52 protein-coding genes, 1 tRNA gene and 2 pseudogenes are annotated in these 46,519 nt (G+C 66.4%); 26 read left to right on the top strand and 29 right to left on the bottom strand.

The window, feature by feature from the left end; genetic code table 11:
- The 3 genes from A5736_RS05505 to purB all read right to left on the bottom strand — a co-directional run.
- On the bottom strand, nucleotides 1–711 hold a 711-nt coding region (locus A5736_RS05505; protein WP_076244979.1), incomplete at its 3' end, for a C4-dicarboxylate ABC transporter.
- Nucleotides 712–713: 2 nt separating this feature from the next.
- Nucleotides 714–1,955, bottom strand: a complete 1,242-nt coding sequence (locus tag A5736_RS05500) for a cytochrome P450 (RefSeq protein WP_076122667.1) — start codon at nucleotides 1,953–1,955, stop codon at nucleotides 714–716.
- Nucleotides 1,952–3,370, bottom strand: coding sequence for an adenylosuccinate lyase (gene purB / locus A5736_RS05495; RefSeq protein WP_076244977.1), 1,419 nt, complete (start codon nucleotides 3,368–3,370; stop codon nucleotides 1,952–1,954). The genes A5736_RS05500 and purB overlap by 4 nt, the downstream gene beginning before the upstream one ends.
- A 136-nt stretch (nucleotides 3,371–3,506) precedes the next feature.
- Here purB and A5736_RS05490 point away from each other — a divergent pair, with 136 nt between their 5' ends.
- On the top strand, nucleotides 3,507–4,277 hold the full coding sequence (locus A5736_RS05490) for a DUF429 domain-containing protein (RefSeq protein ID WP_076244975.1): 771 nt from the start codon (nucleotides 3,507–3,509) through the stop codon (nucleotides 4,275–4,277).
- On the opposite strand, the gene A5736_RS05485 is transcribed toward A5736_RS05490, so the two are convergent.
- Nucleotides 4,256–4,873, bottom strand: a complete 618-nt coding sequence (locus A5736_RS05485; RefSeq protein WP_076122670.1) for a TetR/AcrR family transcriptional regulator — start codon at nucleotides 4,871–4,873, stop codon at nucleotides 4,256–4,258. The genes A5736_RS05490 and A5736_RS05485 overlap by 22 nt on opposite strands.
- 72 nt (nucleotides 4,874–4,945) lie before the next feature.
- Between A5736_RS05485 and A5736_RS05480 the strand changes: the two genes are divergently transcribed.
- Together A5736_RS05480 and ggt are read left to right on the top strand one after the other, a co-directional pair.
- Nucleotides 4,946–5,842 (top strand): alpha/beta hydrolase-fold protein, encoded by an 897-nt coding sequence (locus A5736_RS05480; protein ID WP_076244973.1) that lies wholly within the window; start codon nucleotides 4,946–4,948, stop codon nucleotides 5,840–5,842.
- Between the two features lie 30 nt (nucleotides 5,843–5,872).
- Complete coding sequence (gene ggt / locus A5736_RS05475) at nucleotides 5,873–7,456, top strand: gamma-glutamyltransferase (protein ID WP_076244971.1); 1,584 nt, start codon at nucleotides 5,873–5,875, stop codon at nucleotides 7,454–7,456.
- Nucleotides 7,457–7,462: 6 nt separating this feature from the next.
- On the opposite strand, the gene purD is transcribed toward ggt, so the two are convergent.
- Genes purD through A5736_RS05450 form a run of 5 tightly spaced genes read right to left on the bottom strand, consistent with a single transcriptional unit; the run spans nucleotide 7,463 to nucleotide 12,279 of the window.
- Complete coding sequence (purD, locus tag A5736_RS05470) at nucleotides 7,463–8,731, bottom strand: phosphoribosylamine--glycine ligase (protein WP_076244970.1); 1,269 nt, start codon at nucleotides 8,729–8,731, stop codon at nucleotides 7,463–7,465.
- Nucleotides 8,732–8,753: 22 nt separating this feature from the next.
- Nucleotides 8,754–9,191: a carboxymuconolactone decarboxylase family protein gene (locus A5736_RS05465; RefSeq protein ID WP_076064283.1), complete on the bottom strand. Its 438-nt coding sequence runs from the start codon at nucleotides 9,189–9,191 to the stop codon at nucleotides 8,754–8,756.
- Nucleotides 9,192–10,046, bottom strand: coding sequence for an NAD(P)-dependent oxidoreductase (locus tag A5736_RS05460; protein ID WP_076122674.1), 855 nt, complete (start codon nucleotides 10,044–10,046; stop codon nucleotides 9,192–9,194). It abuts the gene before it with no gap.
- A complete protein-coding gene (locus A5736_RS05455) occupies nucleotides 10,043–10,792 on the bottom strand; it encodes an SDR family oxidoreductase (RefSeq protein ID WP_076244985.1) in 750 nt (249 codons plus the stop codon). The genes A5736_RS05460 and A5736_RS05455 overlap by 4 nt, the downstream gene beginning before the upstream one ends.
- A 17-nt stretch (nucleotides 10,793–10,809) precedes the next feature.
- A complete protein-coding gene (locus A5736_RS05450; RefSeq protein ID WP_076244968.1) occupies nucleotides 10,810–12,279 on the bottom strand; it encodes an aldehyde dehydrogenase in 1,470 nt (489 codons plus the stop codon).
- Between the two features lie 218 nt (nucleotides 12,280–12,497).
- On the opposite strand from A5736_RS05450, the gene A5736_RS05445 reads away from it, so the two are divergent.
- The 9 genes from A5736_RS05445 (at nucleotide 12,498) to A5736_RS05405 (ending at nucleotide 21,046) form a co-directional block, all read left to right on the top strand.
- Nucleotides 12,498–13,136, top strand: coding sequence for a TetR family transcriptional regulator (locus tag A5736_RS05445; protein WP_076244966.1), 639 nt, complete (start codon nucleotides 12,498–12,500; stop codon nucleotides 13,134–13,136).
- Nucleotides 13,133–14,350, top strand: coding sequence for a cytochrome P450 (locus tag A5736_RS05440; RefSeq protein ID WP_076244965.1), 1,218 nt, complete (start codon nucleotides 13,133–13,135; stop codon nucleotides 14,348–14,350). Before A5736_RS05445 ends, A5736_RS05440 begins: the two co-directional genes overlap by 4 nt.
- Nucleotides 14,351–15,175: an SDR family oxidoreductase gene (locus tag A5736_RS05435; RefSeq protein WP_076244963.1), complete on the top strand. Its 825-nt coding sequence runs from the start codon at nucleotides 14,351–14,353 to the stop codon at nucleotides 15,173–15,175. It begins immediately after the preceding gene.
- On the top strand, nucleotides 15,172–16,521 hold the full coding sequence (locus A5736_RS05430; protein WP_076244961.1) for a cytochrome P450: 1,350 nt from the start codon (nucleotides 15,172–15,174) through the stop codon (nucleotides 16,519–16,521). Before A5736_RS05435 ends, A5736_RS05430 begins: the two co-directional genes overlap by 4 nt.
- A gap of 10 nt (nucleotides 16,522–16,531) precedes the next feature.
- Nucleotides 16,532–16,738, top strand: a complete 207-nt coding sequence (locus A5736_RS05425; protein ID WP_139333142.1) for a ferredoxin — start codon at nucleotides 16,532–16,534, stop codon at nucleotides 16,736–16,738.
- Between the two features lie 5 nt (nucleotides 16,739–16,743).
- Nucleotides 16,744–17,298 carry a hypothetical protein gene (locus A5736_RS05420; RefSeq protein ID WP_076244959.1) on the top strand — a complete coding sequence of 185 codons (555 nt, stop codon included), beginning with the start codon at nucleotides 16,744–16,746 and terminating at the stop codon, nucleotides 17,296–17,298.
- A 151-nt stretch (nucleotides 17,299–17,449) separates the two neighbouring features.
- Nucleotides 17,450–18,577: an NDMA-dependent alcohol dehydrogenase gene (locus tag A5736_RS05415; RefSeq protein WP_076244957.1), complete on the top strand. Its 1,128-nt coding sequence runs from the start codon at nucleotides 17,450–17,452 to the stop codon at nucleotides 18,575–18,577.
- 18 nt (nucleotides 18,578–18,595) lie between these two features.
- Entirely contained in the window at nucleotides 18,596–20,611 is a 2,016-nt protein-coding gene (locus tag A5736_RS05410) for an FAD-dependent oxidoreductase (RefSeq protein WP_254848289.1), read from the top strand.
- A gap of 15 nt (nucleotides 20,612–20,626) precedes the next feature.
- Nucleotides 20,627–21,046: a ketosteroid isomerase family protein gene (locus A5736_RS05405; protein ID WP_076122683.1), complete on the top strand. Its 420-nt coding sequence runs from the start codon at nucleotides 20,627–20,629 to the stop codon at nucleotides 21,044–21,046.
- 99 nt (nucleotides 21,047–21,145) lie between these two features.
- On the opposite strand, the gene A5736_RS05400 is transcribed toward A5736_RS05405, so the two are convergent.
- Entirely contained in the window at nucleotides 21,146–21,385 is a 240-nt protein-coding gene (locus A5736_RS05400) for an anti-sigma factor (RefSeq protein ID WP_233147960.1), read from the bottom strand.
- Entirely contained in the window at nucleotides 21,382–22,014 is a 633-nt protein-coding gene (locus tag A5736_RS05395) for an RNA polymerase sigma factor (protein ID WP_076244955.1), read from the bottom strand. Before A5736_RS05395 ends, A5736_RS05400 begins: the two co-directional genes overlap by 4 nt.
- Before the next feature lie 99 nt (nucleotides 22,015–22,113).
- Between A5736_RS05395 and A5736_RS05390 the strand changes: the two genes are divergently transcribed.
- The 3 genes from A5736_RS05390 to A5736_RS05380 are packed head-to-tail and all read left to right on the top strand — an operon-like array spanning nucleotide 22,114 to nucleotide 23,622.
- Nucleotides 22,114–22,623: a hypothetical protein gene (locus tag A5736_RS05390; protein WP_076244954.1), complete on the top strand. Its 510-nt coding sequence runs from the start codon at nucleotides 22,114–22,116 to the stop codon at nucleotides 22,621–22,623.
- Entirely contained in the window at nucleotides 22,607–23,125 is a 519-nt protein-coding gene (locus tag A5736_RS05385) for a GNAT family N-acetyltransferase (protein WP_175611196.1), read from the top strand. The genes A5736_RS05390 and A5736_RS05385 overlap by 17 nt, the downstream gene beginning before the upstream one ends.
- Entirely contained in the window at nucleotides 23,122–23,622 is a 501-nt protein-coding gene (locus A5736_RS05380; RefSeq protein ID WP_076244950.1) for a YkgB family protein, read from the top strand. The genes A5736_RS05385 and A5736_RS05380 overlap by 4 nt, the downstream gene beginning before the upstream one ends.
- Here A5736_RS05380 and A5736_RS05375 read toward each other — a convergent pair.
- Nucleotides 23,609–24,253 (bottom strand): dihydrofolate reductase family protein, encoded by a 645-nt coding sequence (locus A5736_RS05375; protein WP_076122769.1) that lies wholly within the window; start codon nucleotides 24,251–24,253, stop codon nucleotides 23,609–23,611. The two genes, A5736_RS05380 and A5736_RS05375, sit on opposite strands and share 14 nt — an antisense overlap.
- A gap of 76 nt (nucleotides 24,254–24,329) precedes the next feature.
- Here A5736_RS05375 and A5736_RS05370 point away from each other — a divergent pair, with 76 nt between their 5' ends.
- Complete coding sequence (locus A5736_RS05370) at nucleotides 24,330–24,734, top strand: HIT family protein (RefSeq protein ID WP_076122687.1); 405 nt, start codon at nucleotides 24,330–24,332, stop codon at nucleotides 24,732–24,734.
- 3 nt (nucleotides 24,735–24,737) lie between these two features.
- Here A5736_RS05370 and A5736_RS05365 read toward each other — a convergent pair whose 3' ends face one another.
- Nucleotides 24,738–26,177, bottom strand: a complete 1,440-nt coding sequence (locus A5736_RS05365; protein WP_076122688.1) for a cell wall metabolism sensor histidine kinase WalK — start codon at nucleotides 26,175–26,177, stop codon at nucleotides 24,738–24,740.
- A 2-nt stretch (nucleotides 26,178–26,179) separates the two neighbouring features.
- Entirely contained in the window at nucleotides 26,180–26,899 is a 720-nt protein-coding gene (gene phoP / locus A5736_RS05360; protein WP_076122689.1) for a two-component system response regulator PhoP, read from the bottom strand.
- Nucleotides 26,900–27,071: 172 nt separating this feature from the next.
- Here phoP and A5736_RS05355 point away from each other — a divergent pair, with 172 nt between their 5' ends.
- Both A5736_RS05355 and A5736_RS05350 read left to right on the top strand, forming a co-directional pair.
- Nucleotides 27,072–27,794: a hypothetical protein gene (locus tag A5736_RS05355; protein ID WP_076244949.1), complete on the top strand. Its 723-nt coding sequence runs from the start codon at nucleotides 27,072–27,074 to the stop codon at nucleotides 27,792–27,794.
- 28 nt (nucleotides 27,795–27,822) lie between these two features.
- Nucleotides 27,823–27,894, top strand: a tRNA-Thr gene (locus A5736_RS05350).
- A 181-nt stretch (nucleotides 27,895–28,075) separates the two neighbouring features.
- Here the strand turns inward: A5736_RS05350 and A5736_RS05345 are convergent.
- Both A5736_RS05345 and A5736_RS05340 read right to left on the bottom strand, forming a co-directional pair.
- Nucleotides 28,076–28,786, bottom strand: coding sequence for a hypothetical protein (locus tag A5736_RS05345; protein ID WP_076244947.1), 711 nt, complete (start codon nucleotides 28,784–28,786; stop codon nucleotides 28,076–28,078).
- 520 nt (nucleotides 28,787–29,306) lie between these two features.
- Nucleotides 29,307–30,083, bottom strand: coding sequence for a DUF732 domain-containing protein (locus A5736_RS05340; RefSeq protein ID WP_076244945.1), 777 nt, complete (start codon nucleotides 30,081–30,083; stop codon nucleotides 29,307–29,309).
- A gap of 69 nt (nucleotides 30,084–30,152) precedes the next feature.
- Between A5736_RS05340 and A5736_RS05335 the strand changes: the two genes are divergently transcribed.
- The gene (locus A5736_RS05335; protein ID WP_076122694.1) at nucleotides 30,153–30,419 is read left to right on the top strand and encodes a YdeI/OmpD-associated family protein; all 267 of its coding nucleotides are present in this window, start codon (nucleotides 30,153–30,155) and stop codon (nucleotides 30,417–30,419) included.
- A 19-nt stretch (nucleotides 30,420–30,438) separates the two neighbouring features.
- Here the strand turns inward: A5736_RS05335 and A5736_RS05330 are convergent, their stop codons facing one another.
- From A5736_RS05330 to A5736_RS05305, 5 genes and pseudogenes are all read right to left on the bottom strand, one after another.
- A complete protein-coding gene (locus A5736_RS05330; RefSeq protein ID WP_076122695.1) occupies nucleotides 30,439–31,209 on the bottom strand; it encodes an enoyl-CoA hydratase in 771 nt (256 codons plus the stop codon).
- Nucleotides 31,210–31,239: 30 nt separating this feature from the next.
- Nucleotides 31,240–32,007, bottom strand: a pseudogene (locus A5736_RS26680) (MAP_0585 family protein); the annotation flags it as partial.
- A 205-nt stretch (nucleotides 32,008–32,212) separates the two neighbouring features.
- Nucleotides 32,213–32,638: a lipoprotein LpqH gene (locus A5736_RS05315; RefSeq protein WP_076122697.1), complete on the bottom strand. Its 426-nt coding sequence runs from the start codon at nucleotides 32,636–32,638 to the stop codon at nucleotides 32,213–32,215.
- A 166-nt stretch (nucleotides 32,639–32,804) separates the two neighbouring features.
- Nucleotides 32,805–33,452 (bottom strand): S1 family peptidase, encoded by a 648-nt coding sequence (locus A5736_RS05310; protein ID WP_076244941.1) that lies wholly within the window; start codon nucleotides 33,450–33,452, stop codon nucleotides 32,805–32,807.
- Between the two features lie 81 nt (nucleotides 33,453–33,533).
- On the bottom strand, nucleotides 33,534–34,193 hold the full coding sequence (locus tag A5736_RS05305; RefSeq protein WP_076244940.1) for a S1 family peptidase: 660 nt from the start codon (nucleotides 34,191–34,193) through the stop codon (nucleotides 33,534–33,536).
- A gap of 157 nt (nucleotides 34,194–34,350) precedes the next feature.
- On the opposite strand from A5736_RS05305, the gene A5736_RS05300 reads away from it, so the two are divergent.
- A complete protein-coding gene (locus A5736_RS05300; RefSeq protein ID WP_139333141.1) occupies nucleotides 34,351–35,016 on the top strand; it encodes an MFS transporter in 666 nt (221 codons plus the stop codon).
- Here A5736_RS05300 and A5736_RS05295 read toward each other — a convergent pair.
- Nucleotides 34,988–35,866: an alpha/beta fold hydrolase gene (locus A5736_RS05295; protein ID WP_175611194.1), complete on the bottom strand. Its 879-nt coding sequence runs from the start codon at nucleotides 35,864–35,866 to the stop codon at nucleotides 34,988–34,990. The two genes, A5736_RS05300 and A5736_RS05295, sit on opposite strands and share 29 nt — an antisense overlap.
- Nucleotides 35,867–35,959: 93 nt before the next feature.
- Between A5736_RS05295 and A5736_RS05290 the strand changes: the two genes are divergently transcribed.
- On the top strand, nucleotides 35,960–36,229 hold the full coding sequence (locus A5736_RS05290; RefSeq protein ID WP_175611193.1) for a hypothetical protein: 270 nt from the start codon (nucleotides 35,960–35,962) through the stop codon (nucleotides 36,227–36,229).
- 291 nt (nucleotides 36,230–36,520) lie between these two features.
- A complete protein-coding gene (locus tag A5736_RS05285; RefSeq protein WP_076244936.1) occupies nucleotides 36,521–38,077 on the top strand; it encodes an LCP family protein in 1,557 nt (518 codons plus the stop codon).
- Nucleotides 38,078–38,088: 11 nt separating this feature from the next.
- On the opposite strand, the gene A5736_RS05280 is transcribed toward A5736_RS05285, so the two are convergent.
- The gene (locus A5736_RS05280; protein ID WP_076244934.1) at nucleotides 38,089–38,880 is read right to left on the bottom strand and encodes an SDR family NAD(P)-dependent oxidoreductase; all 792 of its coding nucleotides are present in this window, start codon (nucleotides 38,878–38,880) and stop codon (nucleotides 38,089–38,091) included.
- Between the two features lie 48 nt (nucleotides 38,881–38,928).
- On the opposite strand from A5736_RS05280, the gene A5736_RS05275 reads away from it, so the two are divergent.
- The gene (locus tag A5736_RS05275) at nucleotides 38,929–39,822 is read left to right on the top strand and encodes an NAD(P)-dependent oxidoreductase (protein WP_076244932.1); all 894 of its coding nucleotides are present in this window, start codon (nucleotides 38,929–38,931) and stop codon (nucleotides 39,820–39,822) included.
- Here A5736_RS05275 and A5736_RS05270 read toward each other — a convergent pair.
- Both A5736_RS05270 and A5736_RS05265 read right to left on the bottom strand, forming a co-directional pair.
- A complete protein-coding gene (locus tag A5736_RS05270; RefSeq protein WP_076122775.1) occupies nucleotides 39,805–40,635 on the bottom strand; it encodes an SDR family oxidoreductase in 831 nt (276 codons plus the stop codon). The two genes, A5736_RS05275 and A5736_RS05270, sit on opposite strands and share 18 nt — an antisense overlap.
- A 70-nt stretch (nucleotides 40,636–40,705) precedes the next feature.
- Nucleotides 40,706–41,641 (bottom strand): enoyl-CoA hydratase, encoded by a 936-nt coding sequence (locus tag A5736_RS05265; RefSeq protein WP_076122702.1) that lies wholly within the window; start codon nucleotides 41,639–41,641, stop codon nucleotides 40,706–40,708.
- Nucleotides 41,642–41,839: 198 nt separating this feature from the next.
- Here A5736_RS05265 and A5736_RS25860 point away from each other — a divergent pair, with 198 nt between their 5' ends.
- From A5736_RS25860 to A5736_RS05255, 3 genes are all read left to right on the top strand, one after another.
- Nucleotides 41,840–42,004 carry a hypothetical protein gene (locus A5736_RS25860; RefSeq protein WP_139333140.1) on the top strand — a complete coding sequence of 55 codons (165 nt, stop codon included), beginning with the start codon at nucleotides 41,840–41,842 and terminating at the stop codon, nucleotides 42,002–42,004.
- A complete protein-coding gene (locus A5736_RS05260) occupies nucleotides 42,005–43,486 on the top strand; it encodes a trehalose-6-phosphate synthase (protein WP_076122703.1) in 1,482 nt (493 codons plus the stop codon).
- 69 nt (nucleotides 43,487–43,555) lie between these two features.
- Nucleotides 43,556–44,134, top strand: coding sequence for a hypothetical protein (locus A5736_RS05255; RefSeq protein WP_076122704.1), 579 nt, complete (start codon nucleotides 43,556–43,558; stop codon nucleotides 44,132–44,134).
- Nucleotides 44,135–44,231: 97 nt separating this feature from the next.
- On the opposite strand, the gene A5736_RS05250 is transcribed toward A5736_RS05255, so the two are convergent.
- The 4 genes and pseudogenes from A5736_RS05250 to A5736_RS05235 form a co-directional block, all read right to left on the bottom strand.
- Nucleotides 44,232–44,657 (bottom strand): nuclear transport factor 2 family protein, encoded by a 426-nt coding sequence (locus A5736_RS05250; RefSeq protein ID WP_076122705.1) that lies wholly within the window; start codon nucleotides 44,655–44,657, stop codon nucleotides 44,232–44,234.
- Nucleotides 44,658–44,703: 46 nt separating this feature from the next.
- Nucleotides 44,704–45,213, bottom strand: a complete 510-nt coding sequence (locus tag A5736_RS05245) for a mammalian cell entry protein (RefSeq protein WP_076244930.1) — start codon at nucleotides 45,211–45,213, stop codon at nucleotides 44,704–44,706.
- The gene (locus tag A5736_RS05240; protein ID WP_076122707.1) at nucleotides 45,214–45,930 is read right to left on the bottom strand and encodes a mammalian cell entry protein; all 717 of its coding nucleotides are present in this window, start codon (nucleotides 45,928–45,930) and stop codon (nucleotides 45,214–45,216) included.
- Nucleotides 45,911–46,519 (bottom strand): annotated as a pseudogene (locus tag A5736_RS05235) (mammalian cell entry protein); the annotation flags it as partial. The gene A5736_RS05240 and the pseudogene A5736_RS05235, both read right to left, overlap by 20 nt.

Here is a 46,519-nt window from a genome sequence, read left to right as displayed (position 1 = left end):
CCAGGTGACCACCGTGACGGCGAGCACCGGCCCGGTCAACCACGCCGGAGCCAGGCCGTGGATCGTGTCGCCGGCCAATGTCGCAATTGCCAAGCCCCCCATCAGGATCCACGTATCGGGCTCGAACCCGTCGCGGTCCTGGCGCTGCGCGACGCTGCGCCATAGGATCAGCCAGGTCATCAGACCATAGATGCACAGCGCCGCCAGCCAAACCGGCACGGCCACCGCCAGCCACCAGCGCTGGGGGGTGTACCGGGCCGCCTTGGCGGCCACGATGGCCAGACCCGCGGTGCCCACGCTGGCCAGCTCCCACGCGCCGTGGGCACAGTCGCGCAACCGTGACCACCCGAACGCCGACATGTTGCGCGCGCTGAGCGCGATCAGCACCAGCCAGGACACCAGCGCCACCACACCGAGCGCCAGCGCCAGCACGGGCCGAGACGCCACCCGGCTGTCCAACACCGCGCACGCGGCGACAAAGGTGAACAGCCGCAAGGTGACATCGGGATCCTTCAGATCCCAACGAGCATGGCGCCGCGTGAGGATCACCACGACGACGAGCACCACCAGGCCGAGCGAGGCCAAAACGCCCATCGTTTCGCTGATTTGGCGGTAGCCGTGATCGGCCGCCGCGATGGACAGGATCCCCGTCGCCATCACCGCGGCGAACACATCGGGTGACGGCTCGACATCGGCGAGCCGGAAAGTCACGGTTACTCGGCCAGTTCCACAACGAGATGCCGGATGCCGGTATGCCGGTTGCTGCGAGTCCATTCGACCGGCCGCACCACCCGCACCGCGGAAAACCGCGTCAGCAGTTCCTCGTAGAGGACCCGTAGTTCCAGCCGGGCCAGATTTGCACCCAGGCAATAATGCACGCCCTGGCCGAAGCCCAGGTGCGGGTTGGGTTTTCGGGTGATGTCGAATTCGTCGGCGCGATCGAACACGCGGGCGTCGCGGTTGGCCGAGCCCTCCCAGATCTGTACCTTCTGGCCCGCCTCGATCGACTGCCCGCCGAGCGTGACATCGCGCGTGGCGGTGCGCCGCTTGGACGGCGACGGTGACGTCCATCGCACTATCTCTTCGACCGCCGTCGGCAACCCGTCGAGATCGGCACGCAGCGCATGCAATTGGTCGGGATGTTCGGCCAACGCCAGCAGCCCGCCGGCGACCGCGTTGCGCGTCGTCTCCGCGCCGGCGCTGAACAGCAGGCTGAAGAACAGGTACAACTCGAGGTCGGAAAGGGCCGGGGCGGCCGCGTCGTCGAGCATCGCATTGGCGACGACCGACAGCATGTCATCGGTCGGCTCGGCGCGCTTGGAGGCGATCAGCTGCTGGCCGTAGGAGTACATCCGCGAGCCGGCCTCCTCCACCGACAGCTGCGACAGCGACGCCTTCCGCGAACCACCGAAGTCGAACTGCGGCTCGATGGCCTCGAAGAGCCAATGTCGTTCGGATTCAGGCACTCCCAGCAGGATGCAGATCATCTGCATCGGCAGTTCGGCGGCGATGTCGACCAGGAAGTCGAACGCTTCCCCGGGCACCACCGCATCCAGCAGCCGGCGCGCCCGGGCCCGCAGATCGTCCTCGACCAGACCGATCATCCGCGGTGTCAGCCCTGAGCTGACGAGCCGCCGGATTTGCGAATGCCTCGGGTCGTCCATCATGTTGAGCACCTGGCCCGCGATGGACAAGTCCTGCAACAGCGTGCCGCCGAATGGCCGCACGCCGCCGGTGACCGATGAGTAGGTGACCGGATCGCGCAGCACCTCAAGCGTTTCGGCGTGCGTGGCGACCGACCAGAAGCCCTCCCCGTCGGGGGTGTTGTCGGTCGGCTGGTGCCAGTACACCGGTGCCTCCCGCCGATGGACGGCGAACAGGTCGTGCGGGAATCCGTTCGCGAAGTTGTCCAGATCGGTGAAATCGATCCCCGCGAGGGCGCCGGCCAGAGTCATAGGATCGCTCCCGGGGTGTATTTGGCGGCATCGGGGTATCGCCCGACCAGGGTGTCTACCATCGCGACGACGTCGTCGACCTGGTCGCCGGCGGCACCGGTGAACGCCGTCTTGTCGGCGAGCGCGGCGTCCAGCGCGGCGCGATCCAACGGCAGGCGCTCGTCGGCGGCCAGCCGATCCAGCAGGTCGGGATCGGCGCCGCGTTCGCGCATCGCCAGCGCCGTCGCCACGGCGTGTTCGCGAATCACATGATGCGCGGCCTCGCGCCCCATGCCGGCGCGCACCGCCGCCATCAACACCTTGGTGGTGGCCAGGAACGGTAGGTAGCGATCCAGTTCACGCTGAATCACCGCCGGGTAGGCGCCGAACTCGTCGAGCACCGTCAAAAACGTCTCGATCTGCCCGTCGACGGCAAAGAAGCTGTCCGGCAAGGCAACTCGGCGCACCACCGAGCAGAACACGTCGCCCTCGTTCCACTGCGCGCCGGCCAGTTCGGCGGCCATCGACGCGTAGCCGCGCAGCACCACCTGCAAACCGTTGACCCGTTCGCAACTGCGGGTGTTCATCTTGTGTGGCATGGCCGACGACCCGACCTGCCCCGGAGCGAAGCCCTCGGTGACGAGCTCATGCCCCGCCATCAGCCGGATGGTGTGGGCCATCGACGACGGTCCGGCGCCGAGTTGCACCAGCGCGGAGATCACGTCGTGATCCAGGGAACGCGGATACACCTGCCCCACGCTGGTCAAAACCGTTGCGAAGCCCAAGAAGTCGGCGATGCGGCCTTCGAGTTCGGATAGCTTGGCGGCGTCGCCGTCGAGCAGGTCGAGCATGTCCTGCGCGGTTCCCATCGGGCCCTTGATCCCGCGCAACGGGTAGCGTTCGATCAGCTCCCCCAGCCTGGTCAACGCGATCAGCATCTCTTGCGCCGCGGAAGCGAATCGCTTGCCCAACGTGGTGGCTTGCGCGGCGACGTTGTGACTGCGTCCGGCCATCACCAGATCGCGATACGTGACCGCCCGTTCGGCGAGCCGCGCCACCACCGCCACCCCGTGGGAGAAAACCAATTCCATCGATCGCCGGATCTGCAGCTGCTCGACGTTCTCGGTCAGGTCCCGACTGGTCATCCCCTTGTGCACATGCTCGTGACCGGCGAGGGCGTTGAATTCCTCGATGCGGGCCTTGACGTCGTGGCGCAGCACTTTCTCCCGCGCCGCGATCGAGGACAGGTCCACGTCGCCGAGCACCCGCTCGTAGTCGGCGATCGCTTCCGGGGGCACCGCTACACCGAGTTCCGCCTGTGCGCGTAGGACGGCCACCCACAGCTGCCGCTCCGCGACGATCTTGGCCTCCGGCGACCAGATCGCGACCATCTCGGCGCTGGCGTACCGGTCGGCCAGCACATTCGGAATGCTCACAAAGACACAGCTTACGGTTGCCGGGTCCCTGAATTCTCATCGCCGGGCGTAACGTGGCGGCGAAAAACCGGGCAGGAAATCGCCGCGGCGTTACGTGCGAGGCCCTACGCGCGCTCGGCGGCAATACCCTTGGCGGATGTTCTTCGCCGGCGTCGACCTCGCCTGGGCCGGCCGCAATCCGACCGGCGTGGCCGTCGTCGACGCCGCGGGCCACCTCGTGCACATCGGCGCGGTCCGCGACGACGACGAGATCCTGGCCGCGTTGCGACCGTACGTAGGCGGCGATTGCCTGGTCGCCTTCGATGCGCCGCTGGTGGTGACCAACAGCACCGGCCAGCGGCCGGCCGAGACCGCGCTTAACCGCGACTTCCGCAGGTTCGAAGCCGGCGCCCACCCGGCCAACACCGGGAAGCCCGAGTTCGCCGACGTTCCCCGCGCCGCACGATTGGCTCGGGCGCTGGAGCTCGACATGGACCCGCTATCGTCGGCGACGCGGCGCGCCATCGAGGTGTACCCGCACCCGGCGACGGTGGTGCTCTTCCGGCTGGAGCGGACTTTGAAGTACAAAGCCAAGCCCGGGCGCAGCCTCGAGCGGCTCAGGTCGGAGCTGCTAGCGCTGATGGACGGCGTCGAGAAGCTCGCGCAAAGCGACGTCCCGCTGCATGTCGCCGGTCACGAGGCCTGGGTCGAGCTGCGCCGGCGGGTGGTCGCCGCGCAACGCAAGAGCGATCTGCGCCGCGCAGAAGATCCCGTCGACGCCGTCGTCTGCGCCTACGTCGCGTTGTACGCCCAGCGCTGCCCGGCCGCAGTCACGGTCTATGGGGACTTCACCACCGGCTACATCGTGACGCCGTCGCTGCCGCCGAACTTGCTTCGGCAGTCGGGTCAGATCGGCACGGCCCGCTGATCGATCGGTGCCAAAACCTCGATCACTTCGACCACCGTCTGCTGCGCGGCGATGCGGGGATCGCGGCCCTCGACCATCGCGGACACCACCGAACCGTCGACCGCACAGAGCAGCGTGCGAACCAGCTCGATATGCACGGATCGGCCGGATCGCTCGAGGGCCTCGGCAACGGCCTCCGCGCGCTGGCGCAGGTTGCGGCGCATGGTCTCACGCAACGCGGGCAGGCGGGTACAGGCGAGCAGCCGCTCGTACCGCGAAATCAACTGGTCGGCGAGTCCCGGACTGGATACGTCCTCCACGAGCAACTCAACCAGCATCTCCGCGGTGGTCTCGGGCCCACGGCGCCGCCGCGACAGGCCGTTGACCCGCGCCCGTAGCTGCGCCACCTCGATCATGCCGATGTGTTCGACCGCGCGCGCAATCAAATCGTCGAGCGACGAGAAGTAGTAAGTGGTAGAGGCCAACGGCAGGCCCGCGCGCTGAGCGACCGCTCGGTGCCGCACCGCTTCGAAGCCGCCCTCGGCAAGCAGCTCGGCGGCCGCGCTCACGAGCGCGTACCGCCGGCGTTCTCCTTTTGGAGTAACTGCTGCTGTCACGAATAGCCATGGTGCCAGTGAAAGTGGTACTGCGATGCCATTTCGGCCAAACAGCCATGGCATGATTGCCGGATGCCCGACTTGAGCCGCCGCGCAGTGCTCGGTCTCGGTGTCGGCGTGGCCGCCGGCGCGGCCGGCGCGTACGGGCTCGACATCCTGTTCCAGCCCCGCGCATCTCACGCCATGCCGGTGTCGGGCGCCGGCACGCACGTTCCGCTGGCTCCGCCGCCGCTTGAACCCGCCCCGCCGGCTCAGGCTGCGCCGACGATGACGACCGGTTCCTTCGTGTCGGCGGCGCGCGGCGGAATCTCGACCAATTGGGCGATCGCGCGCCCGCCGGGCCAGACGAAGGCGCTGCGACCGGTCATCGCGCTGCACGGCAAGGGCAGTGACGCGTCCACCGTGATGGCCGGAGGTGTCGAGCAGGGTCTGGCCCAGGCCGTCAACGCCGGCCTTCCGCCATTCGCGGTGGTCGCCGTCGACGGCGGCGGCGGCTATTGGCACAAGAGGGCCTCCGGCGAAGACGCGGGCGCGATGGTGCTGGGCGAGCTGATCCCGATGCTGGATAGCCAGCACCTGGACACCTCGCGGGTCGCGTTCCTGGGCTGGTCGATGGGCGGCTACGGCGCGCTCTTGCTCGGCGGGCGGCTGGGACCCGCACGCACCGCCGCGATCTGTGCGGTGAGCCCGGCGCTCTGGCTGTCCTCCGGCGCGGCCGCGCCCGGCGCGTTCGACGGCGCCGACGACTTCGCGGCCAACTCGGTGTTCGGAATGCCTGCGCTGGCATCGATCCCGATCCGGGTGGATTGCGGTGACAGCGACCCGTTCTACGCGGCGACCAAGCAATTCATCGCTCAACTGCCCAACCCGCCCGCGGGCGGTTTCTCCCCTGGCGGGCACACCGCAGAATTCTGGAGCTCACAGCTGCCGGCCGAGCTGACCTGGATGGCACCGCTGCTGACGGCGTGAGCCCTTGGTGCGCGCGTTACGCTCGCGAGCGTGACCGCACCGTTCGGTTGGAGCTTCCCCTACGCCTGGCCCCGCAAACCCGTCCTGGCCGCCAACGTGGTGTGCACGTCGCAGCCCCTCGCCGCGCAGGCGGGTCTTCGGATGCTCGCCCAGGGCGGCAACGCGGTCGACGCCGCCGTCGCGACGGCCGTCACCCTGACCATCGTGGAGCCGGTATCGAACGGCATCGGCTCGGACGCGTTCGCCATCGTCTGGGATGGCGAACGACTGCACGGACTGAACGCATCGGGTCGCTCACCCGCGGCGTGGACGCCAGAGTACTTCGGCGGCAACGCCGTTCCCGCACTCGGCTGGAATTCGGTGACCGTACCGGGAGCGGTGTCGGCGTGGACCGAATTGCACACCAAGTTCGGAAAGCTCCCGTTCGACAAGCTGTTCGAGCCCGCGATCAGCTACGGTCACGACGGCTTCCTGGTCTCGCCGACGGTCGCGGAGCAGTGGGCGGCTCAGGTTCCGCTCTTCAAGGAGCAGCCCGGATTCGCCGAGGCCTTCATGCCCGACGGCCGCGCGCCCAAAGCCGGTGAGCGGTTTAGGTTTCCCGATCATGCGGCCACCCTGGAGAAGATCGCGGCAACCGGCGGTGCGGCGTTCTATCTAGGGGAGCTGGCGAACAAACTCGAGTCGCATGCGGCGGCCAACGGCGGCGCCATGCGGGCCGACGACCTCGCCGCTCACCGCGCCGACTGGGTGGGCACGATCGACACCACCTATCGCGGTTACACCGTCCACGAGATACCGCCGAATGGGCAGGGCATCGTGGCCCTGATCACCCTGGGAATCCTGGAACACTTCGACATGGCCTCGCTGCCTGCCGATTCCGCCGATAGCGTGCACCTTCAGATCGAAGCGGTGAAGCTGGCTTTCGCCGACGCCCAGGAGTACGTCGCCGACGCCGACCACATGCCATTTCCCGCAGAACGCTTGCTGGACAAGGAATATCTGCGGAAGCGGGCCGCGCTGATTGACCGTGGACGGGCCAAACCGGCGTCTGCCGGCACCCCGGCGGGCGGCACCGTGTATCTGACGGCCGCCGACGCCGCGGGGATGATGGTGTCGATGATCCAGTCCAACTACCTGGGATTCGGCTCCGGTGTGGTGGTGCCGGGCACGGGGATTTCGCTGCAGAACCGGGGCGCGGATTTTGCTGCGGTGCAAGGCCATCCGAACCAGGTGGGCCCGAACAAGCGCCCGTATCACACGATCATCCCGGGTTTTGTCACCAAAGCTGGAGACCCCGTGATGAGCTTCGGGGTGATGGGCGGCCCCATGCAACCCCAGGGCCACGTGCAGGTGATGGTGCGCATCGCCGACCACGGCCAGAACCCGCAGGCGGCGTGCGACGGCCCCCGCTTCCGTTGGGTAGAGGGGACGCAGGTGACCTGCGAAAGGGGATTCCCAAACGCGACGATCGATGAGCTCCGGCGGCGCGGGCATGAGCTGGTGGCGGTGGACGATTACAACCAATTCGGTAGCTGCCAAGCGATTTGGTGCCTCGATGGCGGATATTTTGCGGCGAGCGATCCACGCCGGGACGGGCAAGCGGCGGGTTTTTGAAACCTGCTAGACGCTAATTTTGCCCTCTGCGGCCGCCAGGCCGATGTCGTTTCGGAAATGACTGCCGGGCAATCGAATTGAGCCGAGGATTTCGTATGCCCTGCTGCGGGCCGCGGTCAGGTCGGCGCCGGTGCCGACCACCGACAGCACCCGCCCGCCCGACGAGACGATCGCGCCGTCGTCGCGCCGGGTCGTCCCGGCATGCAGCACCCCCTCGGCTTCGGAGCCGACGACGACGTCTCCGACGCGGGGGCGCCCGGGATAGTTTTCGGCCGCCAGCACGACGGTCACCGCGGCGCCGTCCCGCCAGCGCAGCTCACCGAAGTCGGCCAGCGTGCCGGTGCCCGCGGCATAGAGCAGCTGGCCGAGCGGCGACTCCAGCAGGGCCAGCACGGCCTGAGTCTCGGGATCGCCGAAACGACAATTGAATTCGACGACCGCGGGCCCTTTCGCGGTGATCGCCAGGCCGACGTACAGCAATCCGGAGAACGGGCTTTCGCGCCGAACCAGCTCGACGGCAACGGGTTCGACGATCTGGCTGACGATTTCGCGGTGCAGCTCGTCGGGCAGCCAGGGCAGCGGCGCGTAGGCGCCCATGCCGCCGGTGTTGGGCCCGGTGTCGCCCTCGCCCACCCGCTTGAAGTCCTGTGCCGGCAACAACGGCACGACGGTCGGGCCGTCGACGACGCAGAACAGCGACACCTCGGGGCCGTCCAGATAGGACTCCAGCAGCACCGGGTGACCGGACTCGAGCAGCGCGGCGGCGTGCGCGCGCGCGACGTCGCGGTCCGGCGTCACCACCACGCCCTTGCCCGCGGCAAGATGGTCGTCCTTCACCACCCAGTTCGGGTCGCCGGCGGGCGGCCCGAACCGGTCCAGGGCGGCGTCCAAAAGGGCTGGGCTGTCGATGATTTCGCTATCTGCGGTGCGCACACCGGCGGCCGCCATGACCTCCTTGGCGAACGCCTTGGAGCCTTCGATGCGGGCGGCGTCCTTACCGGGGCCGAAGCAGACGATGCCGGCCTCGCGGACGGCGTCGGCGACCCCGAGCACCAGCGGCACCTCTGGACCGATGACCACCAGGTCGGCCCGAACCTCGCGAGCCAGGGCGACGACTTCTTCGCCGGAGGTGACGTCCACATCGCGCTGCTCGGCGAGCCGGGCGGTGCCGGCGTTGCCGGGGGCGATGGCCAGCCCGGTGACCTGGGGGTCCCTGCCGAGCGCGAGCAGCAGGGCATGTTCACGGGCACCGGAGCCGACTACCAGGACGCGCACGAAACGTCACTCTAGCGGCCCGCTAGTCGCCGGTATTGCCCCTGTGCATCTTCACCGCGTTGTCGACGTTGGCCTTCTTGTCCTCCCCGGCGCCCTTTGCCGCGGCCTTCTTGCGCTTGGCCACCACGGTGTCGACCGCGCCGTTGAGCGCCGAGCCCAGTGGGAACCCGAGATAGTGGGTGAGGAAGACGGCCATCTCCTTGAGCTCGGTCTCGCTGAGCTCCCCGTTGAGCAGTGCGGCGTTGATTTGGATCTCGGCCAGGTCGCGATTTCCGACGGCGGTCACCGCGGTCAGCGTCATGATGCGCTTGTCGCGCATCGACAATCCCGGCCGGGACCAGATAGTGCCGAACAGGTGGTCGACGGTCAGGTCGAAGTACGCGTCGCCCTCGATGTTGGGCATCTCCCAGCCGTAGACCTCGTTCATTTTTTCGAGGCCCTTGCGGCGCAGTTCGTCCATTTATGTTTCTTCCTGTGTGTGCGGTACTCCGAGGCCGGCCGCTAGCCGCCTGAAGGCCAGCTCCGCGAGCGGTAGCTCAACCGATACGCTTTCACCCAAGGCCAGCGCCAGACTCAGATCCTTCTCCCCCAGGCCGCGGGCGTGCACGAACGGCTGGTACAGGAAGTGGTCGGGCTCAAGGTCTTTCATGTCGTCGCGGACCATGATCGCCCCGGCCCCGCCGGTCAGCTGGTCGGTATGGCGCACCACCCGGCCCAGGGCTTGCAGATCGAGCCCGGCCGCCTCGGCCAGCTTCATCGCTTCGCATGCCGCGGCATACGAGGTGAACGTCAACATGTTGCGGGCCAGCTTCATTCGTGTCCCCGCACCGGGCTCACCGGCGTGAATGACCATCGCCGCCCAGTGTTTGAACGCCGGCTTGATGCGCTCGTACACCTCTCGCTCGGCGCCCACCATGGTGGCGAGCTCACCCTTCGCCGCGGCGGCCGCCCCACCACTTACCGGCGCATCGACAATGTGGATTCCTTGCGGTTTGTGTTCGGCCGCCAGCTCGACGGCGGTGGTGTCGCTGATGGTCGAGTGGATCGCGATGACCGTCCCCGCCTTCGCATGGGCGGCCAGCTCGGCGACAACCTCTCGCACCTGGGCGTCGTTGAGCACGGTGATATGGATGATGTCCGCGGCGGCGACGTCTGCCACGCTGTCGGCCAGGCCGGCGCCTTTTTCGGCCAGTGGCGTCATCGCCTCGGTCCGGATGTCGTAAACCGTTACTCCGCCGGGCCATTCGGTCATCTTCGTGGCCATCGGTGCACCCATGTTTCCCAGGCCGATATAGCCCAGCTTCAGGTCCGTCATGATCGTATTATCTGCCCGCCGTCGACGTTGAAGATCTGCCCGGTGATCCACGAGGCCTCGTCGGACAGCAGGAACAGGCACATGCCGATCAGGTCGTCGGGAGTTCCCATGCGCGACAACGGAAGACCCTTGACGATGTCGTCGACCATCTCCTTGGGCGTGGTGGTCCGGTTGGCCTCGGTGTCGATGGGGCCGGGCGCGATCGCGTTGATCCGGATGTTGCGGCCGCCCAGTTCCCGCGAGAGCTGCTGGGTCAAACCGTTGACCCCGACCTTGGCCAGGCCGTAGTAGTTCGCGTAGAGCCACGCGGCTGTGGACGATTGGTTGACGATTGCACCGCCGCCGCGCTTGGACATCTTCTTGTACACCGCGCGGGTACACCACAGCGCGCCGTCGAGGTTGACGCTCATGAACTTCTTGTAGTACTCGGGGTCGATGGTGAGCAAGAAGTCCAGCTTCATGCCGCCGAAGATCGCCGCGTTGTTGACGAGGTAGTCGATGCCACCGAACTCGGCCAGCGTGCGATCGGCCATCGCCTTGGCCGACTCCGGATCGGACACGTCGACCGGAACGGCCAGCGCCGTGCCGCCGTCGGCGGCGATCTGCTTGGCCACCCCCTCGGCCGCCTCCGCGTTGATGTCCGCCACGACTACCGCAGCGCCCTCACGTGCCAGCGCCTCGGCGTACGCCTGGCCGATGCCGCCGCCCGATCCGGTGACGATGGCGACCTTGTTTTCGAACCGCATCTTTTCCTTTCGGACGTTCACTGAATTGCTGTCGCAATGGTTTTGACTTCCAGGTATTCCTCGAAGCCGGCCAGCCCCATTTCCCGGCCGTTGCCGGACTGCTTGTACCCGCCGAACGGCGCGTCGGCGGAGTACCACACGCCGCCATTGACATTGATCGTGCCCGCGCGGATCCGTGCCGCGACCTGCGCCGCCCTCTCCGGGTCGGCGCCGAACACGCTGCCGGACAACCCGTATGGCGAGTCGTTGGCGATGCGGACGGCATCGTCGTCGCCGTCGTGCGGAATCACCGTCAGGACTGGGCCGAAGATCTCCTCGCGCGCGCAGCGGGCGTCGTTGCCCAACCCCGCGATCAGGGTCGGCTCGATGAAGAAACCGACGTCCCGGTCGGCCGGCCGGCCTCCGCCGCACGCGAACGTCCCGCCCTCGGCGATCGCCGAATCCAGATAGCCCTGGATCCGGTCGCGCTGGCGTGCGGAAATCACTGGGCCGCAAATGGTTCCGGGGTCGGTCGGGTCGCCGGGCTTGATACCGCCCATTGTCGCGGCCGCGTCCGAGACGGCTTCGTCGTACCGCGCCCGCGGGACCACCAGCCGGGTGGTGATTGCGCATCCCTGCCCGGCGTGCATGCACACCGAGAACCCCGCCACGCCCACCGCGGCGTTCAGGTCGGCGTCGTCGAGGACGATGAACGCCGACTTGCCGCCCAGCTCGAGGAATACCTTCTTGATGGTCGCGGCGCCGTCGGCCATCACGCTGCGGCCGGTGGCGGTCGATCCGGTGAACGAAACCATGTCCACCCGAGGGTCTTTGGCCAACAGCGCACCCACGCCGTGGTCGCTGGACGTGACGATGTTGATCACGCCGGGCGGAAAGTCGGTGTGCTCGGCGATGAGCTCCCCGAGCACGGCGGCGCACCAGGGTGTGTCGGGGGCGGGCTTCAGGACGACGGTATTTCCGGCGGCCAGCGCGGGCCCGATCTTGGCGAGGTTGATCTGGTGCGGGAAGTTCCACGGGGTGATGGCGCCGACGACGCCGACGGCCTCGCGGGCGATGGTGCGCCGGGTGGGGATCCCCATCGGTGACGCCTCGCCGAGATCCTGACTGTATTCGTAGGATTCGGCGGTATCGGCCGCGAACGCGAGGTCGTTGACCGGGACTTCGAGCTGAGCGATCGCGGTGAGCATGCGCGGTGCGCCAACTTCGGCGATGGTGATGTCGCGCAATTCTTCGAGGTGCTGCTGCATCGCATCTCGCAGCTGCCGAACACACCGCACCCGCAATTCGGTGTTGCGCGACCAGTCCGTCTCGTCGAAGGCATGCCGGGCGGCGTCGATCGCGCGGCCCATGTCGTCGGCGTCGGCGTCGGCGGCGACGCCGAGCACCTCCTCGGTCGCCGGATTGATGGTCGGGAAGGTGCCCGCGTTTCCGGTCGACATCTTGCCGTCGATGAACAGGGCGCTCACGCCGTCGGCCAACAGGGCCATCTCCCGCTCCCGTCTGTGGCGATTCGAAGGGCAAATCCACGAAATCAGTCGAGTGGACAGTTGTCCGATATTGTCCCATCGCACCATAGTCGCCAGGCCGTCCGCGGTGCAAGAGCCGATGCCGCTCGACCCGCTGAGGTCCCGGCTAAGTGCGCGTTAAGCTGGATATTTACCGAACGGGCTTGCCTCGCCTCCCGCCTATCCGATAGTTTGGACATGTGTCCAGCGATGCCCTGGTTACGATCACATCCCAAGCCGAGCACCAGACCGGTCAGGCGCCGCGCAACCGGCGCCAGGAAGAGACGTTCCGCAAGGTGCTCGCCGCCGGCATCGAGACCCTGCGCGAGAAGTCGTATGCCGACCTGACGGTGCGCGCGGTGGCGGCGCGCGCCAGGGTCGCCCCCGCCACCGCCTACACCTACTTCTCGTCGAAGAATCACCTGATCGCCGAGGTGTACCTCGACCTCGTCCGGCAGGTCCCGTACTTCACCGACGTCAACGACCCCATGCCCGCGCGGGTGGATAAGGCGCTGCGCCATCTGGCCCTCGTCGTCGCCGACGAGCCCGAGGTCAGCGCGGCGTGCACCACGGCGTTGCTCGGCGGCGGTGCCGATCCCGCGGTCAGCGCCGCGCGCGACCGCATCGGCGCGGAAATTCACCGCCGCATTTCCACCGCCATCGGGCCCGGCGCCAACCCCACCACCGTGTCGGCGCTGGAGATGGCCTTCTTCGGTGCGCTCGTGCAGGCGGGTAGCGGCGAATTCACCTATCACGAGATCGCCGACCGGCTGACCTATGTGGTGCGCCTCATCCTGGCCGGCGCCAGCGAGACGAGCCAGGAGTCAACAACCAAATGACGGTGCATGTTGGAGACCACGAGCTGGTCCTCGATCCCTACGACTACGACTTCCATGAGGATCCGTACCCCTATTACAAGCGGCTGCGCGACGACGCCCCCTTGTACCGCAACGAGGAACTGGAGTTCTGGGCGTTGTCCCGGCATCAAGATGTGCTGCACGGGTTTCGGAACAGCACAACGCTTTCCAACCGCGACGGCGTGTCGCTGGACCCGGTCTCACGCGGACCGCACGCGTCGAAGACGATGTCGTTCCTGGCGATGGACGATCCGGCGCATTTGCGTCTGCGCACGCTGGTGTCGAAAGGCTTTACGCCGCGCCGGATCCGGGAACTCGAGCCACGCGTCACCGAGCTCGCGGTGCAGCATCTCGACGCCATGCTGGAGAAGGCGGGCTCGGGAACCGTGGATTATGTCGCGGAATTCGCCGGCAAGCTCCCGATGGACGTCATCTCCGAACTGATGGGCGTGCCTCTTGCCGACCGCGACCGCATCCGCGCGATGGCCGACGGCGTGATGCATCGCGAGGACGGCGTCAACGACGTGCCGGCTTCGGCGATCGAGGCGTCGATCAACCTCATCGTCTACTACCAGCAGATGATCGCCGAGCGGCGCAAGCAGCCGACCGAGGATCTAACGTCGGCGCTGCTGGCCGCGGAGATCGACGGCGACCGGCTCACCGACGAGGAAATCCTCGGGTTCATGTTCCTGATGGTGATCGCCGGCAACGAGACCACCACGAAACTCCTTGCCAATGCCGCATTTTGGGGTTACAAGAATCCCGATCAGCTCGCTCCCGTCTACGCCGACCTGTCCCGGGTCCCGCTGTGGGTGGAAGAGACGCTGCGCTATGACACGTCCAGCCAGATTCTGGCGCGCACCGTATCCGGCGAGCTCACCCTCTACGACACCACGATCCCCGAGGGCGACGTCCTGCTGTTGCTGCCCGGATCGGCCCACCGCGACGAGCGGGTGTTCGACAACCCCGACGACTACGTCATCGGACGCGACATCGGCTCCAAGCTCATGAGTTTCGGCAGCGGCGCGCATTTCTGCCTGGGCGCCCATCTGGCCAGGATGGAAGCACGCGTGGCGCTGACCGAGCTGTTCAAGCGAATCCGCGGATATCAGGTAGACGAGGCCAATGCCGTCCGCGTCCACTCCAGCAATGTCCGCGGATTCGCTCACCTACCCATGACCGTGGAGGTCCGCTGAATGCCCCGCTTTGATCCCTTGCCCGAGCGTCGGCCGGCGATCGTGGCCGGCGCCTCCTCCGGCATCGGAGAGGCCACCGCCATCGAACTCGCTGCGCATGGCTTTCCGGTCGCCCTCGGCGCCCGCCGGGTCGAGAAGCTGAACGACATCGTCGGCAAGATCAACGCCGAAGGGGGCGAAGCGGTCGGATTCCACCTTGACGTCACCGACCCGAACTCGGTGAAATCCTTTGTCGCACAGTCGGTCGACGCGCTCGGGGAGATCGAGGTCCTGGTCGCCGGCGCGGGCGACACCTACTTTGGCAAGCTCGCCGAGATCAGCACAGACGAGTTTGAGTCGCAGGTGCAGATCCACCTCGTCGGCGCTAACCGACTGGCAACCGCGGTGCTGCCCGGCATGCTCGACCGGCAGCGCGGCGACCTGATTTTCGTCGGCTCCGACGTGGCACTGCGCCAGCGGCCACACATGGGCGCCTACGGCGCGGCAAAGGCGGCGCTTGTCGCGATGGTCACCAACCTCCAGATGGAGCTCGAGGGCACCGGCGTGCGGGCCTCGATCGTGCACCCGGGCCCCACCAAGACCGGGATGGGCTGGAGCCTGCCGGCCGAGAAAATTGGCCCCGCACTTGAGGATTGGGCCAAGTGGGGCCAGGCGCGCCACGACTATTTCCTGAGAGCGGCGGACCTGGCACGAGCCATCACGTTCGTCGCCGAGACACCCCGTGGTGGCTTCATCGCGAACATGGAGCTTCAGCCCGAGGCCCCGTTGGCCGACAAAAAAGATCGTCAGAAGCTCGCCCTCGGCGAGGAGGGGGTGCCATCATGACAACCGCCATCGTGCCGCGGGTTTCCGGCGGCGAAGACGAACACGGTCATCTGGAGGAGTTCCGCACCGATCCGATCGGCCTGATGCAGCGCACCCGTGACGAGTGCGGGGACGTCGGCGAATTCCAGCTGGCCGACAAGCGCGTCATCCTGCTGTCGGGCGCGGGCGCCAACGAGTTCTTCTTCCGTTCCGCCGATGAGGATCTCGACCAGGCAGCGGCGTATCCGTTCATGGCACCGATCTTCGGCAAGGGAGTGGTATTCGACGCCAGCCCGGAGCGGCGCAAGGAGATGCTGCACAACTCGGCGCTGCGCGGCGAGCAGATGAAGGGCCACGCGGCCACCATCGAAGCCCAAGTCAAGGGGATGATCGCGGACTGGGGCGAGGAGGGCGAGATCGAACTGCTCGACTTCTTCTCCGAGTTGACCATCTACACCTCGACCGCGTGCCTGATCGGCGTGAAATTCCGCAACCAGTTGGACTCGCGCTTCGCGGAGTACTACCACGAGCTGGAGCGCGGCACCGACCCGCTGTGCTACGTCGACCCGTATCTTCCGATCGAGAGCTTCCAGCGCCGCGACGAGGCACGGGTCAAGCTTGTTGCGCTGGTGCAGGAGATCATGAATCAGCGCGTCGCCAATCCGCCGCAGGACAAGAGCGATCGCGACATGCTCGACGTGCTCGTGTCGATCAAGGACGACGACGGCAATCCCCGGTTCTCCGCCGACGAGGTCACCGGCATGTTCATCTCACTGATGTTCGCCGGGCACCACACCAGTTCCGGAACGTCGGCCTGGACGCTGATCGAGCTGATCCGCCACACCGACGTCTACGCCGAGGTGCTGGCCGAGCTGGAGGAGCTCTACGCCGACGGGCAGGAGGTGAGTTTCCATGCGCTGCGCCAGATTCCGAAGCTGGACAACGTTGTCAAGGAGACCCTGCGCCTGCACCCGCCGCTGATCATCCTGATGCGGGTCGCCAAGGGCGATTTCGAGGTCGAGGGCTTCCCGATCCGCAACGGCGACTACGTCGCCGCGTCGCCTGCCATCTCGAACCGAATCCCCGAAGACTTCCCCGACCCCGACGGCTTCAACCCGGACCGATACAACAAGCCCGAGCAGGCCGACCTCGCCAACCGGTGGACGTGGATTCCGTTCGGCGCCGGTCGGCACCGTTGCGTCGGCGCGGCGTTCGCGACCATGCAGATCAAAGCGATCTTCTCGGTTCTGTTGCGCGAGTACGAATTCGAGATGGCGCAGCCGCCGGAAAGCTATCGCAACGACCATTCCAAGATGGTGGTGCAGCTGGCCCGGCCCGCCAAAGTGCGCTACCGCGTCCGAAAATAAGAAGGTAATGATGGGTTACCGAGTCGAAGCCGACTTGGATCTGTGCCAGGGCCACGCGATGTGCGAACTGGAAGCGCCCGACTACTTCCGGGTGCCCAAGCGGGGCAAGGTCGAGATCATCGATGCCGAGCCGCCCGAGGAAGCCCGCGAGGAAGTCGAGCGGGCGGTCGAAATGTGTCCAACCCGAGCACTATTCATCAAAGAGAAAGAAGACTAGGACCCATGAATTCACAGGCGTCACATTCTCGCGCAGACCTCGAGGCATGGGTTGACCGCTGGCTGCAGGCCAACAAGGACTGCGAAAAGGCCGGCGACTGGAAGCCGCTGGCGGATTTCTACACCAAGGACGCGACCTACGGCTGGAACATCGGCCCCAAGGAAGACGTGATGTGCGTGGGCGTCGACGAAATCCGCGATGTCGCACTCGGCCTGGAGATGGAGGGCCTGGAGAACTGGGTGTACGAGTACCAGAAGGTGCTCATCGACGAGAAGCAGGGCGAGATCGTCGGCTTCTGGAAGCAGATCGTCAACAAGGCCGACGGCACGCAGGACGAGATCTACGGCATCGGCGGCAGCTGGTTCCGCCTCAACGGCGAGGGGCTCATCGAGTGGCAGCGGGACTTCTTCGACTTCGGTCATGTCGCGAAGATGTTCGCGAAGCTCATCGAGTCCGGCGACCTGTCGGCCGGCATGCAAAAGCGGATCGAGCGCAGCCTCGCTGGTGAGAAGCTGCCCGGCTACTACCCGCTCGGGCAGGCGCCCGTTCCGATCTGGTGAACCGGGGTCCCGCCCACCCAACCAAGCATTTGATTTGTTGCACGCGCTATGCTGACGCGACAGGAGTGCCCTGTGGCACCCGTCACCACCGCTGCCAGGCAAGATGGGTCGGGCAGTCTCAATTCAAAGGCGAAATGGGGTCAGGTCCAACGTGAAGACAAAAGGCGCACTGATCTGGGAATTCAACCAGCCGTGGTCCATCGAGGAGATCGAGATCGGCGACCCGCAAGCGCACGAGGTCAAGATCCAGATGGAAGCGGCGGGCATGTGCCACTCCGACCATCACCTGGTCACGGGCGGCATCCCGATGGCGGGCTTCCCGGTGCTCGGCGGGCACGAAGGCGCGGGCATTGTCACCGAGGTTGGGCCGGGCGTGGAGGACATCGCCCCGGGTGATCACGTGGTGCTGTCGTTCATCCCGTCATGCGGGCAGTGTGCGACCTGTCAGGCGGGCATGCGCAACCTGTGTGACCTGGGTGCCGGGCTGCTCGGCGGGGAGGCGGTGTCCGACGGCACCTTCCGCATCCAGTCCCGTGGCCAGAACGTCTACCCGATGACGCTGCTGGGCACGTTCTCGCCGTACATGGTCGTGCACCGCAGCTCGGTTGTGAAGATCGACCCGTCGGTGCCCTTCGAGGTGGCCGCCCTGGTGGGTTGCGGCGTCACCACCGGCTACGGTTCGGCGGTCCGCACCGCCGACATCCGCCCGGGCCAGGACGTCGCCATCGTCGGCGTCGGTGGCGTCGGCATGGCCGCGCTGCAGGGTGCCGTCAACGCCGGCGCCCGCTACATCTTCGCGATCGACCCGGTGGAGTGGAAGCGCGATCAGGCGCTGAAGTTCGGCGCCACCCACGTCTACCCCGACATCAACGCGGCGCTGATGGGCATGGCCGAGGTCACCTACGGCCTGATGGCGCACAAAGTGGTGGTCACGGTCGGTGAGCTGCAGGGCGCCGACGTCGACGCCTACCTGAACATCACCCAAAAAGGTGGTACCTGCGTGCTGACCGCGATCGGCAGCCTGCTGGACACCAATGTGACGCTGAACCTGGCGATGCTGACCCTGATGCAGAAGAACCTGCAGGGCACCATCTTCGGCGGCGGGAACCCGCAGTACGACATTCCGCAGCTGCTGTCGATGTACAAGGCCGGCAAGCTCAACCTGGACGACATGATCACCCGCCAGTACCGGCTCGAGCAGATCAACGATGGCTACCAGGACATGCTGGACGGCAAGAACATTCGCGGCGTCATCCGCTACACGGACGCCGATCGGTAGCCGACCATCGGCTTGCCGGTGACTGCCGGCTTTCCGCATCTGTTGGCGCCCGGGCGAATCGGCGCCATGACGGTGCGCAACCGGTTGGTGATGTCTCCGATGGAGACGATGTACGGCACGCCCGACGGGCTGCCGTCGCAGCGCACCCGCGACTATTTCGCCGCCCGAGCTCGCGGTGGCGTCGGGCTGATCACGTTGGGCGCCACCGGAATCGACCATCGTCACCCCGAGACTCCGGGCGGCCTGCATCTGGCCACCGACGAGGCGGTCGACGCCCACCGTGCGCTGGTCGAGGCGGTGCACGAACACGGCGCCAAGATCCAGCCTCAGATCGTGCACGCCGGCCCCGACGGACTGGGTCCGGAGATCTTCGGCGTCCCGTCCTTGGGGCCCTCGGTGATCCCGTCCTATCTCACCGGCCGCCCCTCGACGGAGATCAGCACGGCTCAGCTCCGCGAGGTGTTCGACCTATTCAAGGCCGCGGTGCGCCGCGCCGCCGAGGCGGGATACGACGGGATCGAGCTGCACGCCGCGCATGGCTACATGCTGCTGGGTTCTTTCCTTGCCCCGCAACGCAATCGACGCACCGATGACTATCGGGGCGACTCGTCGCGCGGCAGGATGCGGGTCGTGCTCGACGCGCTGGCGGCGATTCGCTCCGAGGTGGGCGACGTCCTGCCCATCACGTTGCGGATCTCCGGTTACGAACGGGTGGCCGGAGGACGGCCGATCTACGAAACCGCGCGCGTGGCACCAGAACTGGTGGCCGCCGGCGTTGATGCGTTTCACGTCAGCGGCGGCGTGATCGACCGGCTGGTCACCGGGATGGTCAACGGCGCCGACGACGGCGACGCGCTCAACGTCGGCGCCGCCGCCGCAGTCAAGCAGGCCGTCGACGTGCCGGTGATCGCCGTCGGCCGGATCCACGACCCGGCCCGGGCCGAGGAAATCCTCGCCGAAGGGCGTGCGGATTTCATCGCGATGGGCCGCCCGCTGCTCGCCGACCCCGAGCTGCCACGCAAACTGCGGTCCGGGCAGGCGCACCGGATTCGCAAGTGCATCTCGTGCGAAAACTGCATCGACTCAATGGAACAACGCTTCTCCGTCGACTGTGCCGTCAATCCCCGCACCGGCAAGGAGCGCGAATTGGCGGCGCCTCGCACCCATCGCGCCAGGCGCGTGATGGTGATCGGCGGCGGGCCCGCGGGACTCGAGGCCGCCCGCGTGGCCGCCGAGCGGGGCCATCGCGTCCAGCTTTTCGAACGTGGCGGCCAATTGGGCGGCGCGCTGCGGTGGGCGTCGGTGCTGCACCCGGAGAACCAGCCATTCCTGCACTATCTGCGCGACGAGGTCAAGTCGAGCGCCGCGAAAGTCGTCCTGCGCCATGAGGTTTCGGCCGAGGAGATCGTCAGACATGCACCCGACGCGGTGATCGTGGCCACCGGCGGACATGTCGACGTGCCGACGATACCGGGCGCCGACCTGCCGCACGTCCGCACCGGACCCGGGTTACGCGCATTCCTCGATGGCCAACTTTTCGCCGGCTGGCGGCAGCGGCTGGTGCGCCCCACGGCGGTTCGCCTCGCCAGCAGGGCGTGGATGCCCGTCGGGCGACGGGTGGCCATCGTCGGCGGCGACCTGGTCGCGCTGGAACTGGCCGAATTTCTCGCGAGCCGGGGCCGGCTGGTTTCGGTGCTCGAGGCCGGCAAGGACATCGCTCCCGAGGTGGGCAACAAGCGCAAGACCGAGCACATGGATCGCCTGGACCGGCTCGGCGTCACCGTCCATGTCCGGGCGAACGTCGAACGAATCACGACCACCGCCGTGGTGTTCACGCCCTCCGGCGGCACCCGGCGGCAACTGCCCGCCGACAGCGTCGTGCTGGCCGGGACGGTCGAGCCCGACACCGCGTTGTTCGACAGCCTGGTCGCCGCCATGCCCGGCGCCGAGGTGCACGCCGCCGGCGACTGCAGCGGCCTCGGCCTCATCCGCAAAGCCACCGAGGAGGGCGCACGCGCCGCGTGCGCAATCTAGAGACAGGAGGAAACCATGACCCAAACCGCCCAATCGCCGGCACTGACCGCGTCGCAATCGTCGTGGCGGTGCGTGCAGGCCCACGACAGGGAGGGCTGGCTGGCGCTGATGGCCGACGACGTCGTCATCGAGGACCCCATCGGCAAGTCCGTGACCAACCCCGACGGCGACGGGGTGAAGGGCAAGGAAGGCGTCGCCGCCTTTTACGACAACAACATCGCGGCCAATCAGCTGACGATCACCTGCGAGGAGACGTTCCCGTCCAGCTCGCCCGACGAGATAGCCCATATCCTGGTGCTGCACAGCAAGTTTGAGGGTGGTGTCACGAGCGAGGTGCGCGGGGTGTTCACCTACAAGGTCAACGACGCGGGGCTGATCACCAACATGCGAGGGTACTGGAACCTCGACGCGATGAAGTTCGGCAAGGACGAGTAGCCGGCGCCGCTTCACGCGCCGAAATTGCCGTCATGGTCGCGAATTGGACGGCGACCACAGCCATTACGGCAATCTCGGCACCCGTATGCTGTCCTTGCTCTATTGCCAGTGGCGAAATGCGCTGAGCAGTCGGTCGCGGAAGGCGGGGTCGAGTTCCTCGTCGGGAACTTTGCCGAGTGTCGCCACCGTCATGCGGAATTGCTGAAGATAGTTTTCGCAACCGTCACACGCTTGCAGGTGGTCGACAAAGCGGGCGCGGGTCTGCTCGTCGAGCGCGTCGTCCAGATAGGCGGTGACGAGCTCGACCAGCTCGTTGCAGTCCATCGGCCGCGCGCTCATGACGGGTCCGCCAGGTAGTTCTCGAGTGTTTGCCGGACGGCGGCCCTGCCGCGGTGCAACAGCACCCTCTGATTGGCCACGCTGATGTTGAGCAATTCGCACACCTCGCTGGAGTCGAATCCGAGCATGTCGCGCAACGACACAACCATGCGCTGACGTTCCGGTAGTTTGTCGAGTTCGCGTCGCGCAACCGCGACCAATTCATCGGCGAGGACCGACCCCTCCGGGGTGTCGGGGAACGCGGCGGGTTCTTGACGTTCCTTCCAATGACCCGGCCACACCGGGTCATCGGCACCACGGAATCGCCCGGGATCGACAGTGCCACCGGTATACGCGGCGATCTCCGCGTCGGCGTCGCGGCGTTCCCTCAAACCCCGCTGCTTGGCGATGTTGATTACCACGGCGAAAAGCCAAGTGCGTAACGAGGATCGGCCTTCAAATCTCGAAATTCCTTTCAACAGCGCGATCCAGGTTTCCTGGACGACCTCCTCGGCGATCTGGTGTGTCGGCGCATAACCACGCGCCACCCGCAGCATCGCCGGGGTGTACTGATCGACGAGCTGGGCGAATGCGGCCTCGTCGCCGTCACGCAGCGCCGCAATCAGCCCCGACTCGTCTTTCACAGTCATCGCGACCTAACGCTAGCTCTGGAGTTAGTTGGCGGGAGGGGTCCGATCGTTACACGCCCACCTGTGTAACGCCGGACGATCCCGCGCACACCAATCAACATGCAATCATCCACGAGCCGTTCCGCGGTTCCGGGCTGGAAACTGAATTTCGCCGCCGGCTTCGTTCCCCTCGCGGCCGGATTGACCACGCTCCTGACCACGTGGATCGGTGTGGCGGCACGCGCAAATTCTCCGTGGTGGACGGGGTTAGGCACCCTCGACTTCTCCTACTCCGATCTTTCGCGCGCCGGCCTCGATGCCCCGGCCTGGACGCAGTTGAGCGGCTCGGTCGGCGGGGTCAACATCGTGGCCGGCGCGGTCGCCGTGATTGTCGTTGCGCGATTCGGGCTGCGCGACGGACAGCGCTGGGCATGGTGGTTCCTTGCCTTTTGCTTCGTATGGGTCGGTCTCCACGACGCGATCATGGCCACCCGCTTCTTCAGCGCAACCGGGCAGCCGCTCATGGTGCTGCCCTACGGATACTGCGTGCTGATGCTCGCGGGCCTGGTGAGATCGCGGGATGCCATCTTCGCCCCACCGGTTGGAGTCCGATGTGACGGATGTGCTTGAACTGCAACGGCTTACGCTGTGTCCGGTATCGGCGGACGATGCCGACTTCTTGATCTCCCATTGGAGCGATCCACCGATTCGCCGGTTCTTGTTCGACGCAACACCCGCAGTCCCGGACGAGATAGTGGCAACCATCATGGAAAGCGTTCGCGGCTTCGCGTCCGCCGGATATGGGCTGTGGCTCATTCGGCTCGAAGCCAATCGTCCACCCGTCGGCGCGGTTGGGCTGCGGCCGTTGGCGGACCTGGGCCTGGAAGTCTTCTATAGCCTGACCCGCGACAGCTGGGGCAACGGCTACGCGACCGAGGCGGCCGGCGGCGTGATCGATTACGCACTAGGCAAATTGGGACTCGCGGAGGTTTTCGCCGAGGTCGACCACGGCAACGCCGCGTCGGCCGCGGTGATAGAACGGCTCGGCATGACCCCCATCGCCCGCATACGCGGCCCCTTGGGGCCAGTAACCCGCTATCGAATGACCCGCAATGAAGGATGTGCTCAATGAACCTGCGGTACAACGTTTCCACTCAAAAGCCCGCGATAGCCGACGCCACGGCGCGGCTGGGCAGTGTGCTCGCCCGCTACGGCTTGGTCGTCGTGATCGCCTGGATCGGCGCCATGAAATTCACGTCCTACGAGGCGCAGGGAATTCAACCGCTCGTCGCGCATAGCCCGTTCATGAGTTGGCTCTATGCCGTGTTCTCGGTCAGCACTTTCTCGGCCCTCCTGGGGATCTTCGAACTCGCTGCGGCCCTGCTGCTTTCGCTCAAACCATGGGCGCCCCGAGCATCGATCGCGGGCAGCGTGATGGCGATCGGCCTTTTCATCGCCACCATCAGCTTCTTGTTCACCACACCCGGCGTCTTCGACGCCGCCGCCGGAGGCTTTCCCCTGCTGTCGACGGACGGCGGATTCCTCCTCAAAGACGTCGCGCTACTGGGTCTCGCGGTCTGGACGCTTGCCGACGCGCTGGCAGCCCGCGACACGCCTAGCGACGGGTAAAGATCAGGTGCGTGACGCCGCTGGGGCTGCTCACCGATTCCACGGCGAATCGCTCTTCGATGCCCTCGAGTCCCTGCCACAACGACTCACCGCGCCCCAGGATGATCGGCACCACCACGATGTGTAGGTGGTCGACGAGGTCGGCCGCGAGGAATTGGCGGACGCTCGACGGGCCTCCGCCGAGGCGAATGTCGCTGTCCCCGGCGGCCTTTCGGGCGATGCGGAGGGATTCAGCGGGACTTGCGTCGATGAAGTGGAAAGTCGTGTCACCTTCCATCTCGATCGACGGTTGGGGGTGGTGGGTGAGCACGAAGACCGGGGTATGAAATGGCGGGTTGGCGCCCCACCAACCCTTCCATTCATCGCCGGTCCACGGGCCGCGCTGCGGTCCGAACTTGTGGCGTCCCATGATTTCGGCGCCGATTCCGGGCCACGCCTGGCTGGCCAGGGCGTCGTCGATGCCCGTCGTCCCGCCGGACTCGCCGTGCATCGCACGGAACGTGCGCGTGCCGAAGAACCACTCGTGCAACCGACCGCCGGCGTGTCCGAACGGCGCATCCATGCTCTGCCCGATGCCGGTACCGAAGCCGTCGAGGGAAACCGAAAAGTTGTGCACGCGCACCTGTGACATGGCGAAGTCTCCTTGTTGGTCTTTGCAGGACTGACCATCGAGACCGCCCAAACTCATCGGCACATATGCTTGGCCCATGGCGTCGATCTTCACCAAGATCATCAACCGTGAACTGCCCGGCCGTTTCGTGTACGAGGACGACGACGTCGTCGCGTTCTTGACCATCGAGCCGATGACACAGGGGCATACCCTGGTGGTGCCGCGCGAGGAGATCGATCAGTGGCAGGACGTCGACAACGCGGCGTTCTCAAAAGTCATGGCGGTGAGCCAGCTGATCGGCAAGGCGGTATGCAAGGCGTTCAGGACGGAGCGTGCCGGGGTCATCATCGCGGGGCTGGAAGTGCCTCATCTGCACGTCCACGTCTTCCCCACCCGCAGCCTGAGCGATTTCGGCTTTGCCAACGTCGACCGAAACCCGTCGCCGGAATCCCTCGACCAGGCCCAAGCCAGGATCAAGGCCGCGTTGGAGCAACTGGCTTAAAGCTCAAACGCGCGTGGGCACGTCGCTGCTGCGCGGCAGCCTGACGCGGAAGCAGCAACCCTCCCCGGGCGCGGTGGTAACGGTGACGTCGCCGCCGTGCGCGTGCACCAGCGAGTCGACGATCGACAAGCCGAGCCCGGTGCCGCCGCTGGCCCGAGCCCGCGACGAGTCGGTGCGATAGAACCGCTCGAACACCCGCGACGCGTCCTGCTGGCTCATCCCGGGACCCGTGTCGGCCACCTCGAGCACCACGTCGTCGCCTTCCGTGCCGACGCGGACGACGACGTCGGCGCTCGGCGGGGTGTGCTGCAGTGCATTCGCAACTAGGTTGCTCAGCACCTGCCTCATCCGGGGCTCGTCGCCGAGCACCTCGGGGATGCCAGGACCGTCAAAAACTTCCATCGTGATGCGGCGCGTCGGGTCGATCGCCTGCGCGTCGTGCACTGCATCGCTGGCGAGCGCCAGCAAGTCGACCTGGTGGTACTCCAACGGCCGTTGCACGTCCAACCGCGCCAGCAGGAGCAGGTCGTCCACGAGCAAGCCCATCCGGCTGGCTTCGCTCTCGATCCGCGAAAGCAGCATGGCAACGTCACGCGCGGCGCCCTGCCGATACAGTTCCGCGAAGCCCCGAATGGTGGTCAACGGCGTGCGCAGCTCGTGGCTGGCGTCGGTGATGAACCGTCGCATCCGCTCCTCCGAGCCGCGGGCCTTCTCGGCCGACGACTCCGAAGACGCCAGCGCCTGCTGAATTTGGGTCAGCATTCCGTTGAGCGCCAACGAAAGTCGGCCCACCTCGGTTCGTGGGTCTCGTTCTGGAACCAAGAGGTCACGCTGCCCCGCCGCGATCGCGGCGGCGGTGTGCTCGACTTCGTAGAGCGGCCGCAGGCTGCGGTGCACCACCACGAAGCTCGCGACCCCGACCACCACCAGCACCGCCGCCCCGATGCCGATCTGCAACAACACCAGCGATCGCAGGGTGTGCTGGACATCGGACAGGTCGATCGCGACGGTGATCAAACCGTGTGGCCCGCGCACCGACACCGCACGCCACTGGATATCGGAGCCATTGACCGAGGGCAGCGTCGTGGGATTGGGTCCCACGTTGTTGTCGGGCGGCAGCGCCGGTTCGGCGTTGCGATCGTTGATCGCCGTAAAAGGGGTGCCATCGATGCCGACGCCGCGCACGTAGAACTTCGACGGTGGCCGGCCCGGGTCCGGGCCCTCGTACGGAGGCGCGGATTGGCGCCGTGGTGCCTGGGCCCAGCCGCGGGATGCGTCGAGCAGCGTCTGGTCGATCCGGCTGATCAGACTATGACGAAGGATCGACGTGACCGCGATCCCGGACGCCACCAGACCGCAGCCCACCAACAGCAGGGTCGCCGCGACCAGGCCCACCCGGAGGGGTACTCCGCGTCGAACCGCTCGGTGCCTGTCCGTGCGCATGCTCAGCGCGGCTCCCGAAGCACATAGCCCACGCCGCGCAACGTGTGCAGCAGCCGCTTCTCGCCGGTGTCGATCTTGCGACGCAGATACGACACGTAGGACTCGACGACGTTGACGTCGCCGCCGAAGTCGTAGCGCCAGACGTGGTCGAGGATCTTCGGTTTGCTTAGCACCGTGCCCGCATTGATCACGAAGTAGCGAAGCAGCGTGAATTCGGTGGGCGACAACGACACGGGCTCGCCGGCCTTCCACACCTCATGGGTCTCTTCGTCGAGTTCGATATCGGCGAAAGTCAAACGGGCACTGCGGGGTTCGCCGCCGCCCTTGCCGGCGCGACGCAGGATGACCCGCAGCCGGGCTACGACCTCCTCCAGACTGAAGGGCTTCGTCACGTAGTCGTCGCCGCCCAGCGTCAGGCCCGCGATCTTGTCCTGCAGGGAATCGCGCGCCGTCAGGAACAGCGCCGGCGCGTCGATGCCGTCGGCACGCAGGCGGCGCAGCACCCCGAAGCCGTCCATGCCGGGCATCATCACGTCGAGGATCACCGCATCCGGGCGGGCGTCCCGGGCGCGGTCCAGGGCTTGGGCTCCGTTGGTCGCCGTGTAGACCTCGAACCCTTGGAACTTGAGGCTCACCGAGAGAAGTTCGACGATGTTGTCCTCGTCGTCGACCACGAGGACGCGGGCCTCCGGTTTGGTTTCGGTGGGGCTGGCCGCCGTCATGAGGTCACATCCATGGGGTTGTTTCCGTCCCTTACTTGAACGTTGCCTTGGTAATCATTGTGTAGTTCCTGGAAGCTCGTTGCTAATAGTCTGCCAGTAGTCTGCCAGGAATCATCCCATCGGCTTGGACTCGTATCGGCTTATGGGGGTATGTCGTGAATAGACTCGGAGAATGAATCTCGCCAGAAGCATTGTTTCCCTTGCGACCGCTCCTGCGCGAGTCGGGCTTGCCACCGCCGAGGCGAGCTTGAGCGTCGCGACGGCGGCGGTAGGTGTCGCGAAGCGAGCGGTGTCGGACGCCGGTGGCGACGCCGGTACCAACGCGGTGACTTCAATGCTGGGCATCGACGACGCGATCATCCGGGCCAATCGGCTCGCCAAGCTGCTCGACGAGGACGCGCCGCTGGGACGGGCCGTGGCACCCGATGGGCCGATGGACCGGTTGCTGCGGCCGGGCGGGGTGGTCGACCTGCTGACTTCCGAGGGCGGTTTGCTCGACCGCCTCACCGCGGAGGGCGGCGGCCTGCACCGCGCGCTTCAGCCGGGTGGGCTGGCCGACCAGCTGCTCGCCGAGGAGGGGTTGATCGATCGGGTGCTGTCGGAGGACGGGCTGGCCGAGCGGCTGCTCGCCGAGGGTGGGCTGATCGACAAGCTGACCGCCAAGAACGGCCCGCTGGACCAGCTCGCCGACGTCGCAGACACCCTGGCCCGGCTGACGCCGGGGATGGAAGCGCTGGAGCCGGCCATCGCCACCCTGCAGGACGCCGTCATCGCGCTCACCATGGTGGTCAACCCGCTGAGCAACATCGCCGACCGCATTCCGCTGCCCGGCCGCCGGCCCCGCTCATCGTCGCGATCGGTGCGCACGCAACGTGTCATCGACGGCGAGCAGTAACCGGTTAGGCTTGGACCGGCTTTTACCGGCCTCCTTAGCTCAGTGGTAGAGCACTTGCCTTGTAAGCAAGCGGTCGTCAGTTCAATCCTGACAGGGGGCTCCCACACAAGGCGCAGTACACAGCCCATGTCGCGGTCCCGACAGCGATCAAGATCGCGTTTTTGCCGTCATTTGCCATCAACTCAATTCGTTGCTGTCAGGCGGGGCGGCGGTCTTCGGGACATCGGCTCATACGGGGCCGAATAAACCGTGCCTCTAGATGCTGGGCAGTGCAGCCAAAATCAGGTGTATTCAGGCACACCCGGCGGCAGCTCCCAAGTTAGGAATCTCACGCCATCCTCGTGAGCATCGATCGGCCGGCGGACGTCGGGCATGACAACCTGAGTCGGCAGGGGCGCGCCCGCAAGCGCCTCAGTGAGATTCCAGCGTAGCCATTTGAAATACCGCTGCACCTCGATGATCGCACGGCTGAACTCTGCGTCGGTTCCACCTGGACCGACGGCCCTCAGGTTGAAGCATGCATTCGCCATCGTGCCCGCTGACCGAATCCGTTCTCGCAGTTCAGGATCCAGAATGTATGGCAATGAACAGATCAGGTCGTTGTAGATCGCGAGGTCAAGCTCACCGAGTAACTTCAACGACTCATCATCAGTCGATACGCTTGGTCCCTCAATTGGCGTATCCCTGCGCGCGATTTGCATCGCATCGCACAAGGCTCGCTCCTTCGTCCAGAGAGCGTCGAGGAGGGTGTCGGATGCCTTGGCCAACATCTCTTGTCGGTGCTGTGCCTTCCTCTGTTCCAGAGCGGCCTTCTCCTGCTTGCGTCGCTGGTTGAACTCGTTCTGCTGCCGATCCTTCTCGCCTCTTTGCGCCCGGAAAGCGACGAATAGCGCAACGCCCGCACCGAGGGCAGCAGCGAGGAGAGAAACGCATGCGCTGGTGACGATGGTTGGCAGCTGACTGTCGACGATATGCACGTTGTATGTGCTCACAGCCGAGCAACATACACCGCTCCAGGCGTGCGAGACCCGTACCAGATACCCCGGTCAACCACGGTTATTGCGGGCGCCTCGCGGGGTGGCGGTGCATTACGCGCGTCTAAAAGACCCTGGTAGCCCCGTCCGCCCGCGTCTATGGATCAAACAGGTGGGAGTTCAGATCGCTTCCGGCTTGCCCACTCAGAGGCGCGCCCCGTCCCTCTTGTGGCGGCCAGTCGCGGCTACGGTGCCGCATCGGACCTGGCGCCGCGGCGGATCGCCCGGGCCCAAAACGCAGATACCTACCTCGATCACGCAAAAACCAAGAACACGCCCGTGCCACCAAATTCGCCGTCAACCGCCGTGAATCAGTGCGAACAAGGGCGAAGTGTCACGAAAGCGAATTCGCAGGTAGCGGGCATACACGAATAAGTGCGAAACCAGCCGAATTTGCCTTCACTCACCTTGTAAGCGAGCGGTCGTCAGTTCAATCCTGACAGGGGCCTCCGCAACGTCTGTTTGGCGTAAGCGCCTATCACGGTGGGCCGGGGATTGCCGGCAGGCCATCGCCGATGCCGTGCAGATCACGTTGGATGCCTTGCAAATCGCCTTGGATGGCTTGCATGCCAGACAGAGCATTCTGGAGGTTCTGCTGCGTGTCGACCGGGCTAGCAAGTTGGTACTGAGGGCAGTACGAAACGACCGCGCCAGTGGCGAACACCGCGCTTTGATTGGCATCCCATATCGACGACCGCTGCACGAAGCTGACGGCCTGCCCGAAGTCGGGTTGGTGCGCCAGGAAGTCGCAGACCGCGTGCCCTTGCGTCATCACGTATTCCTGGCTGGGAACGGGTACGCCTTCTTGCTTCAACGCGCCGATGAACGCCATGTCGACAACGTCAATCCGCGGAGGGGGTGGTTTCGGCGCAACCGGTTTGGGCGGCGCGACCGACGGCGGGCTTTCCGGCGCCTGCGCCGATGAATCCTCGTGGTGGGACGCGAGTATCACCACGACCGCGGCGGCGACGGCTATCAGAGATAGGGGCAACGCCGCGAAGAGGCCCAAGCGTCGGCGCAGCACGTCGTTGCGCTTACGAGGGGTGATGCCTGCGTTGTCGCCCCGTGACCGGGTGTCCGCCACAACATCGGCGTCCACCGCCGTGGTGAGAGATGTCCCCGCGTCGTGGGCCAGGAGCTCGTCGAGAAGTTCGTCGGCCTCTCGGGGCGACGGCTGACGGCCCTGCTCGCGGATCGATCGGCGGGCAGCAGCGAGGAGCCGCAATTCTGAGTCGATCGTCTCGCGATCGCGCATATCAGTCAGTTTGATGGTCCCGCGACGTTGTGACAAGTCCCGGGGCATCGCGCAGGTTAGGCTGGCCCCGTGAGCAGCCAGCGAGTGCCCGGCGGGGTGGTGCACAAACTGCCCGCCGACCTGCGCCAGGCGCTGATCGCGAACTCCACCGCACTCACCGCGTGGAACGACATCACGCCCTTGGCGCGCAACGAATTCATCTGCTGGGTCGAGGATGCCAAGCAACAGAAGACCCGAGAGCGCCGCATCCGCCGAACCCAGGAGGAGCTGGAAGAAGGCATGCGACGGCCCTGCTGCTGGCCGGGCTGCAAGCATCGCGAGCGCACCGGCAAGTAGCCACCCTGGACCAACCGCGCTATTTCTTGTCGCGCTTGCGCGACAGGAATTGCCGCATGTGGTGTTGCGGCTCGCCAGTCAGGAATGCCAGGCCGAACTGCTCGATGCTGTCTTCGACCGCCCCGTAGACCGTCATGTCGAACCATTTATTCAGCAGGTGCTTTTGTTGTCGCACCGCCTGCGGCCCGAATCCGGTTAGCTTCCTTGTGAGTTCGGCAATGCGGGCGTCGAGTTCGCCGGAAGTGGTGACCTCGTGTACCAAGCCCCAGCTGACGGCCGTGTCGGCATCGATCGTCTCGCCGGTCAGCAGCAGCCACGCCGCGTGCGAGGCCCCGATCAACTTCGGCATCAACGCCGAGTGGATGACCGAGGGGATTCCGACCGCCACTTCCGGCATTCCAAACTTGGCCGCCGCCTCTGCAATTCGCAGATCGCACGACATTGCGATCTCCAAGCCGCCGCCGAGGCACCAGCCCGCGAGCCGGGCGATGACGGGGACCGGGCATTCGCGGATCGCTTCGCACAGGTCCGCGAGCCGGCGGATGAACGCCTCGCCGCTGGACCGGTCCAGGGTGACCATCTCGTTGATGTCGGCACCGCCGATGAACGCCTTCTCACCCGTTCCCCGCAACACCACGACCCGCACGTCACCGTCCTGGTCGACGGCACGAAAAGCGTCGGTCAGCTCCGAGATGGCGCCGCTACCAATGATGTTCAGTGGCTTCGAGTTGATCAACTCGATGGTGATCACGCCGCCGTCACGAGCGACCTTGGCGAAGCGTCCGCTCATAGGCGTCGCAGTCCGTTGCGCTGCTCGGCGTCAGTACAGCGGGACCCAAACACCGAAGAACCAGTATCCCCAACCGCCGTACTGCCAGTTGAAGACCGGGATGACGGTAAAGGTGTTGTACTCGAACGGTCCGAAGTCGCTCTGCGCGTAGACCACGTCGCGGTCACGCGGTCCGTCCCACGGCCGGTTCCAGCCGCCGGGGGGCGGCGGGCCGTCCCAGCCGCCGGGAGGCGGCGGGCCGTACCAGTTGGGCGGCGGGTGGTGGGGAGGCGGGCCGTCGTTCCAGCCGTAGCCTCGCTCCCGCGGCGGAAGCGGCGCGCCGCGGCCCGGGATGCTGAAGCCAACGCTCGCGTCGATGGGGCCACCGATTTCCGCGCTGCCCCGTGCGATCTCTCCGCGCGGCGGGATGTACGCCGGGTGCGGAGGCTGAGTGCTCGGCGGATTCAAGGCCTGACGCTCAGTTGGGCCGGACGACGTGCTGGTATTTGCACCCGGCGTCGTCGTCTGCGCGCTCGTCGACGTGGTCTGCGCGCTCGTCGACGTGGTCTGCGCGCTGGTCGACGTGGGCTGCGCGCTGGTCGACGTGGTCTGCGCGCTGGTCGACGTGGGCTGCGTGCTTTGGGTCGTCTGAGGCTCGGTGCTCTGAGTGGCCGGAGCCTCCGTGGTTTGGGTCGCGGGCGGAGCGGTGGTTTGAGCCGGCGCCGTGCTGTGCGTGGGCGCCGGCGCGGTGGTTGCCGGAGCCTGCGGGTTCTGTCCGGCCCCGCCGGAAACCCCACCACCGCCGGAAATCCCGCCGCCGCCGTGCCCGAACTGCCACGGTGGCGGTGGCGGCGGTGGCGGGGCGGCGGCGGATCCATCGGCGCGGAATTCGCGAACCCTGGATTCAACGTCAGCGCGGAGATGCCCAAGCCCGCCGCGACCGCCGCCGCGCTGACGACACGTTTCCTAGACATAGCTGTGTCCCCTCTGGGGCTTCGGCCCCGACGATGTCTGACTAGCGCCCCTACGGGCAGGTCACCTGTATCTCGAACGACTTGGTCACCTGCTTCGGCTGCTGCGGGTTGCTCATGTCGGCACCCGTGGCCGTGCCCTTGATCGCATACGACTTGCCGTTGACCGCGGCTCCGGCGTTGGCGCCCTGGTTGTTCGGTGCGGCATCCGAGAAGCCGAGCGAGATGCCGTTGACGCTGCCAAGCCCGACCGAATGGACGATGGGTGGATTGTCGTTGCTGACCACCGCGCCGACGCCGGCGGTCGGGTCGCCAATGCCGATGGTGGTGTTGGCGCCGGCCGGGGTGCACGTGACGGGCCCGCTGACGTTCTGGTTCTGCCCGTCAACGATGACCTGCGGGCCGGCCGGCGCTGAGCTCGACGACGCACCCGTATTGGACTTGTTGCTCGAACAGCCGGCGCAAGCCGCGACCACCATGGCCGCGCCGGCGACGCCGACTACGATCCCACGCTTTAGCACTGCTCTCCTTCGTCTCGCTGGTCCCCGACCCGTCGTCGGAACCTCGTCAACAAAGGCAGACCCTACCGGGCCCCCTCGGACGGGCCGCAGGATGGCGCCCCGGCGAATACCGGATGCCCCACGTTTAGGGCAGAATTCGCAAGCCCCACCGGCCGAGCAGTGGATTCACGAGTGCGAAGTATGTCGTGTTGTCGTCACCCTCAGGCGAAGACATCAACAGACCGACGGCACTCACGGTGCCGTCGGCGTTCTTCACGAAGCCAGGGCTGCCGCTGTCCCCCTTGAGGCTGTAGACGCTGGCTTCGACGACATCGCCCTCGATGCTCGTGACAGTGCCGCAGGTCTCACCGGTGACCGCGCCGATTTTGCAAAACGGCATGCCCACCTTGATTTGGGGAAGGCTCAGCACATCCCGCACCGGATACCTGCCGCCGACATCGCCCACCGGCGCACCGAGGTTCGGGTCGAGGAGGATGATCGCGGCGTCCCGCTTGTCGCCTTCCTGCTCGCTGGCCGAGATCCTGCCCAGCGGGACGTCGTTGCCGTAAGTCCACACCGAGCCGTCGTGCGCGTCGCAGTGTCCGCTCGTCATGAGGAAGTAGCTGCCGTCGTTGCCTTGGGCCGCGAAACCCGCAGTGCACGAGCTACTTTCGTCTTGGACCTGGACGCCCGGCGTCAGACTGGGGTCTGGTCGCGCCGGGCTCGCCAACACCGTCGCGGAGATCGCCATGACGCCGACCCCGGCGAGTCCCCGTAACCACGGTTTGGCCATGGCGCTCTCCTTCGGGCATGCCGGTGTGAACCGTCAGATGATCTCATCTGAAGACGCGCCGCGTGGCCGTTTTCCGCTGCGTCAGGGAAGAATGTGCAAGCCCCACTTGGCAAGTAGCGGATACACGAGTGTGAAGTACGTCGTGTTGTCGTCGCCGTCGGGTGAAGACATCAAGATCCCGACTGCACTCACGGTACCGTCGGCGTTTTTTACGAAGCCTGGACTACCGCTGTCGCCGTTGAGGCTGTACACGCTGGCCTCGATGACGTCGCCCTTCTCGCCTTTGACGACGCCGCAGGTCTCACCGGTGACCGCGCCGAGTTTGCAGAACGGCATGCCCACCCGAATCTGTGGGAGGCTCAACACATCCCGGACCGGATACCGATCACCGACATCACCCGTCGGCGCTCCGACGCTGGGGTCCAGGCGGATAATTGCGGCGTCCCTGGTGTCGCCCACCTTCTCGCTGGCGGTGATCATCCCGAGCGGACGATCCTCCCCGTAGGTCCAAACCGAACCGTCGTGCGGATCGCAGTGCCCACTGGTGAGAAGGTAGTAGCTGCCTTCGTTGTCCTGCGCCGCGAAAGCGGCTGTGCACCCGCCGGTTCCGTCGGCGACGTGCATGCCCGGCATGGGGCGTGACGCCAGGTCCGGGTCCGCCGACGCCGCACCGGCGACCGACGTCGCGGCCGCGATCACCGCACCGACCAGCGCCGGCACCCGCAACCACCGATTGGCCACGCCGTCCTCCTCCAGTTGTGTCGGGCAGCATGCTAGCAGTGCGCAGCGCCTCCTACCTGGCGAGAGGAACGGGAGCGTGGCGCCCCGATGGTCGCGTGGGCGACGGTTCCAAGAATTTCGCAAGGATTCCTCAAGCGCGTGCGCTGACGATTCAGCCATGACGCCGCCGACGACAATGGAACACGCCCGCGCCGAGGCCCGTCCCGCCAGGCTGGATTCCAGGCTCTGGTTGATCACGGTGGCGTGCACACTGCTCCCGGCGATGATCACCCTCGACGCCACGGTCGTGAACGCGGCGCCGCGGGCGTTGATCGAGCGAGTTGCCTCGACCGGGGCCGTCGCGTGGTCGGTGACCGGCTACACCCTGGCGATGGCGGCGGTGATCCCACTCGCCGGCTGGGCCGCCCGCCGGGTGGGCGCGAAACCGCTATTCCTGGGTTCGGTGCTGTTGTTCTCCTGGGCATCTCTGCTGTGTGTGCAGGCCCCGAATGTCGGTCTGCTGGCGGTCTTTCGGGCATTCCAAGGCCTCGGTGGTGGAATGCTCATACCGCTGTTGCTGATCATCCTGGCCCACGCCGCCGGACCCAAAAGGCTAGCCCGGGTGCTGGCGCTCAGCATGGTTCCCATATTGCTGGCCCCGATCTGCGGGCCGGAGGTCGGCGGCTGGTTGGTCGACTCGTTCGGCTGGAAGTCGATCTTCCTGATCAACATCCCGATCGGGGTGCTCACGTTGATCGTCGCGGGATTCGTTCTCCCCGAGGATGTTCCAGCGCCCAGCGACCGCTGCGCGATTGTCAGCCCGCCTGGTCGACGCGCCGGGTGAGGAAATCCAGGACGGCGCCGGCGAAAATGTCGTTGCGGTCCCCGGCAACCATGTGCCCGGCGCCGCGCACGTCGGTGAACTCGACTTGCGGGAAACGCGCGAGGAATGCGTCGGCACTCTCCTGGCTGACGAGGTCGCTCATCTGACCCCGGATCAACAGCATGGGCACGCCGTCGCGCAGGATCGCATCGACGGCCGCGTGCATGCGATCGGCGTCGGTGACCTCGAATGGGGGAAACGGCGCCTTGCCGCTGATGAATTGGGGATCCCAGTGCCAATACCAGCGGTCGCCCCGGCGGCGCAGGTTGGCGGTCAGACCGTCCAGATCGGTCGGCCGGGGCCGGTGCGGGTTGTACTCGGCGATCGCGTCGGCCACCTCTTCGAGAGAGGCGAATCCCGATTCCACCCGATCGGCCATGAAGTTGTGTATCCGCGTCGCCCCGGACTGCTCCATGTTCGGCACGATGTCGACCAGAACCACCGCGCTGGCGATGCCCGGTGAGAGCTCGCCCGCGAGCAGCATCGAGGTGAATCCGCCCAGCGACGCGCCAACCAGAACCGGTTGTGGCGGCAAGTTGTCCAGAACTTGTTGGACGTCTGCGGCGAAGCTGACGACGCGATAGTCGCCCTCGCTGGACCAGTCGGACTCGCCGTGACCGCGTAAGTCGATCGTGACGGCTTGCCACCCGCGCCGGGCCACAGCGGCGGCCGCACGGGCCCACGAGCGTCGGGTCTGTCCACCGCCGTGCAAGAAAACCACGGCGCGCGCGTGGGGGTCGCCCCAGCGATCCGCGACGATACGAACTCCGCCCGGCCCCTGGGTCGAGAACTGCTCTGGTGCGGTCGCCATCAGGAGATCGTAAGACGGCCCGCCAAGGGGATCAGTCCTGCCGCGACGCCTGGCTTCCGCGGAGCCGCTAAGCGGGACGCTTACACTCCTGTGATGCATCCCGCGCAGGCGACGCGCAAGCTGACGAAAATCCCGGTTGTGGTGGGGATTGGCGTTGTAGTGCTGCTCGGCGCGCTCGCGATTCCGGTCAAGGAGCGCTGCGGTGCGCCCGGGTATTCGTGCGCGACCGCGCTGGATGCGCGGGGCTACGTGCACTATTACTACGAGGTCGAACCGCTGGGCGTGTACCTCGCCGAGTTCGCCACGGGCTCGAACATTCGCCTCTGCTACTCATCGGGCGAAGACCTCGTACCGGCTCGGTGACGAGTTGGCGTCAATTTCGGCGGTCGAGTAGCCCGCTCGAGACTTTCCCGAGACGCGCCCACCCCCGACGGGGGCGTAGCCCGGCCAAACGTGCAGGTAGCGGGAAGATTGCCGCCGCCGATTTCATGGTTTCCGGCGGGTGAGGCTGCCCACAATCGGCCCATCGGCGGCCTTCTCGATTGGGGGCTTCACAGCAAGCTAACGCATACTTGACCTCATGCTTTTAGCGCCGTCACCGCAAACCGCCGTCGCGGTAGCGAGTGCTGCGCTGGATACGGGCCGGGGTTTGTGATGGCACGCTCGGGCGGCGCCCATCGCCGCCATCGAGCCGTTCGTCAGCCGTCACCAATTCGCAAAGGGCTGACGCGCAGCTTCATGTCGCTGGTCTCGGTGGGGGCCATCCTGATGACCGGAGCGGGCTACTACGTGGCTCACGGGGCGCTGGGCGGCATCACCGTCTCGGACGCCCTGAGCCCCGACGATCCGCGATCCAGCGGCGACAACATGAACATCCTGCTCATCGGCCTGGACTCCCGAAAAGATCAGGACGGCAACGACCTGCCCTCCTCGATTTTGCGGCAGCTGCACGCCGGCGATTCCGACGACGGTGGCTACAACACCAACACGCTGATACTCGTGCACGTCGGGGCAGACAACAAGGTGACCGCGTTTTCGATCCCCCGCGACGACTGGGTGCCGTTCAACGGGGTTCCCGGCTATAACCACATCAAGATCAAAGAGGCCTACGGGCTGACCAAGCAGTACGTTGCGCAGAAGCTTGCCAACCAGGGTGGGAGCAGCCAGCGGGAGCTCGAAACCCGCGGCCGCGAAGCCGGCCGTGCCGCGACCCTGCGCGCGGTGCGCAGCCTGACCGGCGTTCCGATCGACTACTTCGCCGAGGTCAACCTGGCCGGTTTCTACGACTTGGCGCAGACCCTGGGCGGCGTGGACGTGTGCCTGAACCACGCCGTCTACGACTCGTATTCCGGTGCGGACTTCCCGGCCGGCCCGCAGCGGCTGGACGCCTCGCAGGCGCTCGCGTTCGTCCGGCAGCGTCACGGCCTGGACAACGGAGACCTGGACCGTACCCACCGGCAGCAGGCGTTCATCTCTTCTGTCATGCGGGAACTGCAGGACTCGGGAACGTTCACCAACATCGACAAGCTCAAGGGCCTGATGGCGGTGGCGCGCAAAGATGTTGTGCTGTCGACCGGTTGGGATGAGGACCTGTTCCGCCGCATGGGTGAACTCGCGGGCGGCGGCAACGTCGAGTTCCGGACGCTGCCCGTGGTGCGCTACGACAACATCGGCGGCCAGGACGTCAACATCATCGACCAGGCCGCCATCAAAGCCGAAGTGGCCCAGGCGATCGGCGCCGCGCCAGAGACGACCACGCCCGCTGCGACGGCAAGCAAGCCCAGTCCGTCCACGGTCGTCGACGTCATCAACGCGGGCAGCATGAGCGGCGCCGCCAGTGAGGTATCCCGCGCGCTGAAAAAGCGCGGCTACACAGCGGGTCAGGTCCGCGACCGCCAATCGGGCGATCCGACGTCCACCACGATCCAGTACGGCGCGGGCGCCGAAACCGACGCACAGAGCCTCGCCACGCTGCTCGGCCTCGACGCCCCCAAACAACCCGATCCAAACGTGCAGCCCGGACACATCCGCGTGACCGTGGATACCACTTACTCGATGCCCGCCGCCGACGACACCAGCACTACCGACGAGACCACCACCACGACGACGACGACCACCAAGACCAATCGCTACGGGTACGCCACGAGCACCTATCCCACACCCGATCAGGGCAAGCCCATCGGCGGCGGCGGGGTGCCCTGCGTTAACTAGCCGCGATCGGGCTAGGCGTGCGTGCCACCGTCGATGCGGATTTCGGTGCCGGTGATCCAGGCGCCGTCATCGGAAACCAGCATGGCGATCACGCCGGCGATCGCGGAGGGCTCGGCCATCCCGGCGCCACTGGATTCGACCGTCGTGGGCAGGATCGGCATGAGGCGGGGGAACAACGACCAGTCAGCGTCTTTGGGAATGTATCCCCCAGTCGCGTCGGTGATTCCGGACTTGATGCTGCCGGGCGCCACGCAAGCCGCACGCAGACCATCCTTGGCGTATTCGAGTGCCAAAGAATGGGTGAAGGCCTGGATTCCGCCCTTGCTCGCGGCGTAGGCCGCCATGTAGGGATGGGCGAACGAGGCCGACGTGGAGCTGAAGTTGACGATCGCGCTGCGCGAGTTCCCCAGCAGCGCCGGAAGCGCCTCGCGCACCACCAGAAACGTTCCGGTGAGGTTGATACCGACGATCCGGTTCCACAGTTCCAGGCTGGTCTCGTGGGTGTGCGCTGCCCGCAGGACGCCGGCCGCGTTTACGAGCGAATCGAGGCCGTCGAGTGTCTGGACGGCCGAGCACACGCCGTCGATCACCGAATCTTCGCTACCGACGTCCATCGGCATAGTGGTGAGGCGGTCGGCCGTTCCGGCCTTCTCCGCCTGGCCCTGGGTGGCGGCCAGCCCGTCTTCGGCGACGTCTGAGGCCACGACCCTGGCCCCCTCGTCGAGCAACCGCAGCGCGGTGGCCTGACCGATGCCTGACGCCGCGCCGGTCACCAGGATCCGCTTGCCCTCGAGTCGGTTCATCTAGCACATCTTTCACCAAGTCCCTGCAAACGCGGCATGGTGGACGGTATGGAGATCGGATTCATCGGTCTGGGGAAAATGGGCCACGGCATGGCGACGAACCTGCTGGAGGCCGGCCACCGGATCACCGTCTACAACCGCTCGCCGGACAAGACGGAGGCGCTCGTCCAGCGGGGCGCGACCGCGGCGCGCAGCGTGGCCGAAGCCAGCACCGGTGAGGTCGTGTTCACGATGCTCTCCGACGACGACGCCGTCGAGGAGGTCGCGTTCGGAGCGAACGGCGTCGTGGCTTCGCTGGCCCCCGGCGCCACTCACGTCTCGTCGAGCACCATCAGCGTCGCGCTGTCGGAGCGCCTGGCGGCCGCGCATGCCGAGGCCGGACAACGCTATGCCGCGGCGCCGGTGTTCGGTCGGCCCGAAGCCGCTTCTGCCGCAAAGCTTTTCGTCATCGCCGCGGGCGCCCCGCAGGTTCTGGAGACGTTGGTTCCGCTGTTCGAGACCATCGGGCAGCGGACCTTCGTGGTGTCCGATCAGCCGCACACCGCCAACTTGGTGAAGCTCAGCGGCAACTTCCTGCTCGTGTCGGCGATCGAGTCCATCAGCGAGGCCGTCGCGTTGGTCGCCAAGGCGGGCGTCGACCGGCAGCAGTACGTCGACATCCTCACCTCGACGTTGTTCACCGCGCCGGCCTATCAGACCTACGGCGGGTTGATCGCGCGACGTGAATTCGAGCCGGCGGGTTTCGCGTCACGCCTCGGCCTCAAGGACGTCCGGCTGGTGCTCGCCGCCGCCGAGGCCCTCCGGGTGCCGCTGCCCGTGGCGAGCGTGCTGCGCGACCGTCTGCTCACGCTCGTGGCAACCGGTGGCGGGCACCTGGACTGGTCGGCGCTGGCCACCCTCGCGGACCGCGACGCGGGCCTGACGTCAGACGACTCCGCGTAGCCCGTCGGCGCCGAACGCGGGTTCCAGCATCGCGGAATAGTCGGGTCCGCGGCGCAGCATCATGCCGCCGTCGGCGTTGATGACCTGGCCGGTGATATAGCTGGCGGCATCGCTGAGCAGAAACATCGCGAGGTTGGCGATGTCCTCGACCTCACCGGGCCGAGGCAGCGGCGTGCACACGCGATAGTCCTCGCTGACCTCCGGCACAGCGAACACGGGCGCAACCAGATCCGTGCGGATCAGGCCAGGGCGGATGCTGTTGACCCGCACCCACGAGGCACCGAGTTCATCGGCGGCCAGTTGCATCATGTGGTCGATGGCGGACTTGCTGACCCCGTACGCGCCGAACCACCGGTGGGTGTTGCTCGCCGCGATCGACGAGATCCCGACGAACGAACCCCCGCCGCCGCGCACCAGTTCACGCGCCGCGTGCTTGAGCACGTACATAGTGCCGTTGACATTGAGGTCGACCGTGCGCCGCCACGCCTCCGAGTCGATCTGGGTGATCGGCCCGATGGTCTCCGAGCCGCCGGCGCAGTGCACCACACCGTGTAGCCGGCCGTGCCAGGCCGTCGCCGCGTCCACCGCGCGGGCGGCCTCGTCCTCGCTGGTGACGTCGGTGGGTTCATATCGGATGGAGCCGTCGGCGTGGAGCGCTTCGATGTCTTCGACGGCGCCTGCCAGCCGGTCGGGATTGCGGCCGACGATCATGACCGAGGCACCGGATTTGACCAGCCCCGCCGCGACGCCCTTGCCGATTCCGCTGCCACCGCCGGTGACCAGATACGTCCGGTTTTCGAAAGAAAGCTGCACGCCGCGCCCCTTCACGCCAAAACTGAAACACGTTCTAGCAATAGAACCATGCGGGCGGACGAGCTGTCCGCTAGGGCGTATCGCGGCGGGCCAGTTTCGTCGGTTTCGCGTTGCGCCAGTCCTCGACATCGGGCGGCTGGCCGACCGCGTACCTGTTCTCGTTGTGGGCGGCCCAGTGCGCATGGCCCAGCTCGTGAATGTGGAACGCGTGCCGCAACGCCTCGGTGAATCCCATTGCGTCGGAGGCGGCGTTGACCGAGTCCTTGACGAGCAGCGCCGCCATCGTGGGCCGGTCGGCGATGCGCCGGGCGAATTCCAAAGTCTTGTCCGCTAGCTCATCGACCGGGAATACCTTCGACACCATGCCGAGTCGATAGGCATCGTCGGCGTCCAGCGCATCACCGGTCAGCAGCAGCTCTTTGGCCTTACGGGGGCCGAATTCCCAAGGGTGACCGAAATATTCGACGCCCGGCATCCCCAGGCGCGCTGCGACCACATCGCTGAACTTCGCATTATCGGCGGCGACTATCAGATCGCACGCCCAAATCAGCATCAGGCCGGCCGAGATCGCGTTGCCCTGGACCTGGGCGATGGTGATCTTGCGCAAATCGCGCCAGCGGCAGGTGTTTTGGAAGAAGTAGTGCCACTCCTGCAGGTAGATCTTCTCCGCGATGGGGTCGCGGGTCCCGCCGTTGATGCGGAAGCTCGGCAGCTGGCTGCGCTCGGCGATGGCCAACTCCGAGCCCAGGTCGTGACCGGCGGAGAAATTTTTGCCGCGCGCCGCCAGGATCACCACCCGCACGGTGTCGTCGGCCTCGGCACGCAGGAACGCCTCGTCGAGTTGCACCAACAGGCCGCGGCTCTGTGCGTTGTGGGCCTCGGGCCGGTTGAGCCAGATCCGCGCGATGCGACCCTCGTCGAGGGTTTCATAGGCCACCAGATCGTCGGCGCCGGCATCGGCCGCGTTGGGGCCGGCTTGCGCGTCGGCTTGATCGGAGACAGTCATTCCGCCCACCTACCTTGTCGTCGGGCTCGTTACAAGTTGGCGTGGATCCGTAAATCCCGTGCCGACCCTTTGCACATTACGTCCATTGCCGAAGGCGCTGATCACTGGGTCGATACCAGTACGAACCGGCGCCAGGCCAGTGGGCAGCATTCCGAGAGACGCCTGCGGGCGAATATTCGCGTCGCATAGAGTTATGTCATGCCTACGAAATCTGACCCTGGCGAACTCGGCGATGTGGAGCCGCTGGCTGACAGCACCGCCAGCCAGGCCAGGCGTGTCGTCGCGGCCTATGCCACCGACGCCGACGAGTGCCGCATTTTCTTGTCCATGCTCGGTATTGGACCGGCGAAACTCGACACCTAAATGGCTCCCAAGGGAGGCCAGAACTCGAAAACTAGGCACTACGGCGATTCCGACTTCGTGGTGGTCGCCAATCGGCTGCCCGTCGATCTCGAGCGGCTCCCCGATGGCACGACCTCGTGGAAACGCAGTCCCGGCGGATTGGTCACCGCGCTAGAGCCGCTCCTGCGCCGCCGGCGCGGGGCCTGGGTCGGCTGGCCGGGTGTGGTCGACGATGTCGTGGACGTGGTCGACGAGCCCGTCGCCCAGGATGAACTGCAACTTCATCCGGTACGCCTGTCCGCCGACGACGTCGCCCAGTACTACGAGGGCTTCTCCAATGCCACGCTGTGGCCGCTGTACCACGACGTCATCGTCAAGCCGATCTACCACCGCGAATGGTGGGAGCGCTACGTCGACGTCAACCGTCGCTTCGCCGAGGCGGCCTCGCGCGCCGCCGCCGAGGGCGGCACGGTCTGGGTCCAGGACTACCAACTGCAACTCGTCCCGAAAATGCTGCGCACGCTGCGGCCTGACGTGACCATCGGTTTCTTTCTGCACATCCCGTTCCCCCCGGTGGAGTTGTTCATGCAGATGCCGTGGCGCACCGAGATCATCGAAGGGCTGCTGGGCGCCGACCTGGTGGGCTTCCACCTGGCCGGCGGTGCCCAGAATTTCCTGTTCCTGTCGCGCCGGCTGGTCGGGGCCAACACTTCGCGCGGAGCGGTCGGCGTGCGGTCGCGGTTCGGTGAGGTGGAGCTGGAGTCTCGTACCGTTCGCGTCGGCGCCTTCCCGATCTCCATCGACTCCGGCGCGCTCGACCACACCGCCCGCGACCGCAACATCAGGCACCGCGCCCGCGAGATCCGCGCCGAACTCGGCAACCCCCGCAAGATCCTGCTCGGCGTCGACCGGCTGGACTACACCAAGGGCATCGACGTCCGGCTCAAGGCCTTTTCCGAGCTGCTCGCCGAGGGCCGCGCCAAACGCGACGACACGGTGCTGGTGCAGCTGGCGACGCCGAGCCGCGAACGCGTGGAGAGCTACCAGATTCTGCGCAACGACATCGAACGCCAAGTCGGCCACATCAACGGCGAATACGCCGAAGTCGGCCACCCGGTGGTGCACTACCTGCACCGCCCGGTGCCGCGCGAGGAACTCGTCGCGTTCTTCGTCGCCAGCGACGTCATGCTGGTCACGCCGCTGCGCGACGGGATGAACCTGGTGGCCAAGGAATACGTCGCCTGCCGCAGCGACCTCGGCGGCGCGCTGGTGCTGTCCGAATTCACCGGAGCGGCATCCGAACTCCGGCAGGCCTACCTGGTCAACCCGCACGACCTCGAAGGGGTCAAGGACGCGATCGAGGCGGCACTGAACCAGCCGGTCGAAGATGGTCGACGCCGTATGCGCGCGTTGCGGCGCCAGGTGCTCGCCCACGACGTGGACCGCTGGGCGCGGTCGTTTCTCGATGCGCTCGCCGAGGCGAATCCCCATGACGCCAAATAGCGGCCAGGGACCCATGGTGTTGCCACCCAAACGCTGTGATACTCGATGCAGCGTGAAGGGAGGGACACTGTGAATCTGCGTCGCGGGCTGGCGGCCGGCGCCGGCATCGTCTCGGCAGTTGCAATCGGGATCGCGCTGGAGTCCGGCGACCCCGCGCACGCGGTCGGTCCACCGGCGGATGGCAACTACAGCTTCAATGAGGCCGGTGTCTCGGGGGTTACCTGGACGATCACGGCACTGTGCGATCAGCCATCCGGCACCCGGAACATGAACGACTATTCCGACCCGATCGTTTTTGCGATGAACTGTGCTCTGAATGTCGTGAGTGCGACGCCCGAACAGATCAGCCGCGCGGACAAGTTGCAGAACTTCAGCGGCAGGGCGCGCTACTCCAGCATGCTGTGGACCTTCAAGGTGGACAAGAGCGACGGCGTGTCATGTCCGGGAGGCGGCACCGCGCCGTCCACCGAAACCTATGCGTTCAGCGACGAAACCATGAGCGGCACCCACACGAGCCTGCACGGTCCCGTCTGTGGGCTGCAGCCGGAGATGAAGAAGCAACCGTTCTCGCTGCAGATGACCGGGCCGCCACCCAGCCCGATCCAACGTTATCCGTTGTACTGCAACGGCATTGCGATGTGCTACTGAGCTTTCGTCGTTAGCGGCGCGGCCGAGCGGGTGTGCTCTGTTTCAAAATTTGATAGCGCATGTGCTATCAAATTCGGGCGCGACTTGCCCGTGCCCTTCAGGACGGCCGCCCCGGCGGCCGACCGGACGTCCAGGTGACATGCATCGTGGTACGGGTGATTCGCCACCCTGCGGGGATTTGCACAAAATCGGCCTCACTCCAGGTGCCCGAGCTGAACAGATCGCCTTCGGGGTGGACGTGGTGATTGACCTGGTTCCAGCGGGCCGATGCTCCAGAGCCGCTGGGGCTCGCATCGACCAGGTAGTTCAGGCCGAGGTGCTGGGTCCGGGCGAAGCGCAGCACGCCGTGGCGTGTATTCGCCAGGATCTCGTCGATCCCCTCGGCATTCCCGATCGGAAATGCAACGGCCGCATCCTCGGTGAAAAATCGACGCGCCCAGTCCTCGTCGAAGTTGCGCTCGTCCAGTGAGCACAGGTATCGGTCGACCAATTCGGCGATCTCGCTCTTGATCCCAATGTCCATCCGCCCACGCTAAAACCTCAACAACACTTGAGGTCAAGTCGCAGCGCTAAATCGGCGTGATGTAGGCGATCAGCCATTGCTTGCCGATCTTTTTGAAGTCGACGCGCAATCGGCTGCCGTCGTACAGCGGTTGGCGTGACTTGTCATTCACGGTGCGGTTCATGTAGACCATCACCGATCCCGAGTCCCGCGTGGCGGTCATGACGCCGACGCCGACGACGTTGGCCTGGACCACCACCTCTCGCTTCTTGGCCTCGGGAATGATCTGCGTGTTGGCGCTCTTCTGAAACTCCGCGCGATATTCGGGAGTCAGCAACGGGTAAGCGGCCGAGAGGCTGCGTTCGACGGTCTGGTAGTCGTAGGCGAAGACCTCGGGTATCCGCTTGGCCGCCAGGCCGGGCAACTCCGCGCGCGCCGCCGCCTCGCCGCGGGTCTCCACCCGCTCCCAGTAGAACCACCCGGCCGCCGCGGACAAACCGACGACGAGCGCGATCGACAGCGAGACCGCGACGGCCGTCAGCCACTTCCGAAGGCGGGGCCAGGGCACCCGACGCATCTAGTTGCCCCCGTCGGGATACTTCAGGTCGTAGCCGGTCATGCGGCCCTGCTCGTCCTCGTGCACGATCACCCGCAGCCGATAAGGCATGGACGGCTTGTTGTTTCCGTCGATGTCGGCCACCGTCACCCGCACCGATACGAGCACCGAGGCGTTGTCGGTGACCGCGTCGACGCCTTCCAGGGCGGCGCCGTTGACGACGGCCTCCGACGTCGCGTTGGTCGAGCGGAAGATGCCCTTGAGGTTCTCGATGTTGTTGTTGGCGCCGAGCATGCCGCGCAGCGGGCCGCTGGTGCCGTTGTAGAAGCGGTTCACGCTGTCGTCGATGTTGTCCTGCTTGTAGCTGAACATGTTGACCACCGTCTGCGTGGCGGTGTCGACGAAGCGTTGGTCGCGGGCTTGTGCCGCTTCGGCGTGCCGCTGCTGGACGAGCATGAAGGCCAGGCCGCCCGCCAGCGCCGCGATCGCCAACAGCGCGGCGGCGAACGAGATCCATCCGACCAGGACGCGGTTCGGCCGCCGCCGCGGTGGCGGCTTGACCGATTTGAGGGCCCTGACGGATTTCGCTGGCCGCTTCGGCCCCTCCGGAACGTCGACCCGCGCGGTAAAGCCCTCGTCCGACGCGCCCTTCGCCGGGCCCGCTGCGCGCGATGCGCGCCGTCGAACGCGTTGAGTCGTTTCGGTCACTGCAGCCCCACTAAAGAGGCCTTGGATCAAGCATGAGGTCCACCCAATTCTCGGCGCCGGATGTGCCACTGGCGCCGGGCGCGAAGATACCAGTGCCGCCGGCCGGGTCCACGAAGGCTCCGGTGCGTTGGTCATAGGTGGCATACGCCGGACCGCTGGCCTGCGGCGCCGGCTGCCCGGGCGGCGGCCCCCACGGCTTCTCCGGTCCCGGGCCCGCCGGCGGAGGATTAATCCCCTCCGGCGGTGGCGGCGGCGGCAGCCACTTCGGATACGGAAGCTGCGGCGGCACGGGCGGTATTCCGGGCGGCTGCCACGACGTGAACGGCGGCGGCGGCCCGTTGTCATTGGGCGGCGGCGGGTCGTACGCCGGCTGGTGCGGCGCCGGCCCAGGCCCGGGGACTACCCCGGGAGGGGGCGGGCCGACGATCGGAGTGCCGGGATCGGGATCTGCGCCCGGTGGGACGTACGGGAACTTGTTGGGCGGCAACGTGTTCAGCCCGTTCGTCACCGGCGTGTCGTAGGGCACCGGCGGACCGCGCCACGGGTTGCGGCCAACCGGCACGTAGCCCTTCGGGTCGCGGCAGAGCTGGATCGTCGGCGCCCGCTTGCCGGGGAATTC

The organism is Mycobacterium sp. SP-6446, from assembly GCF_001954045.1.
Lineage (GTDB): Bacteria > Actinomycetota > Actinomycetes > Mycobacteriales > Mycobacteriaceae > Mycobacterium.
This window is presented reverse-complemented; position numbering and strand designations above follow the sequence as displayed.

Coding starts and splice junctions, on each gene's coding strand:
- A5736_RS05500 (WP_076122667.1), bottom strand. CDS start 1,955: ATGACTCTGGCCGGCGCCCTCGCGGGGATCGATTTCACCGATCTGGAC.
- A5736_RS05490 (WP_076244975.1), top strand. CDS start 3,507: ATGTTCTTCGCCGGCGTCGACCTCGCCTGGGCCGGCCGCAATCCGACC.
- A5736_RS05480 (WP_076244973.1), top strand. CDS start 4,946: ATGCCCGACTTGAGCCGCCGCGCAGTGCTCGGTCTCGGTGTCGGCGTG.
- A5736_RS05465 (WP_076064283.1), bottom strand. CDS start 9,191: ATGGACGAACTGCGCCGCAAGGGCCTCGAAAAAATGAACGAGGTCTAC.
- A5736_RS05460 (WP_076122674.1), bottom strand. CDS start 10,046: ATGACGGACCTGAAGCTGGGCTATATCGGCCTGGGAAACATGGGTGCA.
- A5736_RS05455 (WP_076244985.1), bottom strand. CDS start 10,792: ATGCGGTTCGAAAACAAGGTCGCCATCGTCACCGGATCGGGCGGCGGC.
- A5736_RS05450 (WP_076244968.1), bottom strand. CDS start 12,279: ATGGCCCTGTTGGCCGACGGCGTGAGCGCCCTGTTCATCGACGGCAAG.
- A5736_RS05440 (WP_076244965.1), top strand. CDS start 13,133: ATGACGGTGCATGTTGGAGACCACGAGCTGGTCCTCGATCCCTACGAC.
- A5736_RS05435 (WP_076244963.1), top strand. CDS start 14,351: ATGCCCCGCTTTGATCCCTTGCCCGAGCGTCGGCCGGCGATCGTGGCC.
- A5736_RS05430 (WP_076244961.1), top strand. CDS start 15,172: ATGACAACCGCCATCGTGCCGCGGGTTTCCGGCGGCGAAGACGAACAC.
- A5736_RS05425 (WP_139333142.1), top strand. CDS start 16,532: ATGGGTTACCGAGTCGAAGCCGACTTGGATCTGTGCCAGGGCCACGCG.
- A5736_RS05420 (WP_076244959.1), top strand. CDS start 16,744: ATGAATTCACAGGCGTCACATTCTCGCGCAGACCTCGAGGCATGGGTT.
- A5736_RS05405 (WP_076122683.1), top strand. CDS start 20,627: ATGACCCAAACCGCCCAATCGCCGGCACTGACCGCGTCGCAATCGTCG.
- A5736_RS05400 (WP_233147960.1), bottom strand. CDS start 21,385: ATGAGCGCGCGGCCGATGGACTGCAACGAGCTGGTCGAGCTCGTCACC.
- A5736_RS05395 (WP_076244955.1), bottom strand. CDS start 22,014: ATGACTGTGAAAGACGAGTCGGGGCTGATTGCGGCGCTGCGTGACGGC.
- A5736_RS05390 (WP_076244954.1), top strand. CDS start 22,114: ATGCAATCATCCACGAGCCGTTCCGCGGTTCCGGGCTGGAAACTGAAT.
- A5736_RS05380 (WP_076244950.1), top strand. CDS start 23,122: ATGAACCTGCGGTACAACGTTTCCACTCAAAAGCCCGCGATAGCCGAC.
- A5736_RS05375 (WP_076122769.1), bottom strand. CDS start 24,253: ATGTCACAGGTGCGCGTGCACAACTTTTCGGTTTCCCTCGACGGCTTC.
- A5736_RS05370 (WP_076122687.1), top strand. CDS start 24,330: ATGGCGTCGATCTTCACCAAGATCATCAACCGTGAACTGCCCGGCCGT.
- A5736_RS05365 (WP_076122688.1), bottom strand. CDS start 26,177: ATGCGCACGGACAGGCACCGAGCGGTTCGACGCGGAGTACCCCTCCGG.
- phoP (WP_076122689.1), bottom strand. CDS start 26,899: ATGACGGCGGCCAGCCCCACCGAAACCAAACCGGAGGCCCGCGTCCTC.
- A5736_RS05355 (WP_076244949.1), top strand. CDS start 27,072: ATGAATCTCGCCAGAAGCATTGTTTCCCTTGCGACCGCTCCTGCGCGA.
- A5736_RS05340 (WP_076244945.1), bottom strand. CDS start 30,083: ATGCGCGATCGCGAGACGATCGACTCAGAATTGCGGCTCCTCGCTGCT.
- A5736_RS05330 (WP_076122695.1), bottom strand. CDS start 31,209: ATGAGCGGACGCTTCGCCAAGGTCGCTCGTGACGGCGGCGTGATCACC.
- A5736_RS05315 (WP_076122697.1), bottom strand. CDS start 32,638: ATGGTGGTCGCGGCTTGCGCCGGCTGTTCGAGCAACAAGTCCAATACG.
- A5736_RS05310 (WP_076244941.1), bottom strand. CDS start 33,452: ATGGCCAAACCGTGGTTACGGGGACTCGCCGGGGTCGGCGTCATGGCG.
- A5736_RS05300 (WP_139333141.1), top strand. CDS start 34,351: ATGACGCCGCCGACGACAATGGAACACGCCCGCGCCGAGGCCCGTCCC.
- A5736_RS05295 (WP_175611194.1), bottom strand. CDS start 35,866: ATGGCGACCGCACCAGAGCAGTTCTCGACCCAGGGGCCGGGCGGAGTT.
- A5736_RS05290 (WP_175611193.1), top strand. CDS start 35,960: ATGCATCCCGCGCAGGCGACGCGCAAGCTGACGAAAATCCCGGTTGTG.
- A5736_RS05285 (WP_076244936.1), top strand. CDS start 36,521: ATGGCACGCTCGGGCGGCGCCCATCGCCGCCATCGAGCCGTTCGTCAG.
- A5736_RS05280 (WP_076244934.1), bottom strand. CDS start 38,880: ATGAACCGACTCGAGGGCAAGCGGATCCTGGTGACCGGCGCGGCGTCA.
- A5736_RS05275 (WP_076244932.1), top strand. CDS start 38,929: ATGGAGATCGGATTCATCGGTCTGGGGAAAATGGGCCACGGCATGGCG.
- A5736_RS05265 (WP_076122702.1), bottom strand. CDS start 41,641: ATGACTGTCTCCGATCAAGCCGACGCGCAAGCCGGCCCCAACGCGGCC.
- A5736_RS25860 (WP_139333140.1), top strand. CDS start 41,840: ATGCCTACGAAATCTGACCCTGGCGAACTCGGCGATGTGGAGCCGCTG.
- A5736_RS05260 (WP_076122703.1), top strand. CDS start 42,005: ATGGCTCCCAAGGGAGGCCAGAACTCGAAAACTAGGCACTACGGCGAT.
- A5736_RS05250 (WP_076122705.1), bottom strand. CDS start 44,657: ATGGACATTGGGATCAAGAGCGAGATCGCCGAATTGGTCGACCGATAC.
- A5736_RS05245 (WP_076244930.1), bottom strand. CDS start 45,213: ATGCGTCGGGTGCCCTGGCCCCGCCTTCGGAAGTGGCTGACGGCCGTC.